Source organism: Idiomarina abyssalis, from assembly GCF_900116625.1.
Taxonomy (GTDB): Bacteria; Pseudomonadota; Gammaproteobacteria; order Enterobacterales; family Alteromonadaceae; genus Idiomarina; species Idiomarina abyssalis.
On sequence record NZ_FPBE01000001.1, the window covers coordinates 743,803 to 800,675 of the forward strand.

68 protein-coding genes and 1 tRNA gene (2 of these 69 only partly in view) are annotated in these 56,873 nt (G+C 46.4%); 11 read left to right on the top strand and 58 right to left on the bottom strand.

Annotation, left to right across the window (positions count from 1 at the left end):
* The 5 genes in view from thiE to thiH are tightly spaced (at most 3 nt apart) and all read left to right on the top strand, a layout consistent with a single transcriptional unit that may run on beyond the window.
* Positions 1-365, top strand: the 3' end of a protein-coding gene (gene thiE, locus BM359_RS03620) for a thiamine phosphate synthase (protein ID WP_054488057.1). 1,150 nt of this gene lie to the left of the window's left edge; only the last 365 of its 1,515 coding nucleotides appear in the window; its start codon lies beyond the left edge, outside the window; it ends in the stop codon at positions 363-365.
* Positions 355-1,113: a HesA/MoeB/ThiF family protein gene (locus BM359_RS03625; protein WP_054488060.1), complete on the top strand. Its 759-nt coding sequence runs from the start codon at positions 355-357 to the stop codon at positions 1,111-1,113. Before thiE ends, BM359_RS03625 begins: the two co-directional genes overlap by 11 nt.
* Positions 1,097-1,297, top strand: coding sequence for a sulfur carrier protein ThiS (gene thiS, locus BM359_RS03630; protein ID WP_054488062.1), 201 nt, complete (start codon positions 1,097-1,099; stop codon positions 1,295-1,297). The genes BM359_RS03625 and thiS overlap by 17 nt, the downstream gene beginning before the upstream one ends.
* A gap of 3 nt (positions 1,298-1,300) precedes the next feature.
* The gene (locus BM359_RS03635; RefSeq protein ID WP_054488064.1) at positions 1,301-2,071 is read left to right on the top strand and encodes a thiazole synthase; all 771 of its coding nucleotides are present in this window, start codon (positions 1,301-1,303) and stop codon (positions 2,069-2,071) included.
* Positions 2,068-3,210 carry a 2-iminoacetate synthase ThiH gene (gene thiH, locus BM359_RS03640; RefSeq protein WP_054488066.1) on the top strand — a complete coding sequence of 381 codons (1,143 nt, stop codon included), beginning with the start codon at positions 2,068-2,070 and terminating at the stop codon, positions 3,208-3,210. The genes BM359_RS03635 and thiH overlap by 4 nt, the downstream gene beginning before the upstream one ends.
* Here the strand turns inward: thiH and BM359_RS03645 are convergent.
* The 3 genes from BM359_RS03645 to BM359_RS03655 are packed head-to-tail and all read right to left on the bottom strand — an operon-like array spanning position 3,161 to position 6,761.
* The gene (locus BM359_RS03645; protein ID WP_054488069.1) at positions 3,161-3,838 is read right to left on the bottom strand and encodes a hypothetical protein; all 678 of its coding nucleotides are present in this window, start codon (positions 3,836-3,838) and stop codon (positions 3,161-3,163) included. The genes thiH and BM359_RS03645 overlap by 50 nt on opposite strands.
* Complete coding sequence (gene eno / locus BM359_RS03650; RefSeq protein WP_054488070.1) at positions 3,792-5,084, bottom strand: phosphopyruvate hydratase; 1,293 nt, start codon at positions 5,082-5,084, stop codon at positions 3,792-3,794. The genes BM359_RS03645 and eno overlap by 47 nt, the downstream gene beginning before the upstream one ends.
* A gap of 39 nt (positions 5,085-5,123) precedes the next feature.
* Positions 5,124-6,761 (bottom strand): CTP synthase, encoded by a 1,638-nt coding sequence (locus tag BM359_RS03655; RefSeq protein WP_054488072.1) that lies wholly within the window; start codon positions 6,759-6,761, stop codon positions 5,124-5,126.
* Positions 6,762-6,920: 159 nt separating this feature from the next.
* Between BM359_RS03655 and BM359_RS03660 the strand changes: the two genes are divergently transcribed.
* Positions 6,921-7,556, top strand: a complete 636-nt coding sequence (locus BM359_RS03660; RefSeq protein WP_054488074.1) for a cation diffusion facilitator family transporter — start codon at positions 6,921-6,923, stop codon at positions 7,554-7,556.
* A 22-nt stretch (positions 7,557-7,578) separates the two neighbouring features.
* On the opposite strand, the gene BM359_RS03665 is transcribed toward BM359_RS03660, so the two are convergent.
* The 26 genes from BM359_RS03665 to rpoE all read right to left on the bottom strand — a co-directional run bounded on the left by BM359_RS03665 (position 7,579) and on the right by rpoE (position 25,761).
* Positions 7,579-7,905: a MazG nucleotide pyrophosphohydrolase domain-containing protein gene (locus tag BM359_RS03665; RefSeq protein ID WP_054488076.1), complete on the bottom strand. Its 327-nt coding sequence runs from the start codon at positions 7,903-7,905 to the stop codon at positions 7,579-7,581.
* Positions 7,905-8,138, bottom strand: coding sequence for a hypothetical protein (locus BM359_RS03670; RefSeq protein WP_054488078.1), 234 nt, complete (start codon positions 8,136-8,138; stop codon positions 7,905-7,907). Before BM359_RS03670 ends, BM359_RS03665 begins: the two co-directional genes overlap by 1 nt.
* Positions 8,139-8,149: 11 nt before the next feature.
* Positions 8,150-8,356 (bottom strand): hypothetical protein, encoded by a 207-nt coding sequence (locus tag BM359_RS03675; protein WP_054488080.1) that lies wholly within the window; start codon positions 8,354-8,356, stop codon positions 8,150-8,152.
* Between the two features lie 11 nt (positions 8,357-8,367).
* The gene (locus BM359_RS03680) at positions 8,368-8,820 is read right to left on the bottom strand and encodes an energy transducer TonB (protein WP_054488082.1); all 453 of its coding nucleotides are present in this window, start codon (positions 8,818-8,820) and stop codon (positions 8,368-8,370) included.
* A gap of 143 nt (positions 8,821-8,963) precedes the next feature.
* Positions 8,964-9,545, bottom strand: a complete 582-nt coding sequence (locus BM359_RS03685) for a DUF2238 domain-containing protein (RefSeq protein WP_054488084.1) — start codon at positions 9,543-9,545, stop codon at positions 8,964-8,966.
* An 18-nt stretch (positions 9,546-9,563) separates the two neighbouring features.
* Positions 9,564-9,920, bottom strand: coding sequence for a DUF488 domain-containing protein (locus BM359_RS03690; protein ID WP_054488086.1), 357 nt, complete (start codon positions 9,918-9,920; stop codon positions 9,564-9,566).
* 242 nt (positions 9,921-10,162) lie between these two features.
* Complete coding sequence (locus BM359_RS03700) at positions 10,163-10,387, bottom strand: hypothetical protein (protein WP_054488090.1); 225 nt, start codon at positions 10,385-10,387, stop codon at positions 10,163-10,165.
* Between the two features lie 56 nt (positions 10,388-10,443).
* Complete coding sequence (locus BM359_RS03705) at positions 10,444-10,659, bottom strand: hypothetical protein (protein ID WP_054488092.1); 216 nt, start codon at positions 10,657-10,659, stop codon at positions 10,444-10,446.
* A 13-nt stretch (positions 10,660-10,672) separates the two neighbouring features.
* On the bottom strand, positions 10,673-11,152 hold the full coding sequence (locus BM359_RS03710) for an energy transducer TonB (protein ID WP_054488093.1): 480 nt from the start codon (positions 11,150-11,152) through the stop codon (positions 10,673-10,675).
* Between the two features lie 6 nt (positions 11,153-11,158).
* A complete protein-coding gene (locus tag BM359_RS13065; RefSeq protein ID WP_159430337.1) occupies positions 11,159-11,329 on the bottom strand; it encodes a hypothetical protein in 171 nt (56 codons plus the stop codon).
* Between the two features lie 60 nt (positions 11,330-11,389).
* Positions 11,390-11,722 carry a hypothetical protein gene (locus tag BM359_RS03715; protein WP_054488095.1) on the bottom strand — a complete coding sequence of 111 codons (333 nt, stop codon included), beginning with the start codon at positions 11,720-11,722 and terminating at the stop codon, positions 11,390-11,392.
* A 105-nt stretch (positions 11,723-11,827) separates the two neighbouring features.
* Positions 11,828-12,322: a hypothetical protein gene (locus BM359_RS03720; protein ID WP_054488097.1), complete on the bottom strand. Its 495-nt coding sequence runs from the start codon at positions 12,320-12,322 to the stop codon at positions 11,828-11,830.
* A 189-nt stretch (positions 12,323-12,511) separates the two neighbouring features.
* Complete coding sequence (gene mazG / locus BM359_RS03725) at positions 12,512-13,285, bottom strand: nucleoside triphosphate pyrophosphohydrolase (RefSeq protein ID WP_082332140.1); 774 nt, start codon at positions 13,283-13,285, stop codon at positions 12,512-12,514.
* Between the two features lie 41 nt (positions 13,286-13,326).
* Positions 13,327-15,516, bottom strand: coding sequence for a GTP diphosphokinase (gene relA / locus BM359_RS03730; RefSeq protein WP_054488100.1), 2,190 nt, complete (start codon positions 15,514-15,516; stop codon positions 13,327-13,329).
* A gap of 3 nt (positions 15,517-15,519) precedes the next feature.
* Positions 15,520-16,881: a class I SAM-dependent RNA methyltransferase family protein gene (locus BM359_RS03735; RefSeq protein WP_054488101.1), complete on the bottom strand. Its 1,362-nt coding sequence runs from the start codon at positions 16,879-16,881 to the stop codon at positions 15,520-15,522.
* A 21-nt stretch (positions 16,882-16,902) separates the two neighbouring features.
* Positions 16,903-17,283, bottom strand: a complete 381-nt coding sequence (gene acpS, locus BM359_RS03740; RefSeq protein ID WP_054488105.1) for a holo-ACP synthase — start codon at positions 17,281-17,283, stop codon at positions 16,903-16,905.
* Positions 17,283-18,011, bottom strand: coding sequence for a pyridoxine 5'-phosphate synthase (gene pdxJ, locus BM359_RS03745; protein ID WP_054488538.1), 729 nt, complete (start codon positions 18,009-18,011; stop codon positions 17,283-17,285). Before pdxJ ends, acpS begins: the two co-directional genes overlap by 1 nt.
* A 3-nt stretch (positions 18,012-18,014) precedes the next feature.
* Positions 18,015-18,728, bottom strand: coding sequence for a DNA repair protein RecO (recO, locus tag BM359_RS03750; RefSeq protein WP_054488107.1), 714 nt, complete (start codon positions 18,726-18,728; stop codon positions 18,015-18,017).
* Between the two features lie 3 nt (positions 18,729-18,731).
* Positions 18,732-19,649 carry a GTPase Era gene (gene era / locus BM359_RS03755; RefSeq protein ID WP_054488110.1) on the bottom strand — a complete coding sequence of 306 codons (918 nt, stop codon included), beginning with the start codon at positions 19,647-19,649 and terminating at the stop codon, positions 18,732-18,734.
* Entirely contained in the window at positions 19,646-20,335 is a 690-nt protein-coding gene (rnc, locus tag BM359_RS03760) for a ribonuclease III (protein WP_054488112.1), read from the bottom strand. The genes era and rnc overlap by 4 nt, the downstream gene beginning before the upstream one ends.
* Positions 20,332-21,252: a signal peptidase I gene (gene lepB / locus BM359_RS03765; RefSeq protein WP_054488114.1), complete on the bottom strand. Its 921-nt coding sequence runs from the start codon at positions 21,250-21,252 to the stop codon at positions 20,332-20,334. Before lepB ends, rnc begins: the two co-directional genes overlap by 4 nt.
* Before the next feature lie 3 nt (positions 21,253-21,255).
* The gene (lepA, locus tag BM359_RS03770; RefSeq protein ID WP_054488116.1) at positions 21,256-23,067 is read right to left on the bottom strand and encodes a translation elongation factor 4; all 1,812 of its coding nucleotides are present in this window, start codon (positions 23,065-23,067) and stop codon (positions 21,256-21,258) included.
* Positions 23,068-23,161: 94 nt separating this feature from the next.
* The gene (locus BM359_RS03775) at positions 23,162-23,611 is read right to left on the bottom strand and encodes a SoxR reducing system RseC family protein (RefSeq protein ID WP_054488117.1); all 450 of its coding nucleotides are present in this window, start codon (positions 23,609-23,611) and stop codon (positions 23,162-23,164) included.
* Entirely contained in the window at positions 23,611-24,576 is a 966-nt protein-coding gene (locus BM359_RS03780; RefSeq protein WP_054488118.1) for a MucB/RseB C-terminal domain-containing protein, read from the bottom strand. Before BM359_RS03780 ends, BM359_RS03775 begins: the two co-directional genes overlap by 1 nt.
* A 4-nt stretch (positions 24,577-24,580) precedes the next feature.
* Positions 24,581-25,165 (bottom strand): sigma-E factor negative regulatory protein, encoded by a 585-nt coding sequence (locus BM359_RS03785; protein ID WP_054488119.1) that lies wholly within the window; start codon positions 25,163-25,165, stop codon positions 24,581-24,583.
* 17 nt (positions 25,166-25,182) lie between these two features.
* Entirely contained in the window at positions 25,183-25,761 is a 579-nt protein-coding gene (gene rpoE / locus BM359_RS03790) for an RNA polymerase sigma factor RpoE (protein ID WP_054488120.1), read from the bottom strand.
* Positions 25,762-25,906: 145 nt separating this feature from the next.
* Between rpoE and nadB the strand changes: the two genes are divergently transcribed.
* On the top strand, positions 25,907-27,520 hold the full coding sequence (nadB, locus tag BM359_RS03795) for an L-aspartate oxidase (protein WP_054488121.1): 1,614 nt from the start codon (positions 25,907-25,909) through the stop codon (positions 27,518-27,520).
* Positions 27,521-27,530: 10 nt separating this feature from the next.
* Here nadB and BM359_RS03800 read toward each other — a convergent pair whose 3' ends face one another.
* Complete coding sequence (locus BM359_RS03800; protein WP_054488122.1) at positions 27,531-27,800, bottom strand: hypothetical protein; 270 nt, start codon at positions 27,798-27,800, stop codon at positions 27,531-27,533.
* Positions 27,797-28,069: an FAD assembly factor SdhE gene (locus BM359_RS03805; RefSeq protein WP_054488124.1), complete on the bottom strand. Its 273-nt coding sequence runs from the start codon at positions 28,067-28,069 to the stop codon at positions 27,797-27,799. The genes BM359_RS03800 and BM359_RS03805 overlap by 4 nt, the downstream gene beginning before the upstream one ends.
* A gap of 80 nt (positions 28,070-28,149) precedes the next feature.
* Here BM359_RS03805 and ygfZ point away from each other — a divergent pair, with 80 nt between their 5' ends.
* Positions 28,150-29,043 carry a CAF17-like 4Fe-4S cluster assembly/insertion protein YgfZ gene (ygfZ, locus tag BM359_RS03810; RefSeq protein WP_054488126.1) on the top strand — a complete coding sequence of 298 codons (894 nt, stop codon included), beginning with the start codon at positions 28,150-28,152 and terminating at the stop codon, positions 29,041-29,043.
* Between the two features lie 4 nt (positions 29,044-29,047).
* Complete coding sequence (locus tag BM359_RS03815; RefSeq protein ID WP_054488128.1) at positions 29,048-29,530, top strand: FKBP-type peptidyl-prolyl cis-trans isomerase; 483 nt, start codon at positions 29,048-29,050, stop codon at positions 29,528-29,530.
* Positions 29,531-29,609: 79 nt separating this feature from the next.
* Here BM359_RS03815 and BM359_RS03820 read toward each other — a convergent pair whose 3' ends face one another.
* The 10 genes from BM359_RS03820 to BM359_RS03860 form a co-directional block, all read right to left on the bottom strand.
* A complete protein-coding gene (locus BM359_RS03820) occupies positions 29,610-29,876 on the bottom strand; it encodes a hypothetical protein (protein WP_054488130.1) in 267 nt (88 codons plus the stop codon).
* The gene (locus BM359_RS03825) at positions 29,866-30,819 is read right to left on the bottom strand and encodes a hypothetical protein (protein WP_054488133.1); all 954 of its coding nucleotides are present in this window, start codon (positions 30,817-30,819) and stop codon (positions 29,866-29,868) included. The genes BM359_RS03820 and BM359_RS03825 overlap by 11 nt, the downstream gene beginning before the upstream one ends.
* A 344-nt stretch (positions 30,820-31,163) precedes the next feature.
* Positions 31,164-31,376 (bottom strand): methylated-DNA--[protein]-cysteine S-methyltransferase, encoded by a 213-nt coding sequence (locus BM359_RS13005; RefSeq protein WP_054488134.1) that lies wholly within the window; start codon positions 31,374-31,376, stop codon positions 31,164-31,166.
* Positions 31,342-31,614: a methylated-DNA--[protein]-cysteine S-methyltransferase gene (locus BM359_RS13195; RefSeq protein WP_143441130.1), complete on the bottom strand. Its 273-nt coding sequence runs from the start codon at positions 31,612-31,614 to the stop codon at positions 31,342-31,344. Before BM359_RS13195 ends, BM359_RS13005 begins: the two co-directional genes overlap by 35 nt.
* Before the next feature lie 104 nt (positions 31,615-31,718).
* Positions 31,719-33,230: a lysine--tRNA ligase gene (lysS, locus tag BM359_RS03835; protein WP_054488136.1), complete on the bottom strand. Its 1,512-nt coding sequence runs from the start codon at positions 33,228-33,230 to the stop codon at positions 31,719-31,721.
* A 36-nt stretch (positions 33,231-33,266) separates the two neighbouring features.
* Positions 33,267-34,365, bottom strand: a protein-coding gene (gene prfB, locus BM359_RS03840; RefSeq protein ID WP_143441131.1) for a peptide chain release factor 2 whose coding sequence is annotated in 2 segments (ribosomal slippage) — positions 33,267-34,289 and positions 34,291-34,365 — 1,098 coding nt in all. Because the reading frame shifts where the segments join, the coding sequence is not laid out codon by codon here.
* 38 nt (positions 34,366-34,403) lie between these two features.
* Positions 34,404-36,116, bottom strand: coding sequence for a single-stranded-DNA-specific exonuclease RecJ (gene recJ / locus BM359_RS03845; RefSeq protein ID WP_054488137.1), 1,713 nt, complete (start codon positions 36,114-36,116; stop codon positions 34,404-34,406).
* 3 nt (positions 36,117-36,119) lie between these two features.
* Positions 36,120-36,851 carry a bifunctional protein-disulfide isomerase/oxidoreductase DsbC gene (dsbC, locus tag BM359_RS03850; RefSeq protein ID WP_054488542.1) on the bottom strand — a complete coding sequence of 244 codons (732 nt, stop codon included), beginning with the start codon at positions 36,849-36,851 and terminating at the stop codon, positions 36,120-36,122.
* A gap of 55 nt (positions 36,852-36,906) precedes the next feature.
* Positions 36,907-37,809 carry a site-specific tyrosine recombinase XerD gene (gene xerD / locus BM359_RS03855; RefSeq protein WP_054488138.1) on the bottom strand — a complete coding sequence of 301 codons (903 nt, stop codon included), beginning with the start codon at positions 37,807-37,809 and terminating at the stop codon, positions 36,907-36,909.
* Between the two features lie 81 nt (positions 37,810-37,890).
* The gene (locus tag BM359_RS03860; RefSeq protein ID WP_054488139.1) at positions 37,891-38,361 is read right to left on the bottom strand and encodes a VC2046/SO_2500 family protein; all 471 of its coding nucleotides are present in this window, start codon (positions 38,359-38,361) and stop codon (positions 37,891-37,893) included.
* A 111-nt stretch (positions 38,362-38,472) separates the two neighbouring features.
* On the opposite strand from BM359_RS03860, the gene BM359_RS03865 reads away from it, so the two are divergent.
* Positions 38,473-38,557: transfer RNA gene (locus tag BM359_RS03865), tRNA-Tyr, on the top strand.
* Between the two features lie 4 nt (positions 38,558-38,561).
* Here BM359_RS03865 and BM359_RS03870 read toward each other — a convergent pair.
* Entirely contained in the window at positions 38,562-39,530 is a 969-nt protein-coding gene (locus BM359_RS03870) for an NAD(P)H-quinone oxidoreductase (RefSeq protein WP_054488141.1), read from the bottom strand.
* A gap of 85 nt (positions 39,531-39,615) precedes the next feature.
* On the opposite strand from BM359_RS03870, the gene BM359_RS03875 reads away from it, so the two are divergent.
* Positions 39,616-41,259 (top strand): tetratricopeptide repeat-containing response regulator, encoded by a 1,644-nt coding sequence (locus tag BM359_RS03875; protein WP_054488142.1) that lies wholly within the window; start codon positions 39,616-39,618, stop codon positions 41,257-41,259.
* Here BM359_RS03875 and BM359_RS03880 read toward each other — a convergent pair.
* From BM359_RS03880 to rpsB, 16 genes are all read right to left on the bottom strand, one after another.
* Positions 41,256-42,092 carry a pirin family protein gene (locus tag BM359_RS03880; protein WP_054488143.1) on the bottom strand — a complete coding sequence of 279 codons (837 nt, stop codon included), beginning with the start codon at positions 42,090-42,092 and terminating at the stop codon, positions 41,256-41,258. The two genes, BM359_RS03875 and BM359_RS03880, sit on opposite strands and share 4 nt — an antisense overlap.
* Complete coding sequence (locus tag BM359_RS03885; protein ID WP_054488146.1) at positions 42,089-43,051, bottom strand: glutathione S-transferase family protein; 963 nt, start codon at positions 43,049-43,051, stop codon at positions 42,089-42,091. Before BM359_RS03885 ends, BM359_RS03880 begins: the two co-directional genes overlap by 4 nt.
* A gap of 94 nt (positions 43,052-43,145) precedes the next feature.
* The gene (gene lpxB, locus BM359_RS03890) at positions 43,146-44,285 is read right to left on the bottom strand and encodes a lipid-A-disaccharide synthase (protein ID WP_054488148.1); all 1,140 of its coding nucleotides are present in this window, start codon (positions 44,283-44,285) and stop codon (positions 43,146-43,148) included.
* Positions 44,285-45,052: an acyl-ACP--UDP-N-acetylglucosamine O-acyltransferase gene (lpxA, locus tag BM359_RS03895; RefSeq protein WP_054488150.1), complete on the bottom strand. Its 768-nt coding sequence runs from the start codon at positions 45,050-45,052 to the stop codon at positions 44,285-44,287. Before lpxA ends, lpxB begins: the two co-directional genes overlap by 1 nt.
* Positions 45,053-45,508 carry a 3-hydroxyacyl-ACP dehydratase FabZ gene (fabZ, locus tag BM359_RS03900; protein ID WP_054488152.1) on the bottom strand — a complete coding sequence of 152 codons (456 nt, stop codon included), beginning with the start codon at positions 45,506-45,508 and terminating at the stop codon, positions 45,053-45,055. It abuts the gene before it with no gap.
* A 14-nt stretch (positions 45,509-45,522) separates the two neighbouring features.
* The gene (lpxD, locus tag BM359_RS03905) at positions 45,523-46,548 is read right to left on the bottom strand and encodes a UDP-3-O-(3-hydroxymyristoyl)glucosamine N-acyltransferase (protein WP_054488153.1); all 1,026 of its coding nucleotides are present in this window, start codon (positions 46,546-46,548) and stop codon (positions 45,523-45,525) included.
* Positions 46,549-46,551: 3 nt separating this feature from the next.
* The gene (locus tag BM359_RS03910) at positions 46,552-47,067 is read right to left on the bottom strand and encodes an OmpH family outer membrane protein (RefSeq protein WP_054488155.1); all 516 of its coding nucleotides are present in this window, start codon (positions 47,065-47,067) and stop codon (positions 46,552-46,554) included.
* Between the two features lie 45 nt (positions 47,068-47,112).
* Positions 47,113-49,596 (bottom strand): outer membrane protein assembly factor BamA, encoded by a 2,484-nt coding sequence (gene bamA, locus BM359_RS03915; RefSeq protein WP_054488158.1) that lies wholly within the window; start codon positions 49,594-49,596, stop codon positions 47,113-47,115.
* A 32-nt stretch (positions 49,597-49,628) separates the two neighbouring features.
* Complete coding sequence (gene rseP / locus BM359_RS03920) at positions 49,629-50,984, bottom strand: sigma E protease regulator RseP (protein ID WP_054488160.1); 1,356 nt, start codon at positions 50,982-50,984, stop codon at positions 49,629-49,631.
* Positions 50,981-52,174, bottom strand: coding sequence for a 1-deoxy-D-xylulose-5-phosphate reductoisomerase (gene ispC / locus BM359_RS03925; protein WP_054488161.1), 1,194 nt, complete (start codon positions 52,172-52,174; stop codon positions 50,981-50,983). The genes rseP and ispC overlap by 4 nt, the downstream gene beginning before the upstream one ends.
* A 4-nt stretch (positions 52,175-52,178) precedes the next feature.
* Positions 52,179-53,042, bottom strand: coding sequence for a phosphatidate cytidylyltransferase (locus BM359_RS03930; RefSeq protein ID WP_054488163.1), 864 nt, complete (start codon positions 53,040-53,042; stop codon positions 52,179-52,181).
* Positions 53,043-53,045: 3 nt separating this feature from the next.
* A complete protein-coding gene (gene uppS / locus BM359_RS03935; RefSeq protein ID WP_054488164.1) occupies positions 53,046-53,819 on the bottom strand; it encodes a polyprenyl diphosphate synthase in 774 nt (257 codons plus the stop codon).
* An 82-nt stretch (positions 53,820-53,901) separates the two neighbouring features.
* Positions 53,902-54,459: a ribosome recycling factor gene (frr, locus tag BM359_RS03940; RefSeq protein ID WP_054488165.1), complete on the bottom strand. Its 558-nt coding sequence runs from the start codon at positions 54,457-54,459 to the stop codon at positions 53,902-53,904.
* A gap of 31 nt (positions 54,460-54,490) precedes the next feature.
* The gene (gene pyrH / locus BM359_RS03945) at positions 54,491-55,225 is read right to left on the bottom strand and encodes a UMP kinase (protein ID WP_054488545.1); all 735 of its coding nucleotides are present in this window, start codon (positions 55,223-55,225) and stop codon (positions 54,491-54,493) included.
* Between the two features lie 103 nt (positions 55,226-55,328).
* Positions 55,329-56,207, bottom strand: coding sequence for a translation elongation factor Ts (tsf, locus tag BM359_RS03950; RefSeq protein ID WP_054488167.1), 879 nt, complete (start codon positions 56,205-56,207; stop codon positions 55,329-55,331).
* Positions 56,208-56,222: 15 nt separating this feature from the next.
* Positions 56,223-56,873 carry the 3' portion of a 30S ribosomal protein S2 gene (rpsB, locus tag BM359_RS03955; RefSeq protein ID WP_054488169.1) on the bottom strand. 78 nt of this gene lie beyond the right edge of the window, so 651 of the gene's 729 nt are visible here — the last part of the coding sequence; its start codon lies beyond the right edge, outside the window — the gene reads right to left on this strand; it ends in the stop codon at positions 56,223-56,225.

Genomic DNA, 56,873 nt, shown 5'->3' on the forward strand with positions numbered 1-56,873 from the left:
GGCTGGGCATTTCCACTCACAGCTACACCGAGTTATTAATTGCTCAAGCGTACACGCCCTCTTACATCGCTCTGGGTCATATCTTTCCAACTCAGACCAAGGCTATGCCGTCTAAACCCCAAGGTCTGGAGCGACTGCGCCGCTATGTCGCGTTATTAGCGCCAACGAACATACCGGCAGTCGCTATTGGTGGCATTTCTTTAGATCGCGTAGCTGCCGTAAAAGCTACCGGAATTAACGGCATAGCGGTTGTTAGCGCGATTACTGCTGCGAACGACGTCGAGCAGGCTGTCCATCAGTTACTCACTGCGATGGACGCTGAAGCCGAAATTAAGGAAGAGAACGAGGCTGCCCATGCTGAGTAACGAACAACTTCTGCGCTACAGCAGTAACATACTGATGAAAGAAATAGGCGAAGTTGGACAACAGCGTTTGCTCAAAAGGCATGTGCTGATTATTGGATTGGGTGGTCTTGGTTGTCCTGCCAGCCAATATCTGGCGTCATCGGGCGTTGGGCAAATCACACTGGTCGATCATGACACCGTCAGCCTCAGCAACTTACAGCGGCAAACACTCTATTCCAGCGATGATATTGGCTTGTCCAAGGCGCGGCAAGCTGGTCATTATTTGTCGCGGTTAAACCCGGACATTCGTATCACCGCTATTGAAGAAAAGGCCTATGAAGAAAACCTGGACGCGCTCGCCGAACAAGCCGATTTAGTCCTCGACTGCACCGACAATCGTGAGACCCGGTACCTGATCAACCAAAGCTGCTACCACCTCAATACGCCGGTAGTTTCTGCTGCGGCGCGCGGCTTTAACGGGCAACTTATTGCGCTTAACCCGGAGCATTCCCACGGCTGTTATCAGTGTCTATATCCTGACGATATTAACGAACCACTGAACTGCAGTAACGCGGGTATAGCCGCTCCTGTTGTGGGCATTATGGGATCCAGTCAGGCGCTACAGGCAATTAATTATTTTACCGGACATAAGCTTGCCTGGGGTTACCTGCACACCTTCAATGGATTATCGCAAAACTGGCAACAACTCTCTTTACCCCGGGCCGCTTCATGCCCTGTATGCGGAGGTCAAAATGCGCATTCAAATTAATGACAAAGATTTTGAAATCACTGAAAAAAGCAATTTATCGCAGCTATTGTCTGCTCAGAACGTAGATACCTCGGCCGTTGCCGTCGCTTTAAACGGACAAATTATACACCGGGAACAATGGCAACAAACCGAGCTTAAAAACAACGATACCATTACACTTGTTCAGGCCGTGGCCGGAGGTTAAACCATGCTGAAAATAGCCGATCGCGATTTTCATTCCCGCTTACTCATAGGCTCAGGCAAATACAGCAGTGCGGACGTTATGCAGAAGTCCCTTGCTGCTTCCGGTAGCGAATTAGTAACGCTGGCGTTAAAGCGCGTTGAACTTGAACGCCCCACTGACGATATTGTCACGCCTATACAAAACTTAGGTTTACAGCTTTTGCCAAACACCTCTGGTGCCAAAACTGCACAAGACGCTATTTTTGCTGCACGCCTTGCCCGTGAAGCTTTAGGTACCCATTGGCTTAAACTGGAAATACACCCCGACCCTAACTACTTGCTGCCAGACCCCATAGAAACCCTAAAAGCCGCTGAAGCTTTGGTAAAAGAGGGCTTTACCGTACTGCCCTACTGCGGTGCTGATCCGGTCTTGTGTAAACGCTTGGAGGAATTCGGCTGCGCGGCGGTTATGCCGTTAGGCGCCCCCATAGGTTCAAACCAAGGCCTGATTACTCGAGACTTCCTACGGATTATTATCGAGCAGGCATCGGTGCCGGTCATTATCGATGCCGGTATTGGTGCACCCAGCCACGCCGTTGAAGCCATGGAAATGGGCGCAGACGCAGTGCTGGTGAATACCGCCATAGCCACCGCGAATAACCCTGTCGCCATGTCAAAAGCCTTTCGCGATGCGGTTATTGTTGGGCGTCAGGCCTTTGAAGCAGGCTTAAGTCAAAACGCTTCGCTAAAAGCGTCCGCATCCAGCCCGTTAACGGAGTTTCTGGAGTCGTTATGAGCTTTTACACTGTCTGGGAGCAAACCAGCTGGGATGATACCCGCCTGCAGCTTTACAGTAAAAACGCGGCTGACGTTGAAACCGCCTTAAGCAAAAAACATCTGAATACGGACGACTTCATGGTCTTACTGTCGCCGGCGGCGGAGCCTTATCTGCCCCTTATGGCCGAACGCTCACAGCAACTGACCCGGCAGCGTTTTGGTAATACCCTGCACCTGTTCATTCCGCTGTATTTATCAAACCTGTGTGCTAACGACTGCAGCTACTGCGGCTTTTCCATGAGTAATCGCTTAAAGCGTAAGACCCTGTCGCCAGCTGAAATCGAGCAGGAATGTCAGGCCATAAAAGCCAAAGGTTTTGACACCCTGCTGATAGTGACTGGCGAGCATGAAGCCAAGGTAGGTATTGATTACTTTCGTCAGGCGCTCCCCATTATCAAACGCTATTTCAGCTATGTCATGTTTGAAGTGCAGCCATTGGCTACCCATGAATACGCTGAATTACGCACGCTGGGTCTGGATGCGGTTATGGTGTATCAGGAAACTTACCAGGCCGCTACCTATGCTAAGCATCATTTAAAAGGCAAAAAACGCGACTTTCGCTGGCGGCTTGAAACACCTGACCGCCTGGGGGAATGCGGTATCGATAAAATTGGCCTCGGATCGCTGATTGGACTGGAGGACTGGCGTATCGACAGCACCTTTACCGCCATGCACCTGGATTATCTACGGAGACGCTACTGGCGCAGTCGTTATTCATTGTCATTTCCCCGGCTACGTCCCTGTGCCGGAGGTGTCGATAACGCAAAAACAATTTCTGATAAACAACTGGTTCAGTTAATTTGCGCCTACCGGTTGCGCTTCCCGGATGTCGAGCTCAGCCTTTCCACCCGCGAACAACAAGCGCTTCGTGATGGGTTATTCCGGTTAGGTGTGACCTCGGTCAGTGCGGAATCAAAAACACAGCCTGGCGGTTACGCCAATGAGAAACAGGAGCTCGAGCAGTTTTCGATAGACGACGATAGGCCAGTAAGTGAGGTGGCACAAGCAATAAAAGCGAAAGGATTACAACCGGTATGGCAAGACTGGCTTAACGAGCTATCCGCAATGCCACCTGAAACTTTTTCCAGTCCAGAGTAGCGACCAATAACAACTCACGCAGCGTTAAGGTGCGTGGGTTAATGCGTCCTTTATGATTCCACTGATGTCCACAGCTGGCTGCGGTCATAATGCGCTTATTGGGCTTCAGTAAGGTATCCTGACTGTGCTCACCCTGTCCGGAAAAATCAAACCAACCACGGTAGTTAAGGTGCAGGCGCTTTTTATCAGGATCCACCCGGTCAATACTGTCCAGCATTATGGTCGTGAATTCAGGGGTTTGATAACGAACCGGAACCACCAGGCCCAAAGCCGCATGTTTAGCAAACCACTGACTCTGCCCTTCGGCAGATATACCGGCTGACGGAACTTTTGTCGGCTGAGGGGCTTGCCAGCTGGCGTTCTGAACATCCAGTTTTAACGGCGAATGTTGTACCGCGTTAAGACAACCATGAGCGGCGTGACGAATATAGTGCGGAAGACTGGCTAAACGACGTTGCAAAGCCGCAACAGGCATATCATTAACCTGCGCAAGTTGCGGTAATTCGCGTTCATACAGCGCTGAACACAGCTCGGCAAAATCGCCTTGCTGTGCCAGCGGCTGAAATATGTCCGCCTGTTGATTAGCCAGCGTTGACTTCCTGTCGTCCGCGGTAAGGCGCTTGGCCATTCAAATCGCCCTCTATACGCAATAATTGGTTGTACTTAGCAACCCGGTCAGAGCGACACAGTGAGCCGGTTTTAATTTGACCCGCTGCGGTGCCTACTGCTAAATCGGCAATGGTGGCGTCTTCGGTTTCACCCGAACGGTGAGAAATAACCGCCGAATAACCCGCTTCGCGCGCCATTGCTATAGCTGCTAAGGTTTCTGTCAGGCTACCAATCTGATTAAATTTAATCAAAATTGAATTGGCAATCGACTTATCGATACCTTCTTTTAAAATACGCGTATTGGTCACAAACAGGTCATCGCCGACCAACTGCACTTTGCTGCCCAGTTTTTCGGTTAAGACTTTCCAGCCGTCCCAGTCGCTTTCATCCAGGCCGTCTTCAATAGAAATAATTGGGTAACGATCGCAAAGCTCTGCCAGGTAGTCGGCAAACTCTTCCGCAGTAAAGGACTTGCCTTCACCAGACAATTCGTATTTACCATCACGGTAAAATTCAGAGGCCGCGCAATCCAAAGCCAGGGTAATGTCGCTGCCCATTTTATAGCCCGCGTTTTCAACCGCTTCGACAATAACCTGCAAGGCTTCTTCGTTAGACGCCAAATTAGGCGCAAAACCACCTTCGTCACCAACTGCCGTACTTAAACCGCCCTTCTGCAAAACCTTTTTCAGAGCATGGAACACTTCAGCGCCCATACGCAGGCCTTCTTTGAAGCTTTCAGCGCCAACCGGCTGGATCATGAACTCCTGAATATCCACGTTATTATCCGCATGTTCACCGCCGTTTAAGATGTTCATCATTGGCAATGGCATGCTGTATTTACCGCTGGTGTTGTTCAGGTTAGCAATGTGTTCGTACAGCTCGATGCCTTTACTCAAAGCCGCTGCTTTCGCCACCGCCAGAGAAACAGCCAGAATGGCGTTAGCACCCAGCTTTTCTTTGTTATCAGTACCATCGAGCTTTAGCATAATGTTGTCGACAGCGTTCTGGTTAGTTGCATCAATACCGTTTAATGCTTCAGCAATAGCACCATTAATATTGGCAACCGCCGTTTCAACGCCCTTGCCCAGGTAACGCGACTTGTCACCGTCACGCAGCTCCAGAGCTTCACGTGAACCGGTTGAAGCGCCACTTGGTGCCGCTGCACGGCCCATATGGCCCGACTCTAAATAAACGTCAGCTTCAACGGTTGGGTTACCGCGGGAATCCATGATTTCGCGACCAATAACTTTAACAATATTACTCATGCTTTAATCCTGTTTAATGCTTAATCATTAGCCGGGTTATTAACCCAAACGCTCTTTATGAAATTCGCCTGCAGCTTCTATAAAGCCTTTAAATAACGGGTGCCCGTCACGTGGTGTTGAAGTGAACTCCGGATGGAACTGTACCGCAACAAACCAGCGGTGTTTCGGGTTTTCCAGAATCTCAACCAACTGCTTGTCGTGCGAGTAACCCGTAATTTTTAAGCCAGCTTTTTCCAGCGGCTCAATGTAATGGTTGTTCACTTCATAGCGGTGGCGATGACGCTCTTCGATGGTTTCTTTGCCATACATTTTAAGCGCTTTAGAACCTTTTTCTAAATGACACTCCTGTGAACCAAGACGCATCGTCCCGCCTAAGTCAGAGTGCTTGTCGCGCAGTTCTTTCTGACCACTGGCGTCCATCCATTCCGTGATAAGACCAACTACCGGGTCACTGCAATTTTCATCAAACTCAGTGCTGTTAGCACCGGTTAAACCAGCAACATTACGGGCAAATTCAATCATTGCCACTTGCATACCTAAGCAAATGCCTAAGTAAGGAATGTTATTCTCGCGTGCGTATTTCGCCGCAATAAGCTTGCCCTCAATACCACGATCACCAAAACCGCCTGGCACCAAAATAGCGTCCACATCTTCAAGCTTAGACGTACCTTTGGTTTCTAAGTCTTGTGAGTCGATGTAACGAATATTTACCGTTAAACGGTTTTTAAGGCCGGCATGAGCCAGCGCTTCGTTCACCGACTTATAAGCGTCAGGCAGTTCAACGTACTTACCGACAAAACCGACGGTCACTTCACCATTCGGATTAGATTCTTGATACAGAACCTCTTCCCATTCATGCAAGTCGGCTTCAGGGCAATCTAAATTAAAGCGTTTGGTGACTATGTCATCCAAACTCTGGGCCTTTAACATAGAAGGAATTTTGTAAATGCTGTCTACGTCGCGCAAGCCAATAACCGCTCGCTCTTCTACATTGGTAAACAAAGCAATTTTCGAACGCTCTGTTGCCGGTAAGGAGCGATCCGAACGACACACCAGTACATCTGGCTGAATACCAATAGAACGCAGTTCTTTCACAGAGTGCTGAGTCGGCTTGGTTTTCACCTCACCTGCAGCGCCTAAGAATGGCACCAGAGTCAGGTGCATAAATAAGGTGTGATCACGACCTATTTCCGTGCCCAACTGGCGAATAGCTTCAAGGAAAGGTTGTGACTCTATGTCACCTACCGTGCCGCCAATTTCAATAATGGCAATATCAAAGCCTTTACTGCCTTCAATAACACGACGTTTAATTTCGTTGGTAATGTGAGGAATGACCTGAATGGTCGCTCCTAAAAACTCACCTTTACGCTCACGGCGGATAATGTCTTCATAGACACGGCCGGTGGTAAAGTTGTTGCTGCTGGTCATACGGTTGCGAATGAAACGCTCGTAGTGTCCCAGGTCAAGATCGGTCTCAGCTCCGTCTACAGTGACAAAAACTTCACCGTGCTGAGTTGGGCTCATGGTACCCGGATCTACGTTAATGTAGGGGTCCAGCTTCATGATGGTAACGTTGATGCCCCGTGCTTCTAGAATTGCCGCCAGAGAGGCTGCAGCAATGCCTTTACCCAGCGAGGATACAACTCCGCCGGTTACGAAAATATAGTTTGTCGCCATGTGATACCTAGTTGGTCAGGTCAAATTTGGGATTGCATTCAGACGGGAAAGTAGTATACCGAAAGACCACCCTAACAACAAATAAAAAGCACGCCGCCTAGTCTTTTGCAAAGCTCTTTTGTTAGTATAGCGCCAGCCAAACCCATCTGGAGTTACCTTATGTCATCCTGCTGTGGCACCACCGCACAAGAACACATCGATAAAGCACAAAGACGATTGTTATGGACTGTACTGGTTCTTAACGGCGTTATGTTTTTCGTTGAATTTATTGCCGGTTGGTTAGCACAGTCCAGTGGCCTTATTGCTGACTCACTGGATATGTTGGCCGATACATTGGTTTATGCGGTCAGTTTATACGCAGTTGGCAAAGCCATTAAATACAAGGCCAATGCCGCAATTTTTAACGGTACACTACAAACCGTCCTAGCGCTGATGGTTTTGGCTGATGTGTTGCAACGTTTAATTTTTGGCAGCCAACCCAATGCAAACATGATGTTATGGGTGGCAGGCTTAGCGCTGGTGGTTAACGTGCTTTGCTTTGCGCTTTTATACAGTTCCAGAAACGGTGATATTAATATCCGCGCCAGCTGGATATGTTCTCGCAATGACATGCTCATGAACACGGGTGTAATTGCTTCTGCTCTGCTGGTTGCTCAGCTAGACATGGCATGGCCAGATTTACTGATAGCCACAGTAATTGCTTTAATTGTGCTGCGCTCTGCAATACGCATTATTCGCGATGCTCGAGCAGTAAAAGCCGGTGATAAAACCGATATTTCGGGATGTTGTGGTTAATTTTCTCGCTAAAACTTAAAGTTCATCGACTTTTTGTCCAGGTTCGTTGCTTATTCTTCGCTTCTTTCGCTAGAAAAGCTTTTTCAAGATCTACGTTGTAACGGTTAGCAATAGCGCATAAATAAATAAAAACATCTGCCAGTTCATCATTGACCTCACCGATCTCAGATTGGTGATCTATCGCTAGCCCTTCAACTTTTCTAACAGCATTAAATAACTCACCCACTTCCTCTCCGAGTAGCAAGCACTTGTCTTTAACGGTTTGTTCAGAAAAACCCCGTTCCGCTTCAAGCTCAGTAACATAATCCTGAAAATCGGCTAAAGTAGGCTGGCTTTTTAAAGTCGGCATTATTTCTTACGCTCTCTAGCTTCCTTTTCTTTTTTGCAGTTAATTTGGTCTTCAGGATGACCATAACTGCACTCTTCTTTCATTTCCCCCAGAATAAGTGCCGCTCCTGTATAGATAGCCGCCGTAGAAGGTTTATCGGAAGAGTCGGTAGGGTGAGTCAAATAGTAAAGCATGTCCGAACTTGTGCATCCGGATAAAAATAAAGCGCCGAGAAGTAATAAAACTTTATTCATATAAAAACCTTTTATTCTGAGACCCGAACGTCATTTTTAATCACTAATGCCGCTATATAGACTAACGCTAAGGGTGGAATGAAAGCTAAAATAAAACCGATTAAGGTTGCTAGCTTAGGTGTCTGGGTTTTACGCTTCCCTAAGTAATAGCTTAAAACAACCATTATCGGAATAAAAACTAGAGCCACCTGGCCTAAAAGTGTTGCATTAATATTCAAAACTTAACTCCCTATTCAGTCCGCTCTATAGATGAGCAGTTTTCTTTATATTCGGGGTCATCAGGGATTTCTTTCATAGCAAAGTTTAACTGAACGGTCTTTAATATCGGTGTACGCTCCGAATTTTTTTCAGTTGCTTCCCACCTCCATTTTTGAAGTGCTGCGACTGCGTAGTCATCAAATACGCCCTTTGGATAAGATGAGCGAACTTCATACCCTTTAGCGCGTCCATCTGAACCAATACCTACAGCAACATTGACGCAACCGGACACATCATTCCGCGCGGCTGAAGCCGGGTATTGAGGAGGGATATGTTTGCTGATAGTCCAGTACTCATCAGCAAGTTCCGAGTGCTCCGCAGCTGACAGATCCAGGAATTTTGTCTCTGTCTTATCGCTCTGAGTATTTGAGCTACAAGAAATAACGAATAGCGTGCTCGCAAAAATAATACTTACTTTTTTCAACGCCCTGTCCTTAAGCTTAAATAGCCTTCCAATGCAAAGTTGAAACATTATTTATACAGAAGTGTATACCTAATTAAAAGATCAGTTCATGATCTCTAAAGAGATTCCGCTAGAAAAACATCACGAATACTTCACATGAAACCTTATTTACTTTTAAGTTGCTTATCATGGCTCTTGGACAAGATAAACAACGAGAGAATGGCACCAATCAGAGCAAACCCCATGTCAGATTGAGTATCCCAAGCGTAACCCTGAGTACCAAGAAAGGCTTCAGCATCCTCACCGGTTGCAAGGGCAACCCACCATTCCAGTAACTCGTAAAAGGCGCTAAAGGCCAGGCATATTGAAACAATAATAATGTTGCGCCATACAGCACCATTCACAATGTTTTTTCGAATTAATATTTCTCTTGCCAACAGCGCAGGGACAAAGCCCTGAAAGAAGTGACCTAACTTGTCATAGTTATTTCGCTCTGCGCCGAATAGCCCCTCGAAGAAAGGTACTTCCGCGTATGTGTAGTGTCCGCCCACCATTAAAACCACACAATGCGCCAGAATGAATGCGTATAGCAAAGGCGTTAAACGAAATGAATTATAGGTGAGAGCCAACAGCACAGCCCCAATTACCGCCGGAGCTACTTCAAGCAACCAGGTAAATGGGTCTTTAGGGTTAATACCCGACCAGACTAAAACTATGGTAAAAATCACTATCCAGAGGTATTTCATGGGAGTCTCCTAGTGGCACTACTCGGAGTGCAGCTTATTTAAATACTCTTTCAACACCACGGCATTATTGTGCTCAGTATCTTTAGAGGAATAAAGCAATGTGACTTTCTCACTACTAGCCTTGCTTGCTAAGTCGCGTAAGGCTTCTTTATGTTTTTTTAATTCAGATAGGTAGCGATTGCGAAATTCGCCCCACTCAGAACGATTACTGTGAAACCATTTACGAAGCTCATCGGAAGGCGCTATGTCTTTTATCCATTCATCAAGTTTGGCTGCGTCTTTTGAAATGCCACGAGGCCACAGCTTATCCACCAAAACTCTGTAACCGTCGTCAGATGATGGGTCGTTATAGATGCGTTTAAGCTGGATAGTCATACTCTAACTATTCCTTGTTCGCAGTGTCCCTTCGTAGCAACTTAAATACTCGCTGATATAACCATGTGGCGGCCATTGCAATTGCTACAAACACGCCTAAATCAATTAGGAAATTAGGAATATTGAAGCCATCACTTATTGGGTTGTACTTTGAGCCTAAGTTATACATAAGTACTTCAGTCAGAATTACAGCAATAATAATAGGTACAACAGTAGACCCAAATGGCTGCCGAGTAGTTGACTCACTCATGGCTATGCTCCCGAATATCCGTTAGCACGTTCTTCACTAAATTTGCACATGCGCCAACAATAATTATCGGCATCAGAAAAATGAGCAGGTAATTCATATCGCCGGCAAATATTGAAATGACTTGGATAAAAACAACAGGTACTACTGCCAGGAAAATTGCAAAACCTGTGTGCTTTTGAATAATGGAGTTAAGTTCTTTTTCAGTTAGGTTAAGCACTGCATTTCCTTACTTTTATAATTAACTTGCTTAAGCCTTAGATATTGCTTTCTTTCCTAAGCTTCAAGTGCTTTTCGCTTTCGATAAGGCTGGATTAAAAGCCTCCAGACCCAATAGCCAGTTGCAATTGCATAAAGCACATTTTTACCTAAAAACATCCAGTCAAAACCGGTACCTGGCCAAAAGAAAAGGATATCAACCACTGCTCCGATGAAAACTAATAAACAAACAACAGCGACTATAAACAAAAGGGAATCTTTTAAATCTTTCATTACTTACTCCCAGTTAACGCACCATCATACCGCGCGAGTATATAATATCTTCACCCGGGCAAGAATATTCTGGCTCCATCGTTGAGCAAGCCTGGCCGGCTTTATCGAAACAGAAGTCAAAACGCGTTTGGGTTTTCACAGGCTCAGAAATAATGTTGTTGGGAAGGTCTTTCCATTTCCAGTGTGTAACGACGTCTTGAGCTGTCGCGGCGAAATGCTTGTTAGTCGACTTAACAACCACGATGTCTCTGACGTTATTCTCAGGCGTTATTACGTATTCAATGGTAGCGCAACCTTCCATTGAATTAATAACAGCTTGCTGAGGATACCTTGCCGGGAACCGTTCCAACTGCGCCCACTTCGATTTGCCAAGCTCATTATCCACAACCGGTAGATTGGGATACTCAACAGTAGTGCTGGTAGTTTTGCAGCCACTAATCAACAGTGCGCTTATTACCAAAATAAAAGAGAAAACAGTAAAGTGTTTAGTCATGACTAATTAATTCCTGGAGTTAGGCTTAAGAGAGTGATAAACCGCAAAAATGACCGTGCAGAATACGCCAACAAAAATAGCGCGATACCAGTCTGCACCGGAGATCCCATTCGTCAATACTTGATAGATAGCCACACCAGCGCCAATTCCCAGGCCAGTGAATAATGCATTCTTCATTTTTATTCTCCGCCTATTGCAAATACCTTGAAATCCATAATTGCCTAAAAGCAGCGATATCTATGCATCCGACTTGTTTTCTTTATTATTAATGTACTTTGAGAACTGGTTTTCCAGAGAAACTACAGCCGCAGCAACACCACCAATCAGCAAAAAGAAAATGCAAGATGCGAACCCCCACACCCCGGTAAGAATCGATGGAATCCCGAATCGTGGTGAAGATATGGTTGCTCCGTCTCCGAGGCTATGTGTTCCACCAGTAAAGAAGATTAGAAGTATAAACCCAATTGAGAAAAGCAGAATAAGCAAGCCTATGATAGTGGTTGCTCTTGCAGCAAACAGAAGTAAGCCGAGCTTTTCAGTTTTAATTTTTGAATAAGGGTATAACGTCATAGATTTCCTCAACGCTGTAATCCGTTAACAACGGTGATGCTTGCTTGAAGTATCATTTGACCGTTCGATGTATGACTTCAACCAGCTGTACTAGCTTGTTATATACTAAAACTGATAACCAACCTGCAGTAGAACACCACTGGTTGAATCATCGTAATCCGAGTTTGTCGCGTGCGCAGAAACACCGAAAGTAAAGCCCAGTTTATCTATTCCATTCATAAAATAGGTATAACTGACACCCGCCCCAGAATATTCATTCTCATAAACATTCAAGTTTCCGTTCTCTATCCTGGCGTTAGTCTCATGGCCCGCTTTGGTTACATAAACACCTAAGCCGTGTTTATTTGAGTTAGAGTTAAAAAGATCGGTGACGATCCAACCAGCACCAAAACCGCAGGTAAGCCCATAGTTTGAGCTGTACTCTACACAGCCAGCCGATAGATATTTCATGTCAGTCCTGGACACCAGAGCGACATTTGCACCTAACCCGCTATAAGCAGCTCCGATACCAACACCAACAGAATATTGCTTATCCGCTTCAAGTTCATTGGCACCTGCTGAAATGGAAATTAACGAGACAAGTAGCCCTAATTTTTTCAAAATACATCCTTATATTAAGTTAATAATTACCAGGTAAACTGAATGTTTAATATTGATCAAACACTAAACTATAATCACTATTCAGTGCCAATGTATAAAATATGTTAGTAATCATAAAGAAGTGAAACTTGAAAAGCAAAGGTTGATTACAAACCTTATCTGACATGAATATCGGGGTACGCTACGCCATTAGCCCTGCTTGGCCTGCTGCCAAAGAGCTTCAAGTTCATCGAGGTTGCAGTCGGTAGCGTGTTTGCCCTTCTCACTCAAGCGCTGCTCTATAGTCTGAAAACGGCTTTTGAACTTTTCATTGGCGCGCTGCAATGCGGCTTCGGGGTTTACTTGTTTGTGGCGGGCTAAATTTACAACGGCAAATAGCAGATCACCAATTTCCTCTTCAATGTGGTCCTGGTCTGTAGCTTCTTTTACTTCCTGTATTTCTTCGTCCACTTTGGCGTAAACAGGCTCCGCCTCGGTCCAGTCAAAGCCCACTGACGCAGCACGTTTTTGCAGCTTAGCGGCTTTTAAAACGCTGGGCAGTTGACTGGGGATGTCATCAAACACGGAGCCTTTAGCGTCCTTTTTTGCGCGCTCCTGCTGCTTTATTTGTTCCCACTGAGCCTTAATTTCCGCGTCGGACAAGTTGCGCTCGGCATCGGTGCCAAATACATGGGGATGTCTACTTATTAGCTTATCGGCAGTATGCGCGGCTATGTCGTCCAGTTCAAACTGCTGTTCTTCTCGCGCTAACTGGGCATAGAAAACCACCTGAAAGAGCAAATCACCCAGTTCATCCTTTATCGACTGCCAGTTTCCCGACTGAATAGCATCAACAACTTCATAGGTTTCCTCAATGGTGTAAGGAATTAACGAGGTCATGTTTTGCTTTAAGTCCCATGGACAACCGCTTTCTGGGTTGCGTAGCTGTGTCATAACCCGTTGCAGCTGTTGCATTCCTTTCACTGAGGTACCTCCACTGTTTTATTGGCTAATGTTCTAAAGGGCTAATGTTTTAAAGTGATTCGCTGGATCTGTTCAACACCGTGCACCTGTCGCAGTCTGTCCATAATTCGACTGAGTGCGTCGCTGTCTTTTACCGTTAAGGTTAACACCACAGTAGCTGACTGTGACTGAGCATCGCTTTCACTGTCCATTTGCGCTACCGCAGCCTTTTCGTTCGACAACACGCTGGTGATATCATGCAGAAGCCCGTTACGGTCTAATGCGGATACTCGCAGACTGGCACGGTATTCTTGTTTGGAGTGCCCCGACCAGGACACTTCAATGCCGCGTTCAGGGTGTTGGTGCAATAAATGCGTTAACTGATCACAGTCGCTATGGTGCACAGATACGCCCCTACCCTGAGTAATAAACCCGGTAATAGGCTCACCCGGCAGGGGCTCGCAACAATTGGCAAAGTGCATCATTAAGTTACCAATGCCTTCTACTGTTACATCAGACTTTGGTGTTTTCGGCGACTGTTTGGCTTTACGACGCTTAGTTAAACGCTCAACCTTATCGACTTCGGTTTCCTGCGGTTTCAGGAAGTTCACCACCTGATGTAAGCGCACATCACCAGCGCCAATAGCGGCGAGTAAGTCATCCAGTGTGGCCACATTAAATCGCTCTACCGCTTTGTTCGCGTCCTGCACATGCAACTGATGCTTCTGCAGTTCGTTTTCCAGCAGTTCTTTGCCCGCCTGAAGGTTCTTTTCTCTGTCTTCTTTTTTGAAGTAGGTATGAACCTTGGCTCGCGCCCTAGAGGAATGCAAATATCCGAGCTGTGGGTTAAGCCAGTCACGCCGTGGTTGAGCATTCTTCTGAGTTAAAATTTCAACCCTGTCACCATTCTGCAATTGATAGGTAAAAGGCACAATGCGACCGTCGATCTTCGCGCCAATGCACTTGTGGCCAACCTGGCTGTGAATATAATAAGCAAAGTCCAGAGGCGTAGAGCCCATGGGTAAATCGACTACCTCGCCTTTTGGGGTAAAAACGTAAACGCGGTCTTCAAATACCTGCGAGCGAATTTCATCCACCAGAGTTTCGCTGCCGGCCATATCCTCGTGCCAGGCTAATAGCTTACGCAGCCAGGCTATTTTGTCTTCAAAACCGTGACGTTTACCCGCCGATGCGCCTTCTTTGTACATCCAGTGCGCGGCTACGCCCAGCTCGGCGTCGTCGTGCATGTCGTGCGAACGTATCTGAATTTCAACGTTTTTGTGCTCGGGGCCAATAACCACCGTATGGATAGACTGATAACCGTTTGGCTTGGGTGTTGCCACGTAGTCATCAAACTCGGACGCGATATGCCGCCAGCGCGAGTGCACCACACCCAAGGCTGCGTAGCAGTCTTTCAGATTGTGCGTCAGAATACGTACAGCGCGAATATCGAACAGCTGATCAAACTGCAGATGCTTTTTCTGCATTTTGCGCCAAATCGAGTAGATGTGCTTAGGGCGTCCATAAACGTCCGCATCGATACCTTGCTGTCTCAGCGCGTTTTGCAGCTCAGAGACAAAATTATCAATATATTGCTCGCGGTCGGTCCGACGCTCATGCAGGCGTTTGGCAATGGTTTTATAGGTATTAGGGTGCAAATAGCGAAAGGAGATGTCTTCCAGCTCCCATTTCAGCTGGCCTATGCCTAAGCAATTGGCCAACGGCGCGTAAATTTCAGCACACTCTTTGGCGGCCAGCACCCGAGTTTCTTCATCGGCTTTTTTCACTTCACGCAAGTAGCAGATACGCTCTGCCAGTTTTATCAATACGGCACGCACGTCTTCTACCATGGACAATAGCATGCGTCGCACATTATCTATTTGGCCGCCGTCGGGCTGGCCGTGCTGAAAATGCTGTAAGTCACCGATACTCTGCATTTGTTGCACATTGCGCAACAGCACTACCAGGGTTTTAGACTGTTTACCGTTTAATTTATCTAAATCGAGTTTGCCGGCTTCTAAAAGAGGCATATACAGCGCCGCCAGCAGCGATTCGGCATCGAGCTTGAGCGGAGCCAGTATTTCAACCATTTCCTGGCCTTTTAACAGCGCTGCTTCTTCTTTCGGAAATTGCTGCTTTAACTGCTCCAGAGTGCTTTCTAATGGCTCAGGATCACTCACAGCGTTCAGCCAATGCTGTTCACTGTCTTTATACTTGGGATCATCCACGTGGGTACTGCGTACATGGACCATGATTTACGACGCTCGTTCCAGACAAACCATGGTTTCAATGTGATGCGTTTGCGGGAACATGTCAACTGTGCAGAGCTTAGTTATACGGTAGTCGGAGCTCTTTTTATCAGATTTTAACCCAGCGATTATAGCCAAGTCGCGCGCGAGTGTGTCAGGCGCACAAGACACATACACAATTCGGGAAGGTCGTTGCTCAGGTTTGAGCTTTTTGAGTAATGTCATAACACCTTCCGCGCCCGGACGTGCCGGGTCCAGACACCATAAATCTGCAGGGTTCTTTAAGTCGGACGCACTAATGTCATTCAAGTCAGCAGACAGCGGCGTTAAGTTATTCAAACCGTTGGCTTCTGCGTTGCTGAGCGTTTGCTTCGCCATGCGGTAGACTCCTTCGACGGCTAACACAGATTTCGACCGGCGTGCCAGTGGAATGCTGAAATTACCAATACCTGCGAAAAAGTCATACACTCGCTGTGTTTTCTCAGGTGCTAGCCAGTCGATCGCCTGCTGCACCATACGTTCGTTAATACCGCCGTTAACCTGCAGAAAGTCACCCGGCTGAAAGTAGAGTTTGTCACCGTCTATGGAGGTATCAAAGGGTAAACCTGCGTTGTTCAGTGGCGTTAATTCGTTTTCGCTTTGCAGCCAGATATCGATATTATGTTCTGCCTGCCAGCTCCCTAGTGACTGCAGAGCGTCTTTTGGCAAGCTATCCGTTATACGCAATAAAATAACTGGCTTATTGGTGCGAATAGCTTCTAAATGGCCCAGCTTAGTTGCAATACTTGAAGTATTCAGTACCGGATACAGCCTATTCACAGCTTGCAACAAACTTTCGTCGGCCACTAAGCAGTCATCAACCGCAACAATCTGATGGCTTTGCGCTTCCCGGAAACCAATAAGCAGCTTTTGCTCTTTGCCTAACCAGCGCGTTGCTAACCGCACTCGCCTGCGGTACCTTGTGGGCTCGCTAACTAGCGGTGCCTGCCAGGGCAAACTCTCGGTCGCTGAGTCAAACACACCAAACTTCTGGAACAGCTCTTCCACCACTTGTTGTTTGTGGCCTAACTGATAACTTTCAGCCACATGCTGAAAGTCGCAACCACCGCATTGGTCATAGTATTTACAAGGAGCATCCCGGCGGTCAGCGCTTGGCTCCAGAATGCGTTCAAGCGTGCCACTATGCTTGCCGGTTGTTTTGTACTGAATAACTTCGCCGGGTAAGGCCCCCATAATAAAGCGTGTTTGCTTTTTACTACCCTCACCCCGGATAACCGCCCGCGCCTGATGTTCCAACGCAGAAACCTGCGCTCTCAGGGTTTTACTCACGGATTTATTACGCTTCTGCGGTTTAAAGAATTGCGCCATTTTGGTTGTTTTTAACCCAGTTTATTCAGATTCTAAAATGACCGTTGCCACGGCGTAATGCTGCTCGTCGCTTATCGACAAATGACTTGCAACAACCTTCATCTCTTCAATCCATTGTGCGGCAGTATCTGTGAAATGCCAGCCCGGCTTACCAAACTCGTCGTGAATCACTTGCATATGTTGGAATGAAAGTCCGGCCGAAATGCCCCGCCCAAAGGCTTTAGCACAAGCTTCTTTAGCGGCAAATCGTTTGGCTAAATACGCCGCTTCGTCAACCGATGCGCTCATTTCTTCCTGTTCTGTCGGGGTCAATACACGCTTGGTCAAACTATCGCCGCGCGCTAACGACTTCTCGATACGAGACACTTCAATGATGTCCGTACCCAGTCCTACTATCGCCATTATCTTGCCTTATCGAGTATCTCCCGCATATCGCGGACAGCTTTATCCAGACCATCTAGTACCGCACGGGCAATAATAGAATGACCAATGTTCAGTTCTACCATTTGTGGTATTTGTGCAACTTCTAACGTGTTGTGGTAGTGCAGACCATGTCCGGCGTTTACCTGCAACCCAATAGAGTGCGCATATTCGGCAGCTTCCATTAAGCGAGCTAATTCCCGTGTTTTCTCTTGCTCGGTTTCTGCTTCAGCGTATTGCCCCGTATGCAGTTCAATAATAGGGGCACCAGCATTTCTAGCGGCGTCTATTTGCTCGCGGTCAGCATCAATAAACAACGACACCTGAATACCAGCCTCAGTCAGTCGTTGAGTTGCCTGGGTAATAGAGTTCAGTTGACCAGCAACATCAAGGCCGCCTTCTGTCGTCAGTTCTTCACGCTTTTCCGGCACCAGGCAACTGAATGTCGGCTTTGTTTTTATCGCTATATCCAACATTTCCTCTGTTACGGCCATTTCTAAGTTCATTGGCACATTCAGAGTCTGCTTTAGCATGGCAACATCGCGGTCAGTAATGTGGCGACGGTCTTCACGCAAATGAATGGTAATGCCGTCAGCACCTGCACGCTCGGCAATGCCAGCCGCAGCAACGGGGTCGGGGTAGCGCACGCCTCGTGCATTACGCAAAGTGGCTACGTGGTCAATGTTAACGCCCAGACGCAGACCTTTCATCATTTAGCTCCTCTCACTTGGGTGATTTCCGCGGAACAATTCACGACTGCGCAGTGGTTTATCGCCTAAGTAAACAGATAAAGCGTCACGCATAATGTATTTCAATTGCCGTAAACGGCTCTCGTCATCAACGTCCCAGGCGGCCAGTTTTTCAATATCAGCCACCAAATACGCTCGTTGTTGATCATCTCTGGCTTGTGTCACAAAACCATGATCGGGAATAAAATAACACCAGTCGTAATTCGATAATGCCTGACCACTATCAGCATCATAATACCAGTCAAAAGCAGCGCCAAGGTGTTGCAACAAATGCCATTCGAACTGACGTAAAGCTGGCTCTACACGCTCACTCGCGGTCATATTATGCAAAGTGGATAAATAACTTTGGAACAATTCAGAAGCTTCACCTTCTGCTGGTACCAAGCGCTGAATCAGCTCATTAAGGTAAAAGCCGCTATAGAGTTTCTCGCCTTGTAGCTGCAACCTTTCGGTGGTCTGCTGCGGCTCGAGTAAGGTTAAGGTTTTTAACTCGCTGCGCCCCTGAAACTCGGCCAGTAGAGGTATAAAGGGCTGAGCCAGACCGCGCCATGGGCTTTTCGGGCGTTTTGCGCCTTTGGCAACAACCCGGACTCGTCCGTCATTTTCGGTGAACAAGTCCAGTATCAGACTGGTTTCCTGATAGTCCCAACGATGCAACACCAGTGCCCGCTGCGCCACTGTTTAGTCCTCGCGGTAACCCAGACTCTTCAATGCGCGCTCGTCGTCTGACCAGCCCGATTTCACTTTTACCCAAAGCTTCATCATCACCTTATTATCCAGCAGTTTTTCCAGGTCACGACGAGCTTCAGTGCCTATCGTTTTCAACTTACTGCCGCCCTGCCCAATAATCATACGCTTCTGCGCGTCGCGCTCTACCAGTATTAACGCATGAATATGGGTAGTTCCCTTATCAGAATGGCCGAACTGCTCAATTTCTACCGTGGTTTCGTATGGCAGCTCGTCGCCGGTAAAGCGCATCAGTTTCTCGCGAATAATTTCTGCCGCCATAAAGCGTACTGAACGATCGGTGACATAGTCTTCCGGATAATAGTGATACCCCGGTTGCAAATGACTGCGGACAATTTTGCGCAACTCGTCGATATTATCACCGTGAGTCGCCGATATTGGCAAAATAGCAGCAAATGAATGCTGTTCATTCAACCACTGCAAATGCGGTAATAATCGTTCTTTGTCTTTAAGCTGGTCGACCTTATTAACCAATAGTACAACGGGTGTTTTGCTGCGCTGAATTTTCTCCAGCACCATTTTGTCATCTTCCAGCCACTTTAAGTTCTCGACAACAAAGAGCACTAAGTCGACGTCTTTTAAAGCAGACGAAGCGGTTTGGTTCATCACACGGTTAATCGCGCGAGGCTCTTCTTTATGCATACCCGGCGTATCCACATAAATAGCCTGGCAGTCGCCATCGGTATCAACGCCCAGAATACGGTGTCGGGTCGTTTGAGGTTTATTGGAGGTAATACTGATTTTTTGTCCAAGCAAATGGTTAATCAGTGTCGACTTACCTACGTTAGGACGACCAACGATGGCAACAAAGCCACTGTGTTTATTCTCATCCAGTTCAATATCCAGCGTCATGCGCTCTCCTGCAAATGTTCTAAAGCGGCCGTTGCTGCTGCCTGTTCGGCTTTACGGCGGCTGGTACCTGTGCCTTTAAAAGGGTCATCGATACCTTCTACAGAACAGTTTACGGTAAATTGTTGGTTGTGAGCCTGACCCTGCGTAGCAACAACGTCGTACTCGGGTAAAGGCTGCTGGCGTGATTGCAGTAATTCTTGCAATCGGGTTTTAGGGTCTTTCTGACTGACGCCTGGCTTAATTTGTTCCAGTTGTGGTTGAAACCAGTTCAGTATCACTTGGCGGACAGTATCTATTTCACTATCGAGATAAATGGCGCCAATAATTGCCTCTACTGCGTCAGCCAATATAGACTCACGACGATACCCGCCGCTTTTTAGCTCACCTTGCCCCAGAGACAAAAAGTCACCCAAGCCCATCTTCTTACCAAGCTTAGCCAACGAGCGCCCACAGACTATGGCTGCGCGCATACGGCTTAAATCACCTTCGGCGACATTAGGAAACTGGTGGTATAGAGCCTCGGCTATAACCAGCCCCAAAATGGAGTCACCTAAGAACTCTAAACGTTCGTTATGATTCGATGACGCACTACGGTGGGTCATTGCCTGGCGCAGCAAATCCTGCTGTTCAAAACGATGACCAACAATTTTTTCCAGTTCCGTGAACGGTGGTCTGGGCAAACTCACTCAATACTCCCTAGCCTTTCAAATCGAACTCCGGTAGGAACCCATGACGGCAACCAACTATCGCGACTGCGATCCATTTCAAAACTCATCCAGATAAATACGGCTCTACCGACCAGTAATTCCTCATCAACAAATCCCCAGTAGCGGCTGTCACGAGAGTTATCGCGGTTATCACCCATTGCAAAGTATTGGCCTTCCGGTATCACCCATTCATCTCTTTGGGTGCCCGGCTGATTAAAGTACATTGCCATACGTGACGCAACACGCGGGTCTACGAGAATGTCGTGAGTTACGTTACCTAAGTCTTCGCTGTATGTCCGTAGCGGTGACGAGCCGGAGAAATAGGTGCCGTCTTCTTTTAATGACGATTTAACGACTTTCATTTCTTCACAGTCGCGTTGACCTTCAGCACACGCCGGTTGAATATAAAGTGTTTTATTACGGTATATAATGCGATCACCGGGCAAACCCACGATACGTTTTATATAGTCAATATTTGGGTTTTCCGGATACTTAAACACAGCGATGTCACCGCGCTCAGGTTGATTTGTTTCAACTAAAGTTTCCTGAAAGACAGGGTCCTTAATACCGTAAGAGAACTTCTCTACCAGAATAAAGTCACCTTTCAGCAAAGTTGGCATCATTGAGCCGGAAGGTATCTGAAATGGCTCATACAGAACGGTGCGAACCACTAACACCAAAGCGATAACAGGAAAAATGGACTCACTCAGTTCCATTAATTTAGGCTGAGGTGCCAGACTCTCTCTTTGTTCATCGGTTAAAGCACTGGTTGTTTTGTTCTCAACCTCAGCAATAACCGCTTTGCGCTTTGGCTTTAATACTCTGGCATCGTAGAGCCAGAACAATCCGGAGATAACAGTAATAAAGGTTAAAATAATTGAAAAATAATTGGCCATTTCCTATTTGCCCACTTTTAAAACCGCAAGGAAGGCTTCCTGAGGCACTTCAACGTTACCCAGGTTCTTCATGCGCTTTTTACCTTCTTTTTGTTTTTGTAAAAGCTTCTTCTTACGACTAATGTCACCGCCATAACATTTAGCTGTTACGTTTTTACGCAGCTGCTTGACCGTTGAACGTGCAATAACATGGTTGCCAATGGTCGCCTGAATCGCGATATCAAACATTTGCCGTGGAATTAACTCACGCATTTTATCAACCAGCAACCGGCCTCGCCCTTCCGCATGATCACGGTGAGTGATCATTGCTAAAGCATCGACGCGGTCGCCATTAATCAATATATCGACACGAACCATGTCCGCAGGTTCAAATTTCTTGAACTGATAATCTAACGATGCGTAGCCACGGCTGGTCGACTTTAATCGGTCAAAGAAGTCCATAACCACTTCAGCCATAGGCAGTTCGTAAGTTACCGAGACTTGTTTACCATGATAAGCCATGGCAGTTTGCACACCACGCTTATCAACACAAAGAGTGATGACATTCCCCAAAAATTCTTGAGGAACCAAAATATTAGCTTCTACAATCGGTTCATAAATGGTTTCGATATCGTTAACCGGCGGCAAGTTAACCGGGTTATCAACTTTCACCATACTACCGTCAGTTTTTTCAACTTCGTAAACCACGGTCGGCGCAGTGGTGATTAAGTCAATATCGTACTCACGTTCAAGTCGCTCCTGGATAATTTCCATGTGCAACATACCAAGGAAGCCACAACGGAAACCAAAGCCAAGCGCTGCTGAGTTTTCTGGTTCATAGAAAAGCGAGGCGTCATTTAACGACAGTTTCCCTAAGGCATCACGAAACGACTCGTAGTCGTCCGAGCTTATCGGGAACATACCCGCATAAACCTGAGGTTTTACTTTTTTAAAGCCCGGAACCGGTTCTTTCGCCGGATTACGCGTGTTGGTCAGCGTATCCCCAACCGGAGCACCTAAAATATCCTTAATGCCAGAAATTACATAGCCCACCTCACCGGTATGCAAAATACCGGTTTCGTGCGGTTTAGGGTCGAAATAACCAACTTTATCTATTTGATGAGACTGTCCGGTAGACATCACAGTCATCTTCTCACCAGCACGTAAAGTACCATTACGCACTCGAACTAAAGAGACCACGCCCTGATAGTTATCAAACCAGGAATCGATGATCAGGGCCTGTAATGGCTCTTCTGGTTCGCCCTTGGGCGGCGGTATTTGCCGGACAATGCGCTCAAGCACGTCGTCAATACCTAAACCAGTTTTAGCCGAACACTGAACTGCATCAACCGCTTCAATGCCCACAATGTCTTCAATTTCCTGAGCAACACCCATGGCATCGGCTTGTGGCAGGTCAATTTTGTTCAGTACCGGTACTACTTCCAGGTCCATTTCAATTGCGGTGTAACAGTTTGCCAACGTCTGGGCTTCTACACCCTGAGCAGCATCAACAACCAGCAAGGCACCTTCACAGCCAGCTAATGAACGTGATACTTCATAAGAAAAGTCAACGTGTCCGGGCGTGTCGATAAAGTTTAGCTGATAGGTCTCACCGTCTTTTGCTGTGTAATAGAGCGTTACACTTTGCGCTTTTATCGTAATACCGCGTTCGCGCTCCAAGTCCATGGAGTCCAGCACTTGCTCGGCCATTTCGCGGTCTGTCAGTCCTCCACAATGCTGGATCAAGCGATCCGACAAGGTCGATTTACCGTGGTCAATGTGAGCGATGATCGAGAAGTTACGAATATTACTTTGCTTGAACGCCCTATTCGGCATTGATGATACCTCTGTAAAACTAAATTCTGGAACTTAAAAAATTAGCCCCGATCATACTCATGTTAGCGGCAAGAACAAAGGACTTTATGCCAGTTCAGGGGTTTGAGTGCTGAACCTCAGCTGAAGCTTCCAGTTTAACCATCGCGTTGACTTGAATATCACGTTTGCGAAACCAGCGTTTTAACCCCCAAAAGGTTAAAGCGAAGCCCGCAAAAGACAGCAAAATAATAAAGCCTTCAGTTAAGGTGCCTGTATTCTCAAGTAATACGGCTATTAGAAGCAGCATCAGTATAGGTAAGCCATAAAGTAATAAAGCAAAACGCGTTACAGCAGTATCAGGTACTTCAAGTTGCACAAGTTCGCCAGGACGAAAAGCTTGTTCCGTTACTACCGTGAACTGTGCATTTCTGTCAGCAAAGACCTTGCTCAGAATACCGGCACCACAGTTAGAAACCTGTGCACACCCAGAGCAGGCTGTTTTAAGTTCAGTTGTTACTGTAACCCGGTTGCCTTCAACCGCGGTAACTTCGGCAATCTCTTTCATTATTTAACTTCTGTCGCTATACGTTGAGCCATGGCCAACGGCACCTGCCCCACAACGGTCACAAGAAAATTATTATACCGCTTTGAGAATAAAGTTTGTGAGGAAGATAGCGCAAGATCGGTTTCCATGCCCTCAGTAAGTTCTGCAACATAAACTGAATACTCTGCCAGACCATCTGAAAACAAGTAATGGTCGACTGGCGTTGAATCTAACACCAGGGTATGACTTTGCTGACTTAATAATCTAAAACCTTGTGGTGCCCAGCGGGGGTGCGCATCATACTGTGTTGGCCTTTTAACTCGAAGGTCCTCAAGCATGGGAGGCATTTCAATATTTTTAATTTCGGTCATTATTTCGGGCGCAGTTTCACGAACAGATAAGCTGGTCAGTTGTACCTGCTCTACCACATCGCCTGACTGATTCAACATAATGACCTTGAGCGGCATACCATGCTTACGATCAATCCATAACGAATAGCTGTAACGCTGGCTGTCTCTGCTTAATATGCGAATATGTTGCGCATTGCGCCCCAAAACCCTCGCGCCTCCACCAACTGTTACCTGGTAGCTATGACTTAAGCGTTCAAAAGGTTCAGCAAAGGCCGCTGGAAGAATTGCAGTGATGCTATCAGATTTTAATGCGTAATTACTGGCAGAGGTATTGAAGTGAGCAACCCGATCATCGACTCTTAAAATACGAAAATCAGGGCCGTTCATTTGAATTAAAAGTTCGGCACTTCCTGCGTCAGGATCGTTGCCCTGTAACCATTGGTAGGGCTCGATTTGATCGCCATGCGCGTGAACTAAAGAAGCTTCAAAATTCAGTTCTGTTAAGGCGACCGCCATACGGTTGAACCAGTCAGCACCGTTCTCTGTTTGTTCGCTATTTTGCTGTGCACTGACAACAGAGCTTCCTGCTAATAAAAAAGCCCCGCATAAAATGGACCGGTACAACCGAGATATCATGATTTTAATTACCTTTGTTGAGCTCCTGCTCAGATTGTTTCTCTTCGCTTTCTGCTTTTTGCTGCAACATAAGTTGTTGCTGGTGATCAATCATGTACGACTGAACCTGGCGACGGCGTTGCTGATCGTTAATTTGTGACATTGGTTCAACCCGATTCAGGCTGACAGGCTCACGACCACCTCCAATTGGGCTGGTTAGTAACGCAGGTTCCGCACTCCCCCCTTCAGGCGTTGCCGGCTGCTGGTAAGTTTGTACGGTCATTACCGCAACAACAGCAACACTGGCCGCGACAGCCACTTTAGCGAAAGGCTGGAACCAGCGTGACGCAGCTTTGTTTTGGCTCTTAGAGCGACCAAAACCTGGTGTCACAACTTTATTAGATTCCTCATTAACACTAATACGAACCTGTTCACTAATGTCCAGGCTGATATCGGCGTTTAAATCCCCTTTAATGGCTGCACGAATAACACTATAACGATGCCATTCCTGCGTTGCCTGTTCATCATCCAGTAGCGCTTCTATTTCATCAGCATTGATGACCTGGTCATCAAACAGCGCGGATGTTGATTCTGATTTGTTCCGAGACATAACTGCCCCTCTTTAGTTTACCGTTCCAGCAACGGTCGGAGTTGATTATCTATTGCTTCCCGAGCGCGAAAGATGCGAGAGCGGACAGTCCCTATAGGGCAATCCATTTCTAGCGCAATTTCCTCGTAACCGAGACCCTCAATTTCCCTTAATGTAATTGCCCGACGTAAGTCTTCAGGCAAATCATCAATTGTTTTCAGTACCACATCTCTGATTTCATCAGACAACATTTGTCTTTCCGGAGACGCACTGTCTCTTAGTGCCCCAGCCCCTTCATAGAATTCTGCGTCTTCAGCATCAATATCGGATGCGGGCGGCTTTCTACCTTGCGAAACCAAATGGTTTTTCGCTGTATTCACCGCAATTCGGTACAACCAGGTATAAAAAGCACTGTCACCACGGAAGTTCGGTAGCGCTCGATACGCTTTTATAAACGCTTCCTGTGCAACATCAGCTACATCACCCTGTTGTTTGACATAACGCGATATCAAACTCATGACTTTGTGCTGATACTTCTTTACCAGCAGATCAAAAGCCCGGTTATCACCTTGTTGTACTCTTTCGACCAGCTGTTGGTCACTCACCTGTTCGCTCATCCGAGCCTGTTCTCCCTTAACCCAGGAACTGCTGGAACTGGCGGCCCGTCCTGTATCTTACTGACTGTGACAGGACCGCATGTAAAAAGTTCGCAAAAATATCGCCAAATGCGTAAAATCGTTCAAAATTCACATTGAGTACTTTATGGAACCTGTTGCAAATTATCAATGCGATGTGCTGATTATTGGTTCGGGAGCCGCGGGTTTAACCACCGCTTTACAGTTGGCTGATGATTTAAAAGTCACCGTCCTAAGTAAAGGCCCGCTGACTGAAGGCTCAACGTTTTATGCTCAAGGCGGCATCGCAGCTGTTTTCGATGAAAATGACAGTATCGAAAGCCATATCGAAGATACCTTAATTGCCGGCGCAGGCCTCTGTGACCCCGAAGCGGTTAAGTTTACCACAGAAAATGCCCGCGCAAGTCTGCAATGGCTTATTGATGCAGGAGTGGGCTTCGATCAGGTGCAATCGAAGGATGACAGCCCTACCTACCATTTAAACCGGGAAGGTGGGCATAGTCACCGCCGAATTCTGCACGCTGCTGACGCCACCGGCAAGGCCGTACAAACCACCTTGCAGAAGAAGGCCTTAGAACACCCGAATATCACCATTTTAGAGCGTTACAATGCCGTTGATTTAATTACCGGCTCACGCATTGGGAAACCTGCCGGCTGTTACGGCGCCTACATCTGGAGTCGCCCTAAAGAACAGGTTGAAACAGTAGCTGCTGGCTGTGTCGTTCTGGCAACAGGCGGAGCCAGTAAAGTGTACCAATATACCAGTAACCCGGATATTGCCAGCGGTGATGGTATAGCCATGGCATGGCGCGCCGGTTGCGCGGTTGCTAATATGGAATTTAATCAATTCCACCCAACCTGCTTGTTTCACCCCAACGCACAAAGCTTTTTACTCACCGAAGCCTTGCGCGGTGAAGGCGCATTACTTAAGCGTCCGGATGGCAGCCGGTTTATGCCTGACTTTCACGAGTCCGCCGAGTTAGCGCCACGCGACGTCGTCGCCCGGGCTATAGACTACGAAATGAAGCGTCTGGGTGCCGACTCTATGTATCTGGATATTTCTCATAAACCTAAAGAGTTTATCCAGCATCATTTCCCCACTATTATGGAGAAATGCCTGTCGCTTGGGATAGACATCAGTAAAGAGCCTATGCCTGTGGTGCCCGCTGCACATTACACTTGTGGTGGTGTAAAGACAGACATGAATGCTGCCACCGATTTACCGAACCTCTATGCAGTTGGTGAAGTTGCCTGTACTGGCCTGCACGGCGCAAACCGCATGGCCAGTAATTCGTTACTGGAGTGCTTGGTCTTTGCTCGTGCCGCGGCTAAAGATATTTTGTCGAAACAGTCACAGCGACAAGCCTTAACTCACCTGCCAGGCTGGGATGAAAGTCAGGTAGCAGACTCCGACGAGGAAGTTATTATTCAGCATAACTGGCACGAGTTACGACTCTTTATGTGGGATTACGTCGGCATTGTCCGCACTACCAAGCGGCTGGAGCGTGCGTTACATCGCATTGAGTTGTTGCAGCGCGAAATTCACGAATACTATTCTCACTTTAAGGTGAGTAATAACCTGCTTGAATTACGGAATTTGGTTCAGGTATCTGAGTTAATCGTAAGAAGTGCTATGAGTCGCAAAGAAAGCCGCGGCTTGCACTATACACTCGATTATCCTGAAACTTTGCCTGAAACAAAGCCAACCGTACTCTCTCCTAAGTTAATCACCCAGGCTTAGCTCTTGAGTGTTAATAATCAGACAACTGCTGCAGTTGGCGTCGCAATTTAAATTGCTGCGCCTGCGGCAGCTGAAACCACCAAATCCATAGCCAGTGGCGTACTTCTTTATTCGTTTCAGTTCTACGGGTGAGAGGTAAAAGCACCAACAAGCCAGCAATAACCAGCGCTTTACTAAAAAACTGCCAGCGCTGCTGTTGCCACCACCAATAACGGCCACATGAAGAAACAGACAGTGTCCCCATTGGCCGCTGTAAATTAAAGAAATGAGCAGGATTCACACTTTGACGCGTGACAGCATAAACTGAACCATGGCGTCGAGCTCTTCATCTTCACACTTCTGGTGTCCCATAAACCAGGCAAAAAGATCCGGGTCATCGCAGGTAACCAGACGACGAAATACTGCTTTCTGCTCTTCGCTCAATTCGTCATAAGCCTGATCGACAAAAGGTTCAAATAATACATCCAGCTCCAGCATTCCCCGGCGGCAGGCCCAACGTAAACGACGCTTGTCTTTAAGTGCTTCTTCCGATTGTTTTAACGGCAACATAAAATCTCCGCAGCAATTGCCCTTGTAATTCGATAATGTGCCCTAATATTACCACGTAAGCCATTTAATAAGGAGTCATTGTGGTTGAGTTAACACAGCATTTTAGTGACGCAAATCTGGACAGCCTTTCCGTTCAACTGACGGATTATGGTATCCTTTCTGTTTCCGGTGCAGATGCTGACAGTTTTTTACAGGGTCAGCTGACATGTGATTTACGCAAACTCGACCAGAATAATTGGTTATATGGCGCACATTGTGATCAAACCGGAAAAGCCTTTAGCGTTTTTTGGCTTTGTCGTGAAGCCGATGCCGTATTGCTGATTATGCATCGCAGTGCAATTGAAGGCTCTTTGGCACAATTAAAGAAATACGGTGTGTTTAGTAAAATTACAGCTGAAGATGTCAGTGACGACTGGAACATTGCAGGTGTTTTTGGCAATAAAGCAGCCAGCGTTGCATCAGAATTTGATGGCCGGGTAATACAGGTTGGGACAAGTCCCGACCAATATCTGTTACTCAGCCAACAACCAATTTCTACGGATTATTCGCAACCCTACTGGGATGCGTTGGAAATTGAACGGGTTCGCCCACAACTTACGTCTGAAAACAACCAGGCGTTTGTCCCGCAAATGATGAATTTGCAGGCGTGGGATGGAATCAGTTTTGACAAAGGATGTTATATCGGCCAGGAGACTATTGCCCGAATGAAGTATTTGGGCAAACAGAAACGGGCACTCTTTCGCTTATCCGGTAAAGTAACGGCTCAAGTTACCCCGGGTATGCAATTAGAGAAAGCCATTGGCGATAACTGGCGTCGTGCAGGTACGGTCATTATGGCAGTGAACCGCACCGACACCCACGTGGACTTACTAGCTGTTTTACCCAGCGATATAGACGCTGACACAGCTATTCGGGTTCGGGATGACGACGCAAGTCTTCTGGAAATACACTCACTGCCTTATCAATTAGGTTAAACTTATGAGCGAAACCATTGCACCAAACAAAGTCGTGGCTATTAACTATGCCGTTAAAACGGAAGATGGCCAGACACTGGACCAGTCTAAAGATGGCAGCCCACTGAACTTCATCCACGGTCGTGGCATGCTGATTCCTGGTCTGGAAAATGCACTGGAAGGCAAATCAGTTGGCGATAACTTCACCGCAGAAGTTAAGCCAGAAGAAGCTTATGGCGAGCGTCATGACGGCTTAATCCAGACTGTACCGCGCAATTTATTCGGCGACAACGAAGTACAGCCTGGTATGCAGTTCCGTGCCAGCACGGATCAAGGCGAGCAGTCTGTCGTTATCGTTGAAGTAAAAGACGACGAAGTGACTGTTGACGGTAACCACCCATTAGCAGGTGTTAACCTGAACTTTGACGTAGAAGTGCTTGAAGTTCGTGATGCGACTGAGCAAGAACTTGAGCACGGTCACGTGCATACTGAAGGCGAAGATCACTAAGCACAGCTTTTTGATTTCGATAAAAGAAACCCGGCTAATTAGCCGGGTTTTTTGTTTCAAGAAAAGTTCATCGCATCTATCACTTATTAATTTCTCTCAACATTGCTTCGAGCTCTAATATTTTCTCGCCTTGTTGATTTATGATTTCCTGATGCTGCTCTAATTTGGCATCATAATATCTACAGGTCACAGACAACACAACTGCTAGAAAGTTTAAAACCAAAGCACTCCAAATTTCTCCAACGATTACTAGTAAACCAGTAAAAACAATTAGGAAAATGCCATAAATCGTATTATTTGGCTTCACTGGAAGTTTATAGTTATCAAGTAAATTATTAATCTTCACGAGAACACTCAGCACTGTTATTAGAAGATGTGACTGATACATCTAAATCAGTAATCGTGACATTTCCTTTCCTGACACATTGAAGCAAAGCGTTATGCCGCAACATATTTATAGAAAGTCCCCCTGTAATTAGAGCATTACTGTCTTTAAATCCACTACTATTACGAGGCTCCCTAACCTCTTTATCGCAGTCATCTGCCGCCTGAATCGTTTCCTGATAAGAAGCCTTACACATTTTATCTGCATCGATTAGATTAGCAGCGGATCCTGCAAATGCCACTACCAATGAATTACAAACTATTTTACTTCTATCTGCAATACACCCCACTATCATACTCATCGCGGCCGCCATATGGCTTAGCCTAGCCGTGCCGGTGCAAGTTAATAAATGTGAGTGTCCAGCGTATGGTTTTTGAACTTCTCGCTGAACTCTCTCGCAATATGCTGAGCTATTTGTTGTATATGTTGATTCGAAAAGTGAACTATGACTTGATTGCTTAAAACTTTTTATTTCAATCGGTTCGCATGATTGACCAGGCAGCGGCTGAGTTGGACAATCATTCTTACCGCCATCATCTAAAGCAACCATGTGAGCTTCATACTCTTGTAGAATTAAAGCTGCCTCAGGAGAGATCTGAACCTTAGAAAGATCAGAGTCAAAATTGGCACTATTAAGTTCATCAATAACCTCGTTATAACTTAAGATAAATTGCTCAGCGTTACTAATAGCCAAAAAACTTCCGTCTGAAAAACCTATTGTAGTAAAATCTTCATTCACAATGATTTCAAATGCACCTGTACTATGCCCATAAAAATGAAAGCCTCCCGCCATGTTCATATATGAGATCCCATGACTTGATTGTTCGAAGTTCGTCTGTGTAAGGCCTTGTTTAGAATAAATAAATAACACAGGAAACGTAATTAAAATTAAGATTTTTTTCATTACTCATCCTTAAGAAATTATATTTTTAAGTATATATTCAACATTCAAAGGTTTAACGAAACAGTAGACTCTCGATTTTCAATAATGCTATAAAGTCAACATAAAATCAAACTTTCCATAAGAAAATTATAATAAACCTGCTTTAGTTGAATTAACGCTTCACTTCCCTGAATCCACCAAAGATTTTAAACGGAGAGGGTATAACGAAAGTTGAGAAAGGATGAACAAAATCAAATCTATAATAAAGGTTTAAAACCGAATATCCGTACCCAAAAGAATTAGCCGCGAAACGCGGGAAGTATCAATATTTCTTTAAAAGGCAAGCCTAGATGTATGAAAGGAAGTCAAGCAACAGCAACGCTGCTCTCTAAATCTAATAGCTGCTGCTTACGATCCAGCCCAGCCGCAAACCCACGTAATGAACCGTCCTGCCCGATAACCCGATGACATGGAATCACAATAATAAGCGGATTTTTCGCAATAGCGGTTGCCACAGCGCGCGTTGCGCTAGGTTGCTCCAGCTCATCGGCAACCTGTTGATAGCACAGATAATACACGTTTCTGAAAGTCGGTTACCTGAGGCCTTAGTGGTAAGTCAAAGTGATAATTTGAGTTGCTGAAATACGCGTGAATTTGATGGGTAACGGCCCGGAGCACGCTATTGTCTTCACGAGGTTCAAATGCGCTCATATCCGGACAGTGTTTTTGTCCCTGATAATACAAGCCCAGCAGAGAGTGATTGTCCGCCACCGCATACATTCTTCCCAGCGGCGTTGAAAACTCAGAATAGTACATACAAGCCTCACATTTTGATGCTGCGCTTATAAAAACGCGTTAACTTTCTATAGAAAATGACTATAGCAGTTAACGCGTTTTCTGCGCAATTTTTAGCCGGCCAATTAATCAGCTTTTGGACGCATGTGCGGGAACAAGAGTACATCACGAATAGAAGCAGAGTCGGTAAGCAACATAACCAGGCGGTCAATACCAATCCCCTCGCCCGCTGTTGGCGGCATTCCGTGCTCTAGTGCGGTAACGTAGTCTTCATCATAGAACATGGCTTCGTCATCACCCGCTTCTTTCTGTTCAACTTGCTCACGGAAACGCTCAGCCTGGTCTTCTGCATCATTCAGCTCAGAGAAACCATTAGCCAGCTCACGCCCACCGGCAAAGAACTCAAAACGGTCAGTGACAAACGGATTGTCGTCGTTACGACGTGCCAACGGTGATACTTCCGCCGGATACGCAGTAATAAAGGTTGGCTGAATTAAGCGGTGTTCTGCAACCGTTTCAAATATCTCAATTTGGATTTTACCCAAACCCCAGGAAGGCTTAACGTTAACACCTACCTGCTCAGCAATTTCTGTCGCGCTGTTCAGATCGTTCAGCTGTTCGACCTTCACTTCCGGCATATATTTGAGAATAGCTTCCAGTACCGTCATACGCTCAAATGGCTTACCGAAGTCGTAATCAACACCCTGGCTGGTAAACTGAGCGGAACCCAGCACGGCTTCCGCCGCTCCGCGTAACATTTGCTCGGTTAAGTCCATCAGGTCGTGATAATCGGCATAGCCCCAGTAGAACTCCAACATTGTGAACTCTGGGTTATGACGCGTCGATAAACCTTCGTTTCGGAAGTTGCGGTTAATTTCAAAAACTTTTTCAAAACCACCCACCACCAGACGCTTCAAGTAAAGTTCCGGCGCAATACGTAAAAACAGTTCCATATCCAGCGCATTGTGATGCGTACTGAATGGACGCGCTGCCGCACCGCCAGGAATTGCCTGCATCATAGGCGTTTCCACTTCCAGAAACTGACGTTCACTTAAAAAGCGACGAATGTAATCAATAACTTTAGAACGAACCACGAAAGTGCTGCGTGACTCGTCATTAGTAATAAGGTCTAAGTAACGTTGGCGGTAACGTGTTTCCTGATCGGCTAAGCCATGAAACTTGTCTGGCAATGGGCGTAATGCCTTAGTCAGCAAGCGTATGTCGTCTACCTGAACACTCAGCTCTCCGGTACCGGTAATGAACAACGTACCTGACGCGCCAATAATATCGCCTAAGTCCCACTTTTTAAATTCAGTGTTGTAGTAACCTTCAGGCAGATTGTCGCGGGCAACATAAAGCTGAATTTTCCCGCTCATATCCTGAATGGTGGCAAAGCTCGCTTTACCCATAATACGGCGGGTCATCATACGGCCGGCAACTTTGACACGAATGCCCTTTTCAGCCAGCTCTTCTTTGCTCACTTCATCGTATTCTGCATGTAAGTCGGCCGCTAACGAGTCCCGACGGAAATCGTTCGGGAATGCGATACCCTTATCGCGAAGCGCCGACAGTTTCGCCTTTCGTTGCGCGATCTGTTCGTTTACGTCTACTTCGGGTGCTTGCGATTTATCAGTCATTATCGATTTTCCTCTGTCGGGATACTTAAATTAAACTTACAGCCCGCTTTTTAAGCTGGCTTCAATAAATGGGTCTAAAGCGCCGTCTAGCACGGCTTGCGTATTGCGGTTTTCAACGCCGGTACGTAAGTCTTTTATACGTGCATCATCTAAAACATATGAACGAATTTGACTGCCCCAGCCAATGTCTGCTTTCGAGTCTTCCAATGCCTGCTTCTCTTCGTTCTGCTTCTGTAACTCAAACTCATACAATTTTGCCTTTAGCTGCTTCATTGCTGAGTCACGGTTCTTATGCTGCGAACGGTCACTTTGGCATTGTACAACAATGCCTGTCGGTTCGTGTGTTAAGCGAACGGCGGAATCAGTCCGGTTAACGTGCTGACCACCTGCGCCAGAAGCACGATAGGTATCAACTCGTAAATCTGACGGATCAATTTCAATGTCTATATCGTCGTCAACTTCCGGGTAAACGAATACCGATGCAAAAGATGTATGCCGACGATTACCTGAGTCAAAAGGTGACTTACGAACCAGGCGATGAACACCAGTTTCGGTTCTTAGCCAGCCATAAGCGTACTCTCCGGCTACACGCACCGTAGCCGATTTTAGTCCGGCAACATCCCCTTCTGACAGCTCAGTAATTTCCGCTTTAAAGTCATGCGCTTCAGCCCAACGCAAATACATGCGCAGTAACATATTGGCCCAATCCTGAGCCTCGGTTCCGCCAGAGCCTGACTGAATATCCAAATAACAGTCGGCAGAGTCATTGTCTTTTGAGAACATCCGGCGAAACTCTAAGTTTTCAAGCTGTTTTTCTAAGCCTGATAATTCTTCCTGAGCTTCGTTAAAGGTATCTTCATCATCAGCCTCTACAGCTAAATCGACGAGGCCTTCTACATCATCCAGACCTTGCTGAAGTTTATCCAGAGTTTCTACTACTTGCTCTAATGCGGCACGTTCTTTACCTAACGCCTGCGCTTTTGGTGGATCATCCCAGACATCGGGCTGTTCCATTTCACGGGTAACTTCTTCCAGACGCTCTAACTTAGCATCGTAGTCAAAGATACCCCCTAAGCGCATTGCTACGCTCACGCATATCTTTAATGTTATTGTAGGTTGCGTTGGTCTCAAACATGCGACTACCTAATTCTGTTTATTTTAAAGGGGCGTAGTTTAACGTATTGCGCGGATTTGCTCCACCAACAACTGGACGTTTGTGCGTCCGCGGAAGTGATTAAGTTGCGGCTTGTATAAAAGTTCAACAACCGTAGCCTGCCGCGCTGGCCATTGTTGTGTATCAACGTTAAAAGCGATGCCGTCTAACAACTCCCCTTGAGGATGGCGCACCACCAATTTTAGATGGCGTTCGCCAACAATGCGTTGATCAACCAGCTCGAACTGCCCGTCAAACATGGGCTCAGGAAACTGCTGCCCCCAGGGACCTGCATTTTGCAGAGTATTCACACTGTCGAGTGACAACTGCGGTACAGTCAACTCACCATCTGACCAGAATACCCGCTGCTTTTGTTCTTCCGATAACCATTCGGATGCGACTTGTTCAGCCAGTTCGGAAAATCGCGTTAGGTTCACTTTTTTTAGCGTTAACCCCGCTGCCATAGCGTGTCCGCCAAAACGTTCCATAATGCCAGGCTCCAGACTATGAATACGCTCCAGTAAGTCACGCATATGCAAGCCACTGACCGAACGCGCCGAGCCTTTTAGTAAGTTGTCATCGTCGTTCGCCAATGCAATAACCGGACGGTTCACCTGTTCTTTTACCCGGCCCGCAACAATACCAATAACACCAGCATGCCAGTCTGGCTGATACAGGGTGACTAAATCCGGTACCTGCCCCTGGTCAAAACGTAATTTCGCGACTGCACTTTCGGCATGCTCACGCATTTCCGTTTCAATAGACTTACGCTGTTGGTTTAAATCGTTAAGTTGCTGCGCTAACTGCTTTGCCCGGGACTCACCCGCTAATAAACATTCTATTCCGAGCCCAATGTCGTCTAACCGGCCTGCAGCGTTAATACGCGGACCCAGGGCGAACCCCAAATCACTGGCTGCCAACTGACTCGCGTCACGGTTGGCAACTTCCAGCAACGCTTTAATTCCGGGGCGGCTCATACCTTTACGAATACGGGCTATACCCTGTTGCACTAATACGCGATTGTTATAATCCAGCGGTACGACATCGGCGACAGTGCCTAAAGCCACAAGATCAAGCCAGTCTGCCAGATTGGGCAAAGACTCAATGCCTTCTTCTCTTAACGCTGCGCGCAACGCCAGCAACACGTAAAATGCAACACCAACCCCGGCTAAATTCTTACTTGGGAACTCGCAGCCCTGCTGGTTTGGGTTAACAATGGCATCAGCATGAGGAAGCTCCGCCGGAGGTAAATGATGATCGGTTACCAAAACTTGTATGCCGTTATCCCGCGCAAGAGAGATGGCGTCGTTTGCCGCAATGCCGTTATCAACGGTAATAATAAGATCGACGTTGTCTGCGGTCAGTTGTTCTACCATAGCAACAGAAAGCCCATAGCCGTCTGTCATTCGGTTCGGAACACGGTAACCAACCTTTTCTAAGCCAAAAGCCTGCAAAGCGGAAACCATCAGCGCCGAGCTGGTCGCTCCATCAGCGTCAAAGTCACCACAGATGCATACGCGTCGCTGCTTTTTTAATGCAGTTCGAAGCAGTTCAACAGCTTTAGCAATATCTTTCAGCGAAGAGAAATGAAGAAGCCCTGAAGCTTTAAGAGACAATTCGTCCGCACTGCGAACTCCGCGCCGTGCATAAATTTGCCGCAACAAAGGAGGCATTTGCTGCGGCAGAAAACCATCGTCAACAACCTGATAACGACGTATTTCATAGTCACTCATGAATTACTGCGACTCACCTTTTTTGATTTCAGCCACTAATCTTGAGGCCGGTAATGCGCCAGGCACCATACGTCCGTCCGGCAGGATAATAGCTGGTGTACCGGTTACGCCAAAGGATTTACCCAGTTGATAATGCTCAGCAACCGGATTTGAACAGTTAGAGCTGCCGCTAAAACTTTCTTCATCTTTAAAGGCGGCAATGGCTGCTTTTTTATCATCAGCACACCAGACGGTCTGCAACTGACGCGCACCTTTGCTACTCATACCACCACGAGGGAAGGCTAAGTATTTAATGGTAATTCCTTCAGCATGATAACTGCTCATGTTTTGATGCAAACGCTGACAATAGCCACAGGTTGTATCGGTGAAAATGGTAACTTCATATTTTTCGTTCTCTGCCGGATAAACAATCATGTCATCAGTGAAACCTTCCAGCATTTTTAAGCGCACATTGGCCATTGCGGCTTCGCTTAAATTAACAGGCTCCTTACCGGTAATATCGAAAACATTTCCACTGATTAAGCGCGTACCATCGTCAGAAACATAAAACATGCCCTGATTAGTAACAGCACGGACATAACCGTCTATTTCACCCGGCGCGGTCGACAACACCTCAATACCAATTTTATTCAAATGGCGGGCATCAACTTCATTTTGTACAGCACCAACAGCGCTGGTACTAAAGCCGACACTTGCCAGCCCCGCAAACCCTAATACAAACATCAAATTGCGCATAATAACCTCGTAAATTAACTGTCCGAACCCTACCCTTTTAACGGCTAAAATGCAATTAACCGCGTGGGTGATGCTGAGCATGCAAGGCCTGCAGACGCTCGCGTGCAACCTGGGTGTAAATTTGAGTGGTCGACAAGTCGCTATGCCCCAAAAGCAGCTGTAATACGCGCAAATCGGCGCCATGGTTCAACAAATGCGTGGCAAACGCATGCCGTAACGTATGGGGCGACAAATGAGCATAAATTCCGGCTTCCTCTGCGTAATGCCGCAAACGGTACCAAAATGCCTGACGCGTTAGTAACGAACCTCTTTGTGTCACGAATATCCAGGGACTGCTTTTATCCGTTATCGCCGGACGGCCATGTTTTAAGTATGTATCCAGCCATTCCAATGCTTCTTCCCCCAAAGGCACCAAACGCTCTTTGTTTCCCTTCCCAACAACCCTTACCAAGCCTTGCTGGCGGCTCAGTTGGTCATACTGCAGACGAATAAGCTCCGTTACCCTTAACCCCGTAGCGTAAAGCACTTCCAGCATGGTTCTGTCACGCAGGCCAATGGGAGTTTCTGTATCAGGCTGCTGCAATAACGACTCAACGTCAGCTTCGCTTAATGAGTGAGGAATGCTCTGTGGCAATTTAGGACGCTTCAGGCGCGCAGTTGGATCAACCGCTACCCATTGCTGTTTTACCGCAAATTGGAAAAACTTTTTTGCCGAACTTAAAAATCTCGATGTGCTTCTTGGCGAGAGCCCTTGAGTTCTGCGCCAAAGCAAGTAGTCCTGAAGTACTAATTCATCGGTGTCCATCAGCGATTTTTTCGAGGGTATAAGGTACTCACAAAAACGTCGTAAGTCGCTACGGTAAGCCGCCTGAGTGTTTTCGCTGGAACCATGATGCAGCCACAAATGCTCAGTAAAGGCGTCAATACGATCTTCGTCCTCTGGGCGCAGTTGCTTCATGTTTTATCGAATTTGCGAAATGGTAACAGCATTATGCAATATAGAGAGGTTGTCGGGAACTCTTTAACACCAATAAAAAGCTTAGTGGGTAATTCCCAGTTTTTGCAGCACATCGTAAAGACCGGCGGGCCCTTTGTGTCGGTAGTCGTTTTTGTCATCAGCCTGAGGTTGCTTTTTCTTCTCAAGTCGCTGCCGTACTCTCCAGTCCAGGTTCTGAATCAGCTCTAAAGGCAAACGATCCGGCGTTGCATCCGGAATGAGGGGTTGAGGATGAGTCGCGTCCTGTAATTTAAAGTCCGACAGCTGGCTTACGGTTGCATAAACGCCTGAGGCCATCACAGCACCTGGCTGAACATCTAAAGGTCTTGCCCTGCCTGCACCGATAGAGCGCTGCCAATTCACCTCAGTTGGGCGTTCAGAGACAACCGGGTCAGCGCCGAGTGCCGAGACCCAATAAGCGAACTCACCGGAGAAACCGTGGTTAACGGCTTCGCTCGCGTGTTGCTCAAAAAAATGAGCGGCATTGTTCTGAACAGCAGAAACTTGACTCATTAAGACTCTGGATTATCAATTACCGATAGTTCTGTATCGGCCAAAGTCCTAAAAGTTTAAGTTTTCTCTTTACAGCTAAGCTAAGACTGTTATTATACGCGCCACTTGAGTGGAGGGGTTCCCGAGTGGCCAAAGGGATCAGACTGTAAATCTGACGGCTCAGCCTTCGCAGGTTCGAATCCTGCCCCCTCCACCATTTACTACTGCTCGGCCAACTTCAGTATTACCTTTCCCTGCGTCTTATTCGCCGCAACATAGTCCAGCGCGTTTTGAATATCATCAGCTGTAAAAACCTGATCGATAATCGGTTTTATTTTACCGGTTTTAAACTTATCGCTAAAGTCATGCCATAAACCGTTTAAAATATGACCTTTTTGTACTGAAGACAGCGCCCGCAACGTCGAGCCCATAAGCTTCTGACGCTTCATTAGCATTCGCCCGAAATCAACTTCGCCCGTACGACCGCCCATTAAGCCAATCAAAATAATACGACCGTCTTGCTTTAAATACTGCTGGTCTTTTGCGATAGATTCGCCGGCAACCGGATTGAGGATGACATCGACTTCTCCCAGCGCCTTAACTTCTTCAACAATGTCTTGCTGGTATCGGTTAATAACATGCTTCGCGCCGAGGTTCAGACAAAATCGTGATTTTTCATCGCTGCCTACGACCGCAATAACGTCATTACCGCTTTCACGGCACAACTGTATTAGCGAAGTTCCGACCCCACTGGCACCGGCATGCGCCAATACCCGCTCTCCCTGTTTTAGCCCGGCTAACTGGAAAACATTGAGATAAGCAGTAGCAAAAGTCTCAAGCCAGCCAGCTGCGGTTTCATGACTCCAGTCATCCGGCACTTCCAGCAGTTGTTTTGCCGAAACGTTGACCCGCTCTGCAAAACCGCCTCCGGCTAGTAAGGCACTAACACGTTGCCCTGTCTTCCAGTCGGAAACCTGGCTGCCAACCTGCTCTATAACGCCACAGACTTCTAACCCGGGAATATCGGATACGCCGTTAGGCGGCGGATACTTCCCTGCTATTTGCATTAGATCGGCGCGGTTAACCCCGGCGCTTAAAACACGCAACTGAACCTCATCTGCACGCGGCTCGCTTAAATTAATACCGTCTTTCCATATCACTTTTTGCTCTGAAATCTGAATTGCTTTCACATCAGCCTCCGTTGCCGCTTAACATTATTGAAATTAGCCAGTATGCTGTCGGTATTGAATACTATCAGGATACTGTTTGACACTAATGGACAAAACCTTAGAGCTCAATGATAAACGTGTGTTATTGATTGATGACCAGAAGCCCTTTCAGGTTATGCTCAAAGGCCTGCTGTTAAACTTGGGGGCAAAAGACGTCCAAATCAAGACAACGGGTGAAGCGGGCATTGCTGCCTACATCAAAAACCCGCACGATATTCTGTTGGTAGACTATAACCTCGGCCGTGGCCGAAATGGCCGACAGGTACTGGAAGAGCTTCAGGTTCGCGGTTTAATGAAAGAACACACCCTGTTCTTCATTATTACCGGCGACAATACCCGTCCAATGGTTTTAAGCGCGCTGGAGCTGCAACCAGACGACTATTTAATGAAGCCTTTTTCCCATCGTGTTTTGCGCTCTCGTTTAATGCGTGCCTACAAGCGTCGCATGTGGTTAAAAGATGTATTTAAAGCTCTGACTAAACACGATTATGAGGCCTGCATTAGCGCTTGCCAGAAACACATTCAGTCAAACAGCCGTTACAGCAATTATTGCCGAAAACTGCAAATTGAGCTGTACAATAAAACCGGGCAACTGGATAAAGCCGAAATAGCCATTAAAGATCTGCTGGAAGAAAACTCCCATAGCTGGGTGTTTCTAAAGCTGGCGGAGACCAGACTGCTGCAAAACTCACCAGAAGAAGCGCTTAATATTCTTAACCATATTATTAAGCGTATGCCCAATGCCATTGAGGCCCATGATTTAAAAACCGAATGCTACCTGCAACAACAACAGCTTGAAGAGGCACTGGAAAGCGCACGCGATGCAATAACCATGGCGCCCTTTTCTATTGAACGACAAACCAAACTGGCCCACATAGCACGCGACAATGGTGACTTTGATATAGCCAAGCAAGCCATGAATAACGTTTTGCAAATAGCACGCAAATCGGTCTTTCGTAATGCGCAGCACTTATGTAATTACTTGCGCAGTATTCTTGATGCAGCTGAACACAGCGACACGCCACAGCAGATTAGTAAGTACCAAACCGAAGCTACGATGGAGCTTCAGCGAGCCCGTTACGATGAGCATCTATTGCATGCCGATATTTCATTTGAAGATTTAGAAGCCATTTTACTGTCACGAATTGATTCGTTTAACGGTCGTTTACGCGAAGCCCAACAGCGTTTAAACGAAGTTGTCGGGGAAAATCTGGCAACGAACCAACCTATCAACAAAGATTTATTACCAGACGTTATTGCGATTCTGCTCGATGTAGGCGAGTACGAAAAAGCCAATACGCTCGCCGCCTATAAAGACGACAACCTGCTACTTGACAGTTACACCACTAAAATCCTGCAAGCCAGACTTGCCGCCGCTCAAAAGCAGCAGGACGCCTTCTTTAAAGTGCACAAAGCAGGTGCTGAAGCGTATCAGGAAGGTCATTACAGTCGCGCATTAGAGCTGTTCCGTGAAGCGATGGAGGTGGCTCCAATGAACAGTGGCGCTGCACTTAACTTTATCCAGGCGGCCGTGCGCTTTATCGAAGAAACGCCTAACGCAGAACGGAAGTTATTGAAAAAGGAATGTGACCAGTGCTTTAAAGTATTAGAAGGTCTGCAACTTTCCAGCAGCCACAGTAACCGCTATGAGCGATTACTGGGGCAGACTGAAGCATTAGAACTGCGCTAACTTAGCTTTTGATTGGCTGCCAGAGTCCCTGCCTGGTAGTCTTTTATCGCCTGTTCAATCTCACCTGAGTTATTCATGACAAACGGCCCATACTGAGCAATCGGCTCTTCGATGGGTTTTGCCGCCAGAAGAATAAATCGTGCACCTTCGTCAGCAGTGCACGTTAACGTGTTCGCCGGATCAAGCACGAGCAATTCACCTTCCTTTGCGAGCTCCCCGTTAACCATTAAACTTCCCTGATAAACGTAAAGCAGGCGACGTTTTTGTCCCTGAGAAGGCAAGCTAAAGTCTTTCTTCCCTAAGTGTACGTCCAGCATTAAGAAATCACGCCCGGGCGCTCTTACCGGACCTTCTTGCTGCTCATATTGCCCCGAGATAACTCTGACAAGAGCATCATCAGTTTTTACTTCGGGAATAGTCGCCGATGGAAAGTCATGCCAATCAGGCTCGCTCATTTTTTCGTCAGATGGCAAATTAACCCATAACTGAAAGCCCCACATCAGGCCTTCAACCTGCTTCGGCATTTCAGCGTGTATGATGCCTTTAGCTGCTTTCATCCATTGTACGCCACCGGCCTCTACTGCCCCCGTATTGCCAACGGAGTCTTTGTGCTCCATGGTTCCGGCCAGCATATAAGTCAAAGTACAAAATCCGCGATGCGGATGAGGTGGAAAGCCTGCAATATAATCATCGGGATTATCCGAGCGAAATTCGTCCAGCATTAAAAATGGATCCTGATGCTTCAAACCCGGCTGATTAATAATGCGGGTAAGCTTAACCCCGGCACCGTCCTGAGCAGGCATACCACGGTGTTTTGCCAAAATAGCGCTCATGATTTTTTCCCTCCATTTTGACCCCGATTATGTGTTTGATGAAAATTGATTTCAGGGCCCTTAGGCACCACCTGAGTCGGGTTAATTGTGGTATGGCTGGCATAGTAGTGAGTTTTTATATGATCCATCACAACCGTTTCTTCCACACCCGGGTGTTGATACAACTCCAGCAAGTAGTTCCACATATTAGGATAATCGACAATGCGTTTCTTATTGGTCTTAAAGTGACCGAAGTAAACCGCATCAAAGCGAACCAAGGTCGTAAATAACCGCCAGTCCGCCTCTGTCAGTTCATCACCAGCGAGGTAACGACTCTGGCTAAGAATATCTTCGACTTTATCCAGTGCCGCAAATAAAGACTGGTAGGCCTCTTCGTAAGCCTTTTGCGTGGTTGCAAAGCCGCTACGGTACACACCATTGTTAATGTCGTTATAAACCCACTCGTTAATTTCTTCTATCTGCTTTTGCTTACTCGCCGGAAAGAAGTCCAGAGTATTACCGGTCAGCTCATCGAAAGCAGAATTAAAAATTCGTATAATCTCCGCTGACTCATTATTGACTATGGTCTGGGTTTTCTTATCCCATAATACCGGTACAGTGACTCGCCCGGTATATTCCGGATCTGCTTTCAGATAAATTTGATAGAGAAAGTCAGCGTCATAGAGAGGCTCGTTAAGAGGAGCTTCAGAAAATTCCCAACCATTCTGCAGCATCAACGGATGCACTACCGATACATCAATATGACTTTCCAGACCTTTTAGCTTCCGAAAGATTAATGCCCTGTGAGCCCAGGGGCAGGCATAAGAAACGTACAGATGATATCGGCCGGATTCGGGCTCAAACTCTGTACCTTTAGCGACTGTATTTCGAAACTGTGACTCGCTGCGCACAAAGCGGCCACCATGTTTCTTTGTGTCATACCACTTGTCGTGCCACTGACCATCCACTAATAAACCCATAATAAATTCCTCTTGTTTAGATACCTATATAATAAGGTCTATTTTTTGGAATTATTAGCGCATTGTATTCAGGTTTTATTTCTAAAAAATAGAACTATAGAAAGGAGTCTACAACATTAGCCGCTTTTTCACTGGCTGAGACTTTCAACTGCTGATGGATAGTTTTGAACTGTTCAAGCAAAGCGGTGTTGTCCTGCTCGATTAACTCAACTAAGGCCTGCTCGATACCTTCTTCAGACGCCTCTGACTGAGCAAGTTCCGGCACAATTTCTTTGCCCGCTAAAAGGTTCGGCAATGAAAAGAACGGCGCATGGAATAAACGTTTAATAATTTGATAAGACAACCAGTGGAACCTATAAGCTACCACCATAGGGCGTTTAATAAGTAATGCTTCAAGCGCCACAGTTCCCGATGTCAGTAGCAGGTAATTTGATGCCGCCATAACCTTACGGCTTTCGCCCACAGGAAGTGCAATGGTCAATTCCGGACTGTATTGCTTAATGAGTTCCTGAAACTGCTCAGCACGAGCATGGCTTATCATCGGTGCCACGAAACGAAGGTTTGGATACTTCTCTGCTATTTTCTTGGCAACTCGCAAAAATACAGGCGCCATACGGGCGATTTCACCTTTTCTGCTACCAGGCAGAATAGCCAAATACTCGCTTTCAGGTTCGAGTTTTAACTCCTTTCTCGCTGGACCCTGCTGCCATTGCATTGGGATGTCATCGGCCAGAGGGTGGCCAACAAAAGTCGCCGGGAGACCGTGCTTATCGTAAAAGTCCTTTTCAAAAGGCAGCAAGCACAGTACATGATCTACTGCCTTCTTAATGCCTTTAATACGCCCTTCTCGCCACGCCCACACCGATGGACTTACATAATGAATCGTTGCTATACCAGCATTTTTAAGGCGAGTTTCAACCGTCAGGTTAAAGTCCGGAGCGTCAATACCTATCATTACATCGGGTTGTTCTTCGATAAGATATTGCACCAGTTTTTTCCGGTGTCGTAGTAGCTTAGGAAGTTGCTGTACCACTTCGGCTATCCCCATAACGGCTAAGTCATCCATAGGAAAGTAAGAGTCCATGCCCTGCTCAGCCATTAATGGTCCGCCGACGCCAATAAAGTATGCACCGGGGTGACGTTTTGAAATGGCCTGCATTAGTCCGGCCCCTAACAGATCACCCGAGTGCTCACCGGCAACAATGGCAATTTTCGGCGGCTTTTTGTTACTCATTACGGACGAATAATGCCTCGTGAACTGTTTTCTACAAAAGCCGTGAAGCCGTCAAGTGCCGGTTCATTTAGTGCAGTAATACCTTCCAGCGCTTCTTCTACTGTCAGGCTGGAGCGATACAATATTTTGTATGCCCGGCGTACATTCTGAATTTGCTCAGGAGTATATCCCCGACGCTTTAATCCTTCCGCATTGATTGTTCTGGGCTTAGCATTATGGCCCTGCGCCATAACAAATGGAGGAATATCCTGCACCACTATTGAATTCACCGCAGCAAACGAATGTGAACCAATATGGCAAAACTGGTGCACTCCCGTCATACCTCCCAGGATAACCCAGTCTCCGACATGAACATGCCCGGCTAATGTCACCTGGTTAGCAAAAATATTGTCGTTACCTATTACACAATCATGTGCCACATGCACATATGCCATAAATAAGTTGTTGTCGCCGATCTTGGTGAGCGAGTCATCCTGCACGGTGCCACGATGAATGGTTACGGATTCACGAAATACATTATTATCGCCAATCACTAACTCAGTTGGCTCACCATCGTACTTTTTATCCTGACAATCCTCGCCAACGGAAGCAAACTGATAAATAGTGTTGTTTTTCCCAATGGTCGTAGGGCCTTTTAAAACAACGTGCGAGCGAATGTCGCAGTTATCGCCAATAACAACATTTGGACCAATGACTGTCCATGGGCCAACGCTGACATTGGCTCCAATCTCTGCGCTCGGGTCAATAATTGCGGTTTCGTGAATCACTTAAACTTCTCTTCTTGCACAGATAATTTCAGCAGTACAGGCGACATCGCCATCAACTTCGGCGCGCCCGGTGAACTTCCAGATACCACGGCGTTCTTTTTCAAAGGTGACATAAAAGTCTACTGTATCGCCCGGGATAACCTGACGCTTGAAACGCGCGTTATCAATACCAGCGAATAGGTATAAGTCGTTTGCGCTCTTTTTACTCTCTGTAATTTTAAAACCGAGTAAGCCACAGGCCTGAGCTATTGCTTCCAGCAACAAGACTCCCGGGAAAATTGGTTTGCCCGGGAAATGGCCATTAAACATCGGTTCATTAAAGCTGACATTCTTTATCGCGTGCAAAGAGTCCTTCGAGTTTGTCTCGATAACTCTGTCTATTAATAAAAACGGATAACGATGGGGAAGTAAATCTAATACCCCTTGAATATCAAATCCTGATTCCGTAATTTTCAAAGCTTTCACCTTACTCAGTTGTTATTGTCAGCTTGTTTTTCCAGTTCTTTAACACGCTTAAAGAGATCATCCAATTGGCGGAACCTGGCACCATTACGCCGCCATTCACGGTGTCCGCTGGCAGGTATACCTGACGCATAAACGCCCGGCTCAGTGATCTCTTTTATTACCATAGCAAATCCCATGATTTGCACATCATCACATACGCTAATATGACCATTAATGGCTGAGGCACCACCAATCATACAGCGTTTACCGATATGACAACTACCGGCTAAAACCGTACAACCGGCAATAGCAGTGTCTTCATCTATAAATACGTTATGAGCAATCTGGCACTGATTATCAATGATACAACCCGATGAAATAACGGTGTCATCGAGTGCGCCACGATCAACCGTAGTACTAGCACCAATTTCAACGTTATCTTTAATAACAACACGGCCCAGTTGAGGAATTTTCAACCATTTACCATTTTCAGGTGCCCAACCAAAGCCATCAGCTCCAATAACCGCACCTGCATGAAATAGACAGTTATCACCAATAACACAACGGTGATAAACTTTTACTCCCGACCAGAGCGTACAACCAGAACCAAGCTGTGTTTCAGCTCCAATATAGCAGTGAGCTCCAATACTGGTGTTATCCCCAATGATAACCCCGTCTTCGATAACGGCGTATTCACCAATACTAACGTTAACGCCAATACTGGCAGATTCAGCAATTTTCGCGGAATCAGCCACGCCCTTCGCAGGCTTAGGCGTGGTATCCAATAACTGTGCAATTTTGGCAAATGCAGCATAAGGGTTGGATACCCGAATTGCGTTATTAACGGCATCACTGTCGTCTTTTTCGGAGACAATAACCGCCCCGGCAGACGTAGTTTCTAGCTGACTTTTGTAACGACTATTTGCCAAAAAAGCTATAGCGTCACCAGTAGCAGACTGCAAGGTCGCCACGCGCAAAATGGGGAGCTGCGCATTTCCTCGCACCTCCCCACCCACATGGTCAGCCAACTGCTGCAATGTGTACTCAGTCATAGATTAGTTACCTGAGGTCATTTTCTCGACAACCGCACCAGACAAGTCGTTATCTGCTTTCATGTAAGTTACAGCGTTACTTTCAAGAACCATATCGTAGTCTTTGTCTTCAGCTACTGCAGTAATTGCATCCTGTACCTTGCCAAGCAACTTGTTACGCTCTTCGTTTTGACGACGACGGGTGTCTTCCTGAAGCGCTTTGCTTTTTAGCTGAGCCTGAGAGATAGTCTCTTCCAGGTCACGCTCTAGCTGAGTTTTTTCAGACGCAGACATAATTGACGCATCACGTTCTTGCTTTTGACGCAATTCCTGAACTTTTTGTTCAAGACGACGCATCTCTTCAAAGCGATCCTGAAACTCGCTCTGTAACTGCTCTGAAATTTGCTCACGCTGTGGTAGCTGCTGGAATACTTCCATCATATCGACCACACCAATTTTCTGCTGTGCTTGCGCGGCACCTGCAAAAAGTGCTGTTGAAACAGCAACAGCTGCAGCTGTAGATTTAATTAACTTTTTCAAGGTAAAACTCCTTCAAATTTTATCACTATTATTTAATTATTATTATCAGAATGTGGTTCCGATATTAAACGAGAACACTTGAGTTTCATCACCCTCAACTTCTTTCAGAGCCCGCCCCAGTGAGAAGGTCAGCGGACCCATTGGTGATATCCATTGAACGGACACACCCGCTGAAGCTCTGAAGTCGCCTGGCGAACTGTAATCCGTTAACGGCTGACTTCCCTGAGCCAGTTCCAGGCCTTTATACCTATCGTAGTCGAATTCTGTATCCCAGACCATACCGAAGTCAACAAAGACGCTTGTTCTTACGCTATTACGCATGCCTTCATCGACAAAAGGTGTTGGTACAATAAGCTCAAGCCCACCGACAACCTTTGCATTACCGCCAACGGCAAAACGACTCACCTGAACTTGTTGTGAATCTGATCCAGATGGCAAACCATTTGGCGCTCCGGTTACATCTGGTGGTGCCGGTAACTGGCTTGCAGAACTGTAAATGGCTCGAGGTCCAACAGTGTTAGCTTCGAAACCCCGTAAGTCGCCCTGCCCACCAACTCGGAAAGACTCCCAGAATGGCAATAAGTAATCATTGCCTCTGTCATCTGTACCATAACCATTACCATAACCTAAGTTAAGGCGTGTCAGGAATGTCCATTGCTGGTCACGCGTTAGTGGGTAGTAATGTTTATATTCATAGTTCGTCCGGAAATACTGCACGTCACTAAACGGCGCAGAGATCTCAATGCCAGCACGTTGAGAAGAACCACTGGTTGGAAAGCGACCTCTATTTAAGGTTACACGGGACCAGCCCATATTAAACTCATAAATATCGAAAGCGACACCGTCATCAGGGTTCTCCCGGTTTAAGTATGCGGAATAAAATTTCCGTATTTGCTCATAACCGTCAACGTTCGTTACTTCCTGGTTTTTATAACCAATACCAAAGTTAAAGCTGTTAATTTCATCAACCGGGAAGCCTACACCGCTGGAAACACCAAAGGTTTTTTGATTATAACGAATTAAGTTTTCCGCCTGACCGGCATCAAACTCACTCATATACACTTGTCCTGAAAGGCTAACGCCATTCATTGTGAAGTACGGGTCAGTATAAGAAACGTTAACGTTTTTATTAAAGCGGCTGGTGCTGACATTAAATCCAACTCTGTTACCAGTGCCCAGGAAGTTATTTTGCTGAACACCCGCATTAAGTTGCAAACCTGAGTAGTCACCATAACCAACGCCGGCGTTAAAGGAGCCCGATGGTTGCTCTTTCACCTTATAGGTCACGTCAACCTGATCATCGCTGCCTTCGACTCGCTCGGTCGATGTTTCAACTGTCTCAAAGAAACCAAGACGTTCAAGACGAACCTTACCTTGTTCAATTTTATTGTCAGATAACCAGGCACCTTCCAGTTGGCGCATTTCACGACGAAGCACCCGGTCTTTTGTCGCACCGTTACCTTCAAAATTAATGTGACGTACATAGACACGCTTACCCGGTTCTACCGAGAAAGTAATTTTAACCGTCTTGTCATCGTCATTATGTTCTGGAATAGCTCGCACTTCCGGGTAAGCATAACCGTAACGACCATAAAAGCGGCTAATCATATCCTCAATATAAGTCACCTGTGCGGCGTTATAGAGGGTGCCTTCTTCGATAGTTGCAATTCGACTGACTAACTCGTCGTGGCCTTTTAAATCGCCAATAACATCGGTTTCGCTTACGTTGTATTTATCGCCCTCATTCACATTAATGGTGATATAAATACCTTCACGATCGGGTGTCATAGATACCTGAACGGATTCAACCTGAAAACGCAAATACCCACGGTCCCGATAAAAAGACTCTAAAGTCTCTAAGTCACCACTTAACTGCTGTTTCTGGTAGCGCTTTTCGCCAATAACGTTCCACCACGGAAGGTCATCGCGAAGTTCGAAAGCATCAAGAAGTTGCTCATCGGCAAACGCCTTATTACCCACAATATTAATTTGTGCAATTTCAGCAGCGTCGCCTTCGTCGAAGTTCATACGCAACTCAACTCGGTTGCGCGGCAAATCAACAACTTGTATATCCACCGATGCATTGTATTTACCAACACTATGATAGAAATCTTCCAGACCTTTCTCTATGCCTGAAATAGTGGTTCTGTCTAAAGGTTCACCGGTAACAATATTATTATCAAGCAAGCTCTCTTCAAGCTGCTCGTCTTTGATATCGCTGTTACCTTCAAAGGTAATTTCAGCAATGGTTGGTCGCTCACTAACGGTGAAGATTAACGTATCGTTATCTCTCCGCGCATCAATATAGTTAAAGTGAGTCGAAGAGTAGAGCGAGCGAATGGCACTACGAATCTGTAACTCACTCACCTCATCACCCACCCTAACCGGAATATAAGTTAACGCAGCACCTAAAGCGACACGTTGTAATCCTTTAACTTCAATATCCTGAACAACAAACTCGTCTTGTGCGTAGGCTGGTGCTACTGCACCTGCAATCATGGCACTCACTAACAGCTTTTTAAACGTCATTATCACTAGCTACTTTTTTGTTAATTCGTGACTCAGAATGCGAAACGGGCGATGTCATTTGATATTGCTAACGCCATCAACGCGAATACCAGCACCCCACCAATCCTATAGCAAACGTCTTGCACTCTTTCGGATACCGGCTTACCACGAACCCATTCAATGCTGTAAAACACTAAATGACCGCCGTCTAACACCGGTAAAGGTAATAAATTTATTATCCCTAAATTGACACTTAGTAATGCCAAAAAACTTAAAAAATAGACGAACCCGTTACTGGCGCTAACGCCGGCACCTTCAGCAATACTTAAAGGCCCTGCCAGGTTCTTTACAGAAACATCTCCGGTCAGCAGTTTACCTATCATTTTCACGCTAACAACCATCAACTCCCAAGTTTTTTCTGCGCCTTTCGCTAAGCCCCCGAAAAAACCGTATTGATGGTCAAAAACATAATTATCAGGTAACGGTTCAGTCACCGGAACTACGCCAAGGTAGCCTATGACACCATTTTGACTTTCCCGTTCCCCTATTTGAACAGAAACTTCCTGCTCAACGCCATTTCTTTCAACCGTAAACAACAGACTTTGCCCAGCCGACTGAGCAATAATCTCACGTATTCTTTCCCAACTATCGACTTGTTCACCGTCAATAGAAATAATTGTGTCGCCCGCTTTAAGGCCGCTCACATCAGCAGGTGAGTCTGCTTCAACCTGACTAAGCTCGGTGTAGACTTCAGGCTGATAAACCTCGATACCTAAACTTCCAAAGGTCGACTCTGTCTCAGGATCAAACCGCCAGCCAGTTAAATCCAGTTTGCGCTGTATTTCATTTCCCGCCGGAGTTCTTAACGTTATTATCGTCTCGTCATCGCCAATAGCGGACATTAAGCCCAGCTGCACTTGTTGCCAGTCATAAGCTTCTACATCGTCGACTGACAAAATTTCACTGCCTCTTTCCAGATCTGCTTTTGCAGCAATGGAGTTTTCTTTGATATCACCAATAACCGGCTTTACCGTCGGCACACCAATACCAAACATGAGCCATAGCACCGCTACCGCAAGGACAAAGTTAGCAACAGGACCCGCTGCCACTATGGCAAAACGTTTATAAACCGACTGTGCATTAAAGCTTACATCTCGCTCTTTTTCGGTGACATCATCAATGCGTTCGTCCAGCATTCGGACATAACCGCCAAGAGGAATAATACCAAGTTGATAAACCGTGCCGTCTTTTCCGGTGCGTTTCCAAATAGCGCGACCAAAACCAACAGAAAAGGTTATTACCTTAACGCCACAGCGTCGAGCAACCCAAAAATGCCCGAACTCGTGAAACGCAACCAAAATTCCCAATGTGACAACAAACGAAAAGAAATACCAAATTGCGTCTATCACTGTGCGTACTCCTGCAACCATTGTTTAGCTGCTAAACGCGCTTTTTTATCGATAGCTAATAGCGTCTCGATGCTATCAGCCTCATGAGTTGTTACCGACTGTAATACGGAATCACAGACTTTAGCGATATCGGTAAAGCCCACCTGTTCCTGCAAAAACGCATCAACGGCTATTTCATTGGCAGCATTTAAGGCTGTCGTTGCCCACTGCCCTGCCCAACACGCTTCTATTGCAAGCTGCAGACAGGGGTAACGAGCTGACTCGGGCTGTTTGAACGTTAACTGTCCAATTTGAGTAAAGTCTAAATTAGATACGCCGCTTTCTAACCGCTCAGGATACCCCAGTGAATGAGCAATTGGGGTGCGCATATCAGGCTCCCCCATTTGCGCCAGAACCGAGCCATCGGTGTACTGGACCATAGAATGGATAACACTTTGAGGGTGAATCACCACTTTCAACTGTTCACGTGAGCAATTGAATAACCAGCGGGCTTCAATATATTCCAGTCCTTTATTAAGCATAGTGGCCGAATCGACAGATATCTTTCGTCCCATAGACCAGTTGGGATGGTTACATGCCGCCCCTGGAGTTTGTTTCGATAGCTCTTCAAGTGGTATATCCCGAAACGGGCCACCGGAGCCAGTTAATAACAGATGCTGAATACCATGCTCTGCTAAAGACATAGTGCCAACCAACTGCTGGGCTGCCTGGGGTAAGCACTGGAAAATAGCATTGTGTTCGCTGTCTACTGGTATTATTCGAGCGCCAGAACGTTGTGCGTGGTCAATAAACAATTGACCGCTCATTACCAGGGCTTCTTTGTTGGCCAACAAGACATCTTTACCCGCATCAATAGCAGCTAATGTCGGGGCAAGTCCTGCAGCGCCAACTATCGCTGCCATAACAATATTGACGTCGCCTGCGGCACTAACTTCTGCTAAAGCTTTTTCGCCGTAGGTTACCTGTGTTGATACCTGAGTGCCTAAAAGTTCTTTGAGCTCTGACGCACTGCTTTGAGAGCCCATAACGGCGTATTGTGGATGGTGCTTCAAACACAGCTCAGCCATAACCTGAACCTGGCTGTGAGCGGTTAGCGCAAAAACCTCAAAGTCTTCCGGGTGTCGTGCAACAACATCCAGAGTGTTTTGACCAATGGAGCCTGTTGCTCCCAAAACCGTAATTCGACGCATAGGTTTAATGCAAAAACTCCAGATAAGCTAAGGTGAAAATAGGCACTGCAGCTGTAAGACTGTCAATACGGTCAAGAATTCCCCCATGCCCCGGTAAAATTGATCCGCTGTCTTTTACTCCGGCACTGCGTTTAAACATACTTTCGTTTAAATCTCCGAATACCGACGCCACTACAGTAAACAACCCGGTTAGGTAATAACCGGTGAATTGATCAGCGGGCACTTTAGTCCAGTGCGCCACAACCATCATCACCACAAAAGCCAGAGTTACCCCGCCACATAAACCTTCCATCGTTTTGCCCGGACTTACGGCTGGCATCATTTTGTTGCGCCCATAACGAACGCCGGCAAAATACGCACCGACATCGGCAGCCCAGACTAAAAGAAGAATAAACAGAACAACCCAGCCACCAAAGAAGCGTGACTCATCAATATCGATAGAGCGGACCGTGACTAATGCAGCCCATGTAGGAATAAAAATCAGCAACCCAAAAACACCAACAATGGCACGGGTTCGCGACCACATACGGCGACTTGAGGGGTAATTAACTATCATTGCCAAAGCTACGACCCACCAGACGCCGCCGGCAAGGATAGTGTAATAAATCAGTTTAGAAAGCTCGCCATCGCGCCACAAGTGTTCATACGGTGCCAGCCATGAAAGCACTCCGATTATCGCTCCGACAAACAGAGTATAAGCAATACGCGCTGATGTACGACGCACGCCCATTAGAGGAGACCATTCCCAGGCACCCAGCATTAAAACCGCCTGAATAAACAGAGAAAAGCCCCAAAGCGGCAGCATAAAAACCCCGTATAATGCCACTGGAACCAGCAGTAATGCTGTAATAATACGTTGTTTTAGCAAGTGTTATTCCTCTATCCGAGTTTCTATGCCTTGCATAAGCACGGTCAATTGTTCGCTGGTTAAACCGAAGCGACGTTCACGTTGAGCTAAATCCGTTATAGCTTTAGCAAAAATGGCATCGTCAAAGTCTGGCCACAATGTTGAAGTAAAATACAACTCTGCATAAGCCAACTGCCATAATAGAAAATTACTAATACGACGCTCACCCCCCGTTCGGATGAGTAAATCCGGTAATGGCTGATCGGCCATCATAAGTTCACCAGATATTGCCTCTTCGGTAATTTCTGAAGGCTCGATCTCGCCGGTTTTCACTTTATCAGCCAACTTACGACTGGCTTGAGTGATATCCCATTGACCACCATAGTTTGCAGCGATATTTAAATTTAGCCCACTATTATTCTGAGTCTTTTCTTCGGCTTCTTGTATTCGCTTTTGTAAACGCTTTGAGAAAGCGCCTTTATCGCCAATAATGCGCAAGCGAATATCATTATCGTCTAACTTTTTTACTTCGCTTTTCAATACTGACATAAACAACTCCATCAGTACCGATACTTCAGTAGCGGGACGCTTCCAATTTTCACTACTAAAAGCAAATAAAGTCAGAGACTCTATACCGTTACGGCGAGCAAAAGCGACCGCTCTGCGCACAGCTTCTGCTCCGGCCTTATGCCCAAAAGTTCGTATTTTACCGCGTTGTTTCGCCCAACGACCATTGCCGTCCATGATAATGGCGACGTGTCGGGGAACTAACTGCTCTATTGACGGTAATTCTTTCATTCAATCTGCCGTAAACATTAAAAAACGCCGTGCGAGTATACCTGACACGGCGTCATAGACCAACGTAGGTAAGGTTTGATGGTTAAATTTCCATCAAGTCCTCTTCTTTTGCCTTCAACGATTCATCAATTTGCTTGACGTATTTATCCGTCAGTTTTTGAATCTCATCTTCAGCACTACGTTCTTCATCTTCAGTAATTTCTTTTTCTTTCAAAAGGTCTTTAATATCGCTGTTCGCGTCACGACGAATATTGCGTACCGCCACTCGCCCCTGCTCTGCTTCCGCGCGCACAATTTTAACCAGGTCGCGACGACGCTCTTCAGTCAATGGTGGCAAAGGAATGCGAATAACAGCTCCGGCTGATGCCGGATTTAACCCCAAGTCCGAGTTAATAATTGCCTTTTCAACCGCAGCTGAAGCCGACTTGTCAAATACGGTCAACGCTAAAGTTCTGGAGTCCTCGGTGGTGATATTAGCCAACTGTTTCAGCGGAGTGTCAGTACCGTAATAGTTCACCATAACACTATCTAAAATGCTGGGGTGAGCTCGTCCGGTGCGTACTTTCGACATTTGACTACGCAATGACTCAACACTTTTTTCCATGCGATCTTTAGCGTCTTCTATAATTTCTTTTATCACTGTCTTATACCCTTCTATTCAATAGCGGCGATTACTCTGCGTCTTTACTAATTAGTGTACCTTCTTCTTCACCCATAATCACGGCTCGTAAAGCACCCGGCTTATTCATATTAAACACCCGGATAGGCAAAGCGTGGTCTCGCGCCAGAGTGAATGCCGCTAAATCCATTACTTTTAACTGTTTTTCCAGTATATCATCGTAATTAATATGCTTATACAAGGTTGCATCCGGATTACTCACGGGATCATCCGAATAAACCCCATCAACTTTCGTTCCTTTAAGAACAACTTCAGCTTCAATTTCAATTCCGCGTAAACACGCCGCTGAGTCTGTCGTAAAGAAAGGGTTGCCAGTTCCGGCAGAGAAAATCACCACCCGACCTGACTTTAATAAACTAATAGCTTCTGCCCAGTTATAGCTGTCACAAACACCCGTTAATTCAATAGCTGACATTAAGCGCGCGTTAACAAAAGCACGATGCAGAGCGTCACGCATTGCCAGACCATTCATCACTGTTGCCAACATACCCATATGGTCACCCACAACACGATTCATACCAGCTTTGGCTAAACCTTCTCCACGGAATAAGTTACCACCACCAATGACTAAGCCTACCTGAACCCCAAGTTCAACTAATTCCTTAATTTCCTGTGCCATACGATCAAGCACTTTAGCATCAATGCCAAATGGTTCGTCCCCCATAAGGGCTTCACCACTGAGTTTTAACAATATGCGTCGATAACTGGGTTTCGGATGGGTGCTCATCATTGCCTCTACTCTTTCCTTTAGTTTAAAAAAAACCGCGTCCTGAACGCTCAAGACGCGGTTTATAATTTTCTATTTCATGGGGCTGGTCGAGACCACGCTGTTAGCCTTTGCTCGCTGCCGCCACTTGTGCCTGAACTTCAGAAGCAAAATCTTCTTCTTTACGTTCAATACCTTCACCCACTTCAAAGCGAACGAAAGTAACAACATCGGCACCAGCTTTCTTCAGTAACTCACCAACAGTCATTGATGGATCTTTCACGAAAGGCTGACCAGTCAGGCTGATTTCACCGGTAAACTTACGCATACGGCCTTCAACCATCTTTTCAGCGATTTCTTTCGGCTTACCGCTTTGCATTGCGATATCAACCTGAATAGAACGCTCTTTCTCAACAACTTCAGCTTCAACGTCTTCAGGCTTAACAAACTGTGGATTACTTGCTGCAACGTGCATACATAAGTCACGAGCCAAGTCTTCATCACCACCGGTAAGAGCAACTGCAACACCGATGCGAGCACCGTGAGTGTAAGTTGCAACAACATCGCCAGCTTCAAGAGTTTGAACACGACGAACGTTCATGTTCTCACCAATTTTAGCCACTAAGTCTTCACGAGTTTTCTCAACCGTTTGACCACCGATGTCTGTCGTTTTTAACGCTTCAACGTCATTTTCTTTGTTAGCAAATGCAACGTTAATGACTTTATCGCCAAATGCCAGGAAGCTGTCGTCACGTGCTACGAAATCAGTTTCGCAGTTTAGTTCAACTAAAGTTGCCTGGTTGCCTTCAGACTTAACTAAAATAACACCTTCAGCTGCAACACGGCCTGCTTTCTTCGCTGCTTTGGCCTGACCGCTTTTACGCATCAGGTCAATTGCCGCTTCCATATCACCGTCGACTTCCTGCAATGCTTTTTTGCAGTCCATCATGCCAGCGCCTGTGCGCTCGCGCAGTTCTTTTACTAGAGCTGCTGTAATTGCCATGATTCTATTCCTCGATTATTCAGTTGCTTCGACGAAATCGTCAGAGTCTTTCGCTTCAACTTGCGCTGTACGTGCTTCTTTTACCGCTTCTGCAGCAGTGTTCAAATACAATTGAATTGCACGGATCGCGTCATCGTTACCCGGAACAATGTAATCAACACCGTCAGGGTCAGAGTTTGTATCCACAACAGAAACAACTGGAATGCCCAGGTTATTAGCTTCTTTAATAGAGATGTGCTCGTGATCAGCATCGATAACAAACAGAACGTCAGGTAAGCCGCCCATGTTTTTGATACCGCCTAAGCCTTTTTCCAGCTTTTCCATTTCACGAGTGTTAACCAAAGCTTCTTTCTTGGTTAGTTTGTCGAATGTTCCGTCCTGGCTCATTGTTTCAAGGTCTTTTAGACGCTTGATTGATTGACGAACTGTTTTCCAGTTAGTCAACATGCCGCCTAACCAACGGTGGTTTACATAGTACTGACCACAGTTAATAGCTGCTTCTTTAACCGCTTCTGCTGCTGCGCGCTTAGTACCAACAAACAGGATTTTACCTTTGTTTGAAGCAACGTGCTGCATGTAGCTCAACGCATCGTTGAACATAGGCACAGTTTTTTCGAGGTTAATGATATGAATTTTGTTACGAGCACCAAAAATGTAAGGTTTCAT

Coding starts and splice junctions, on each gene's coding strand:
- lpxB (WP_054488148.1), bottom strand. CDS start 44,285: ATGAGTAACAAAAAGCCGCCGAAAATTGCCATTGTTGCCGGTGAGCAC.
- thiH (WP_054488066.1), top strand. CDS start 2,068: ATGAGCTTTTACACTGTCTGGGAGCAAACCAGCTGGGATGATACCCGC.
- BM359_RS03625 (WP_054488060.1), top strand. CDS start 355: ATGCTGAGTAACGAACAACTTCTGCGCTACAGCAGTAACATACTGATG.
- BM359_RS03805 (WP_054488124.1), bottom strand. CDS start 28,069: ATGTTGCCGTTAAAACAATCGGAAGAAGCACTTAAAGACAAGCGTCGT.
- BM359_RS13195 (WP_143441130.1), bottom strand. CDS start 31,614: ATGTACTATTCTGAGTTTTCAACGCCGCTGGGAAGAATGTATGCGGTG.
- BM359_RS03825 (WP_054488133.1), bottom strand. CDS start 30,819: ATGAAAAAAATCTTAATTTTAATTACGTTTCCTGTGTTATTTATTTAT.
- BM359_RS03665 (WP_054488076.1), bottom strand. CDS start 7,905: ATGCCGACTTTAAAAAGCCAGCCTACTTTAGCCGATTTTCAGGATTAT.
- lpxD (WP_054488153.1), bottom strand. CDS start 46,548: ATGACTGAGTACACATTGCAGCAGTTGGCTGACCATGTGGGTGGGGAG.
- BM359_RS03715 (WP_054488095.1), bottom strand. CDS start 11,722: ATGACGTTATACCCTTATTCAAAAATTAAAACTGAAAAGCTCGGCTTA.
- recJ (WP_054488137.1), bottom strand. CDS start 36,116: ATGAGTGACTATGAAATACGTCGTTATCAGGTTGTTGACGATGGTTTT.
- BM359_RS03670 (WP_054488078.1), bottom strand. CDS start 8,138: ATGAATAAAGTTTTATTACTTCTCGGCGCTTTATTTTTATCCGGATGC.
- BM359_RS03710 (WP_054488093.1), bottom strand. CDS start 11,152: ATGACTAAACACTTTACTGTTTTCTCTTTTATTTTGGTAATAAGCGCA.
- dsbC (WP_054488542.1), bottom strand. CDS start 36,851: ATGCGCAATTTGATGTTTGTATTAGGGTTTGCGGGGCTGGCAAGTGTC.
- relA (WP_054488100.1), bottom strand. CDS start 15,516: ATGGTCCATGTACGCAGTACCCACGTGGATGATCCCAAGTATAAAGAC.
- BM359_RS03780 (WP_054488118.1), bottom strand. CDS start 24,576: ATGATATCTCGGTTGTACCGGTCCATTTTATGCGGGGCTTTTTTATTA.
- BM359_RS03860 (WP_054488139.1), bottom strand. CDS start 38,361: ATGAGTCAAGTTTCTGCTGTTCAGAACAATGCCGCTCATTTTTTTGAG.
- bamA (WP_054488158.1), bottom strand. CDS start 49,596: ATGACGTTTAAAAAGCTGTTAGTGAGTGCCATGATTGCAGGTGCAGTA.
- tsf (WP_054488167.1), bottom strand. CDS start 56,207: ATGGCAATTACAGCAGCTCTAGTAAAAGAACTGCGCGAGCGCACAGGC.
- pyrH (WP_054488545.1), bottom strand. CDS start 55,225: ATGAGCACCCATCCGAAACCCAGTTATCGACGCATATTGTTAAAACTC.
- BM359_RS03685 (WP_054488084.1), bottom strand. CDS start 9,545: ATGAAATACCTCTGGATAGTGATTTTTACCATAGTTTTAGTCTGGTCG.
- BM359_RS03690 (WP_054488086.1), bottom strand. CDS start 9,920: ATGACTATCCAGCTTAAACGCATCTATAACGACCCATCATCTGACGAC.
- BM359_RS03645 (WP_054488069.1), bottom strand. CDS start 3,838: ATGGCCAAGCGCCTTACCGCGGACGACAGGAAGTCAACGCTGGCTAAT.
- lysS (WP_054488136.1), bottom strand. CDS start 33,230: ATGACTGATAAATCGCAAGCACCCGAAGTAGACGTAAACGAACAGATC.
- BM359_RS03660 (WP_054488074.1), top strand. CDS start 6,921: ATGTCATCCTGCTGTGGCACCACCGCACAAGAACACATCGATAAAGCA.
- ispC (WP_054488161.1), bottom strand. CDS start 52,174: ATGCGTCGAATTACGGTTTTGGGAGCAACAGGCTCCATTGGTCAAAAC.
- BM359_RS03885 (WP_054488146.1), bottom strand. CDS start 43,051: ATGGGTTTATTAGTGGATGGTCAGTGGCACGACAAGTGGTATGACACA.
- lepA (WP_054488116.1), bottom strand. CDS start 23,067: ATGCCGAATAGGGCGTTCAAGCAAAGTAATATTCGTAACTTCTCGATC.
- BM359_RS03785 (WP_054488119.1), bottom strand. CDS start 25,165: ATGTCTCGGAACAAATCAGAATCAACATCCGCGCTGTTTGATGACCAG.
- acpS (WP_054488105.1), bottom strand. CDS start 17,283: ATGGCGATAGTAGGACTGGGTACGGACATCATTGAAGTGTCTCGTATC.
- lepB (WP_054488114.1), bottom strand. CDS start 21,252: ATGGCCAATTATTTTTCAATTATTTTAACCTTTATTACTGTTATCTCC.
- BM359_RS03875 (WP_054488142.1), top strand. CDS start 39,616: ATGGACAAAACCTTAGAGCTCAATGATAAACGTGTGTTATTGATTGAT.
- BM359_RS03815 (WP_054488128.1), top strand. CDS start 29,048: ATGAGCGAAACCATTGCACCAAACAAAGTCGTGGCTATTAACTATGCC.
- xerD (WP_054488138.1), bottom strand. CDS start 37,809: ATGAAGCAACTGCGCCCAGAGGACGAAGATCGTATTGACGCCTTTACT.
- BM359_RS03880 (WP_054488143.1), bottom strand. CDS start 42,092: ATGAGCGCTATTTTGGCAAAACACCGTGGTATGCCTGCTCAGGACGGT.
- uppS (WP_054488164.1), bottom strand. CDS start 53,819: ATGAAAGAATTACCGTCAATAGAGCAGTTAGTTCCCCGACACGTCGCC.
- BM359_RS03635 (WP_054488064.1), top strand. CDS start 1,301: ATGCTGAAAATAGCCGATCGCGATTTTCATTCCCGCTTACTCATAGGC.
- era (WP_054488110.1), bottom strand. CDS start 19,649: ATGACGCTGGATATTGAACTGGATGAGAATAAACACAGTGGCTTTGTT.
- eno (WP_054488070.1), bottom strand. CDS start 5,084: ATGAGTAATATTGTTAAAGTTATTGGTCGCGAAATCATGGATTCCCGC.
- BM359_RS03655 (WP_054488072.1), bottom strand. CDS start 6,761: ATGGCGACAAACTATATTTTCGTAACCGGCGGAGTTGTATCCTCGCTG.
- rpoE (WP_054488120.1), bottom strand. CDS start 25,761: ATGAGCGAACAGGTGAGTGACCAACAGCTGGTCGAAAGAGTACAACAA.
- BM359_RS13065 (WP_159430337.1), bottom strand. CDS start 11,329: ATGAAGAATGCATTATTCACTGGCCTGGGAATTGGCGCTGGTGTGGCT.
- BM359_RS03735 (WP_054488101.1), bottom strand. CDS start 16,881: ATGGCGCAATTCTTTAAACCGCAGAAGCGTAATAAATCCGTGAGTAAA.
- BM359_RS03705 (WP_054488092.1), bottom strand. CDS start 10,659: ATGAAAGATTTAAAAGATTCCCTTTTGTTTATAGTCGCTGTTGTTTGT.
- thiS (WP_054488062.1), top strand. CDS start 1,097: ATGCGCATTCAAATTAATGACAAAGATTTTGAAATCACTGAAAAAAGC.
- nadB (WP_054488121.1), top strand. CDS start 25,907: ATGGAACCTGTTGCAAATTATCAATGCGATGTGCTGATTATTGGTTCG.
- pdxJ (WP_054488538.1), bottom strand. CDS start 18,011: ATGAAAGGTCTGCGTCTGGGCGTTAACATTGACCACGTAGCCACTTTG.
- BM359_RS03775 (WP_054488117.1), bottom strand. CDS start 23,611: ATGAAAGAGATTGCCGAAGTTACCGCGGTTGAAGGCAACCGGGTTACA.